The 57,671-nt window shown below is 45.8% G+C and carries 41 protein-coding genes (1 of these 41 running past the window's edge); 5 read left to right on the top strand and 36 right to left on the bottom strand.

Going from position 1 to position 57,671, the window contains the following annotated elements; genetic code table 11:
- The 6 genes from DFP97_RS00205 to DFP97_RS00185 all read right to left on the bottom strand — a co-directional run.
- Positions 1-814 carry the 5' portion of an ATP-binding protein gene (locus DFP97_RS00205; protein WP_114377976.1) on the bottom strand. The gene continues 935 nt to the left of window position 1, outside the view, so 814 of the gene's 1,749 nt are visible here — the first part of the coding sequence; its start codon is at positions 812-814; its stop codon lies beyond the left edge, outside the window.
- 12 nt (positions 815-826) lie between these two features.
- Positions 827-1,870 (bottom strand): SIR2 family protein, encoded by a 1,044-nt coding sequence (locus tag DFP97_RS00200; protein ID WP_114377975.1) that lies wholly within the window; start codon positions 1,868-1,870, stop codon positions 827-829.
- A 309-nt stretch (positions 1,871-2,179) separates the two neighbouring features.
- Complete coding sequence (locus tag DFP97_RS30510) at positions 2,180-2,338, bottom strand: hypothetical protein (RefSeq protein ID WP_181873292.1); 159 nt, start codon at positions 2,336-2,338, stop codon at positions 2,180-2,182.
- A 74-nt stretch (positions 2,339-2,412) separates the two neighbouring features.
- Positions 2,413-3,549: a tetratricopeptide repeat protein gene (locus tag DFP97_RS00195; protein ID WP_114377974.1), complete on the bottom strand. Its 1,137-nt coding sequence runs from the start codon at positions 3,547-3,549 to the stop codon at positions 2,413-2,415.
- Between the two features lie 31 nt (positions 3,550-3,580).
- Positions 3,581-4,735, bottom strand: a complete 1,155-nt coding sequence (locus DFP97_RS00190; RefSeq protein ID WP_114377973.1) for a HupE/UreJ family protein — start codon at positions 4,733-4,735, stop codon at positions 3,581-3,583.
- Positions 4,736-4,827: 92 nt separating this feature from the next.
- A complete protein-coding gene (locus DFP97_RS00185; protein WP_114377972.1) occupies positions 4,828-6,789 on the bottom strand; it encodes a PKD domain-containing protein in 1,962 nt (653 codons plus the stop codon).
- A 455-nt stretch (positions 6,790-7,244) separates the two neighbouring features.
- On the opposite strand from DFP97_RS00185, the gene DFP97_RS00180 reads away from it, so the two are divergent.
- The 4 genes from DFP97_RS00180 to DFP97_RS00165 are packed head-to-tail and all read left to right on the top strand — an operon-like array spanning position 7,245 to position 10,033.
- Complete coding sequence (locus DFP97_RS00180; protein WP_114377971.1) at positions 7,245-7,808, top strand: hypothetical protein; 564 nt, start codon at positions 7,245-7,247, stop codon at positions 7,806-7,808.
- Between the two features lie 31 nt (positions 7,809-7,839).
- Positions 7,840-8,226: a hypothetical protein gene (locus DFP97_RS00175; protein ID WP_245975764.1), complete on the top strand. Its 387-nt coding sequence runs from the start codon at positions 7,840-7,842 to the stop codon at positions 8,224-8,226.
- Positions 8,227-8,228: 2 nt separating this feature from the next.
- Positions 8,229-9,647 carry a hypothetical protein gene (locus tag DFP97_RS00170; RefSeq protein WP_114377969.1) on the top strand — a complete coding sequence of 473 codons (1,419 nt, stop codon included), beginning with the start codon at positions 8,229-8,231 and terminating at the stop codon, positions 9,645-9,647.
- The gene (locus tag DFP97_RS00165; protein WP_147275001.1) at positions 9,644-10,033 is read left to right on the top strand and encodes a hypothetical protein; all 390 of its coding nucleotides are present in this window, start codon (positions 9,644-9,646) and stop codon (positions 10,031-10,033) included. The genes DFP97_RS00170 and DFP97_RS00165 overlap by 4 nt, the downstream gene beginning before the upstream one ends.
- Before the next feature lie 341 nt (positions 10,034-10,374).
- Here DFP97_RS00165 and DFP97_RS00160 read toward each other — a convergent pair whose 3' ends face one another.
- The 11 genes from DFP97_RS00160 to DFP97_RS00105 form a co-directional block, all read right to left on the bottom strand.
- The gene (locus DFP97_RS00160; protein ID WP_114377967.1) at positions 10,375-11,223 is read right to left on the bottom strand and encodes a sulfurtransferase; all 849 of its coding nucleotides are present in this window, start codon (positions 11,221-11,223) and stop codon (positions 10,375-10,377) included.
- A 40-nt stretch (positions 11,224-11,263) separates the two neighbouring features.
- Positions 11,264-12,175: an alpha/beta hydrolase family protein gene (locus DFP97_RS00155; protein ID WP_245975762.1), complete on the bottom strand. Its 912-nt coding sequence runs from the start codon at positions 12,173-12,175 to the stop codon at positions 11,264-11,266.
- Positions 12,153-13,391 (bottom strand): molybdopterin-dependent oxidoreductase, encoded by a 1,239-nt coding sequence (locus DFP97_RS00150; protein ID WP_114377965.1) that lies wholly within the window; start codon positions 13,389-13,391, stop codon positions 12,153-12,155. The genes DFP97_RS00155 and DFP97_RS00150 overlap by 23 nt, the downstream gene beginning before the upstream one ends.
- Complete coding sequence (locus tag DFP97_RS00145) at positions 13,388-14,497, bottom strand: sensor histidine kinase (protein WP_114377964.1); 1,110 nt, start codon at positions 14,495-14,497, stop codon at positions 13,388-13,390. The genes DFP97_RS00150 and DFP97_RS00145 overlap by 4 nt, the downstream gene beginning before the upstream one ends.
- The gene (locus DFP97_RS00140; RefSeq protein WP_114377963.1) at positions 14,494-15,228 is read right to left on the bottom strand and encodes a response regulator transcription factor; all 735 of its coding nucleotides are present in this window, start codon (positions 15,226-15,228) and stop codon (positions 14,494-14,496) included. The genes DFP97_RS00145 and DFP97_RS00140 overlap by 4 nt, the downstream gene beginning before the upstream one ends.
- A gap of 177 nt (positions 15,229-15,405) precedes the next feature.
- Complete coding sequence (locus DFP97_RS00135) at positions 15,406-15,765, bottom strand: hypothetical protein (protein ID WP_114377962.1); 360 nt, start codon at positions 15,763-15,765, stop codon at positions 15,406-15,408.
- 508 nt (positions 15,766-16,273) lie between these two features.
- The gene (locus tag DFP97_RS00125) at positions 16,274-23,014 is read right to left on the bottom strand and encodes an immunoglobulin-like domain-containing protein (protein WP_114377960.1); all 6,741 of its coding nucleotides are present in this window, start codon (positions 23,012-23,014) and stop codon (positions 16,274-16,276) included.
- Between the two features lie 109 nt (positions 23,015-23,123).
- Positions 23,124-24,710 carry an extracellular solute-binding protein gene (locus DFP97_RS00120; RefSeq protein WP_114377959.1) on the bottom strand — a complete coding sequence of 529 codons (1,587 nt, stop codon included), beginning with the start codon at positions 24,708-24,710 and terminating at the stop codon, positions 23,124-23,126.
- Positions 24,711-24,782: 72 nt separating this feature from the next.
- Positions 24,783-25,676 carry a carbohydrate ABC transporter permease gene (locus DFP97_RS00115; RefSeq protein ID WP_114377958.1) on the bottom strand — a complete coding sequence of 298 codons (894 nt, stop codon included), beginning with the start codon at positions 25,674-25,676 and terminating at the stop codon, positions 24,783-24,785.
- A gap of 36 nt (positions 25,677-25,712) precedes the next feature.
- Complete coding sequence (locus DFP97_RS00110; RefSeq protein WP_114377957.1) at positions 25,713-26,636, bottom strand: ABC transporter permease; 924 nt, start codon at positions 26,634-26,636, stop codon at positions 25,713-25,715.
- Positions 26,637-26,899: 263 nt separating this feature from the next.
- A complete protein-coding gene (locus DFP97_RS00105) occupies positions 26,900-28,918 on the bottom strand; it encodes a beta-galactosidase (RefSeq protein WP_114377956.1) in 2,019 nt (672 codons plus the stop codon).
- A gap of 320 nt (positions 28,919-29,238) precedes the next feature.
- Between DFP97_RS00105 and DFP97_RS00100 the strand changes: the two genes are divergently transcribed.
- Positions 29,239-31,482, top strand: coding sequence for a helix-turn-helix domain-containing protein (locus DFP97_RS00100; RefSeq protein WP_114377955.1), 2,244 nt, complete (start codon positions 29,239-29,241; stop codon positions 31,480-31,482).
- Positions 31,483-32,188: 706 nt separating this feature from the next.
- On the opposite strand, the gene DFP97_RS00095 is transcribed toward DFP97_RS00100, so the two are convergent.
- From DFP97_RS00095 to DFP97_RS31280, 19 genes are all read right to left on the bottom strand, one after another.
- Complete coding sequence (locus DFP97_RS00095) at positions 32,189-32,932, bottom strand: hypothetical protein (RefSeq protein ID WP_114377954.1); 744 nt, start codon at positions 32,930-32,932, stop codon at positions 32,189-32,191.
- Between the two features lie 66 nt (positions 32,933-32,998).
- Positions 32,999-38,518, bottom strand: coding sequence for a DNRLRE domain-containing protein (locus DFP97_RS00090; protein WP_245975759.1), 5,520 nt, complete (start codon positions 38,516-38,518; stop codon positions 32,999-33,001).
- 675 nt (positions 38,519-39,193) lie between these two features.
- On the bottom strand, positions 39,194-40,033 hold the full coding sequence (locus DFP97_RS00085; RefSeq protein WP_114377953.1) for a PRD domain-containing protein: 840 nt from the start codon (positions 40,031-40,033) through the stop codon (positions 39,194-39,196).
- Between the two features lie 29 nt (positions 40,034-40,062).
- Positions 40,063-40,566, bottom strand: a complete 504-nt coding sequence (locus DFP97_RS00080; protein WP_425453477.1) for a PTS sugar transporter subunit IIA — start codon at positions 40,564-40,566, stop codon at positions 40,063-40,065.
- A complete protein-coding gene (locus DFP97_RS00075; protein WP_114377951.1) occupies positions 40,556-41,968 on the bottom strand; it encodes a PTS transporter subunit EIIC in 1,413 nt (470 codons plus the stop codon). The genes DFP97_RS00080 and DFP97_RS00075 overlap by 11 nt, the downstream gene beginning before the upstream one ends.
- A gap of 145 nt (positions 41,969-42,113) precedes the next feature.
- Positions 42,114-44,762, bottom strand: a complete 2,649-nt coding sequence (locus DFP97_RS31285; RefSeq protein ID WP_245975758.1) for a glycoside hydrolase family 68 protein — start codon at positions 44,760-44,762, stop codon at positions 42,114-42,116.
- 640 nt (positions 44,763-45,402) lie between these two features.
- Positions 45,403-46,155, bottom strand: coding sequence for a type I methionyl aminopeptidase (map, locus tag DFP97_RS00060; protein ID WP_114377950.1), 753 nt, complete (start codon positions 46,153-46,155; stop codon positions 45,403-45,405).
- A 617-nt stretch (positions 46,156-46,772) separates the two neighbouring features.
- A complete protein-coding gene (locus DFP97_RS00055; RefSeq protein WP_114377949.1) occupies positions 46,773-47,144 on the bottom strand; it encodes a DUF3221 domain-containing protein in 372 nt (123 codons plus the stop codon).
- Between the two features lie 161 nt (positions 47,145-47,305).
- Positions 47,306-47,770 (bottom strand): hypothetical protein, encoded by a 465-nt coding sequence (locus tag DFP97_RS00050; RefSeq protein ID WP_114377948.1) that lies wholly within the window; start codon positions 47,768-47,770, stop codon positions 47,306-47,308.
- 345 nt (positions 47,771-48,115) lie between these two features.
- Entirely contained in the window at positions 48,116-48,688 is a 573-nt protein-coding gene (locus tag DFP97_RS00045; RefSeq protein ID WP_114377947.1) for a hypothetical protein, read from the bottom strand.
- Between the two features lie 979 nt (positions 48,689-49,667).
- A complete protein-coding gene (locus tag DFP97_RS00040) occupies positions 49,668-50,552 on the bottom strand; it encodes a class I SAM-dependent methyltransferase (protein ID WP_114378302.1) in 885 nt (294 codons plus the stop codon).
- A gap of 27 nt (positions 50,553-50,579) precedes the next feature.
- Positions 50,580-52,037, bottom strand: a complete 1,458-nt coding sequence (locus tag DFP97_RS00035) for a DHA2 family efflux MFS transporter permease subunit (RefSeq protein ID WP_114377946.1) — start codon at positions 52,035-52,037, stop codon at positions 50,580-50,582.
- Between the two features lie 64 nt (positions 52,038-52,101).
- A complete protein-coding gene (locus DFP97_RS00030; protein WP_114377945.1) occupies positions 52,102-52,503 on the bottom strand; it encodes an RrF2 family transcriptional regulator in 402 nt (133 codons plus the stop codon).
- An 81-nt stretch (positions 52,504-52,584) separates the two neighbouring features.
- On the bottom strand, positions 52,585-53,487 hold the full coding sequence (locus tag DFP97_RS00025; protein ID WP_114377944.1) for an NAD(P)/FAD-dependent oxidoreductase: 903 nt from the start codon (positions 53,485-53,487) through the stop codon (positions 52,585-52,587).
- Between the two features lie 347 nt (positions 53,488-53,834).
- Positions 53,835-54,236 carry a DUF2500 domain-containing protein gene (locus tag DFP97_RS00020; RefSeq protein WP_114377943.1) on the bottom strand — a complete coding sequence of 134 codons (402 nt, stop codon included), beginning with the start codon at positions 54,234-54,236 and terminating at the stop codon, positions 53,835-53,837.
- Positions 54,237-54,793: 557 nt separating this feature from the next.
- Positions 54,794-56,062 (bottom strand): IS110 family RNA-guided transposase, encoded by a 1,269-nt coding sequence (locus tag DFP97_RS00015; RefSeq protein ID WP_114377942.1) that lies wholly within the window; start codon positions 56,060-56,062, stop codon positions 54,794-54,796.
- 128 nt (positions 56,063-56,190) lie between these two features.
- Positions 56,191-56,745 carry a 2'-5' RNA ligase family protein gene (locus DFP97_RS00010; protein ID WP_114377941.1) on the bottom strand — a complete coding sequence of 185 codons (555 nt, stop codon included), beginning with the start codon at positions 56,743-56,745 and terminating at the stop codon, positions 56,191-56,193.
- Between the two features lie 85 nt (positions 56,746-56,830).
- A complete protein-coding gene (locus DFP97_RS00005; protein WP_245975755.1) occupies positions 56,831-57,265 on the bottom strand; it encodes a hypothetical protein in 435 nt (144 codons plus the stop codon).
- A 1-nt stretch (position 57,266) separates the two neighbouring features.
- Positions 57,267-57,485 carry a hypothetical protein gene (locus DFP97_RS31280; protein ID WP_245975753.1) on the bottom strand — a complete coding sequence of 73 codons (219 nt, stop codon included), beginning with the start codon at positions 57,483-57,485 and terminating at the stop codon, positions 57,267-57,269.
- Positions 57,486-57,671: the final 186 nt, after the last annotated feature.

Raw genomic sequence — 57,671 nt, 5'->3', positions numbered from 1 at the left:
TTGATAAGACCATTGACTGATTAGGAGCATTTTGATCGCTTCTATCCACCAGCATACTAATCATATCCTCATAGCCTAACAGCCAATAGGGAAAATACAAAACACCATCCTCAATATCTCCACCGTTTTGTATTTCTGCAGGTCCTGCTACTTTGTAATGCTTAATTCCATCATCGCTCAGATTTTTGTATTCGCCGTGAAGATCGAACAATATAGCATTAGAATTAGGCAATTCAGCTATCTGTTCTATTAATCTAGCAGTTGTCCATGACTTTCCTGAACCCGTACTCCCAACTATCACAGCATGTCTTTGAAAAAATTTATTAGCATCTAAAAAGGCAATCGCCTCTTCATCCAATGTATAGTTACCAAGACTTAATGGATTTTTTTGTTCTCCTGTTTGAAAAGAAATGGCATGCATAAATCTTGATAACTTCTCGCCTTCAATTGGATAACAATTTGCATCAATTTCAGGTACAGTTTCAAGTGTCCTTCTAAAAACATTTGTTTTCATTAACAACCTATCAAAAAATGTACCTATTAGAGTTATCCGAACAGAATTGTTTTCATGAAATACTTCTCTATCATATTCTTCATCCGCAAGCTGAAGCTCCGCATCAATTGTTTTTCTGATAATTTTATGTATAATTCCAATAAGGTGCTGACCTGCCCTACTGCTTCTCAGCGCAACTAAACGGTTTACTTGCATCTTCCTCAATACTTCAACGTTGTTTACGAGCAATGTAACACTTGCAGTATCCACAGCTACAACCTGTCCAAGCAAATCTTCATCCGCATACTGAAATATTGTCATATCAGCACCCCCTTACATTACAAGTTTGATTAGCTCATCCAGTGACCAAAATGATAAATCCTCAATAATCTCCTCTCCGTCGTGAAACACAACTTTTGTTCCACCATTAAATTTCTCGATTCCAATAACATTGGCAACTCTTGCACTTTTAATAAATTTCATTGCACTATCTGATAAGGTCTTGGTAGCGATTAGTATAGGTGCTTTTCCCTGCCTCAATTTGTCGTTCAACTTAGAATGTATATGGTTGTCATTAAATCCGTATCCTACACACAATATTGAACCAGCAGTTTCAAAAGCAATATCCGCTCTAGCTATAGTGCTTCTAAATGGATCGTTATGAGTATGCTCATACTTTCGTGCTCCTGGCGTAACCATTAGTGGAGTCAATGTGGTCTGCTCTGAAATGATATCCGGTATGCTCACCACATTGACGTCATCGGATAGAAACCAATCGAGTGAACCGTGCACCTTTAAAAGTTCAACTTGATCAGTAGGATTTCGATGAAATCCTGTAAAAGTCTTTTGATATTCGCCTGAAAATCCAGTGTTACATTTTAATAATGCCTGATCAATAGCGTATTCTGCCATTCGATCATAATTAGTTGTAACTACTTTTAAGGTTTGGTTAGCTGTTCTACCAACATGTTGTAACAGCTTACCAAGAGGAAGATGGATTTCATTTTTTAATAGTGCTGTGAACACTTCAATATCTCTCCGCAATATTAGTTCTCTTGTACTTAATATGATTTGTTTTTCTAACTTTTCTGAGACTGAAACCTTGTGCAAAGCTGTCTCTAAATCAATTCCTGATTCAAGCTCAGCCTTAAAATCGTTCCATTTTTCATTATCCTCCGGATCCGGAGTAATGCTTTGAATAAGATGTATTGCCAATTGAGACATCCCGGCGAAACCATAAGCAGCAGATGCTCCGCTGCCCAAGACTATTACAGGATTCAAAGATATGCATCTTTGAATTAAACCTAAACTTTTCTCCGATAGATCTGCGCTCAGTCTTTTCCCCTCCTCTTCTATTTGTTTTAATAGTTTCGACATTATCCAACCTCTTTAAACCATAGATTATTCGATTCAAATAGATCGCCAACTGTCGCATAAGCTCCCCCGGATTTGATTTGACTATTACGATTCATGCGATTATGTATGAATAATCATATAGAAATTTCCCTAAGATGGTAAAATCAATAAATCTATATGAAAAATCGAATAGAATCTCTCATTTGGCGTTTATCCCGAGGTTTCTATTCGAAATATCATACAGATTTATGGGCAGGCAGAGGATTAGACGGGTTGTGGGTGATTCGTAGAACTAGTGGACGATAGTAGCTTCAAGAACCATTCCATTCATCAGTCTTCATTAGAGTTTTCATTTAATATATTTTCCTTTTTTGAAAAAATAAAAGCATAAATGGTGTTTATCAATATGGCTGCAGCGGCCGAACTCCAAATTAACATCATAAATAAGGCAGCCACAGGATCTATATCAGCCTCTATTATAGTGTTCATTGTTATCTTCCTCCTTTTTTTGCTATGGAAGCCACCGAACTGGAATTAGCGATTTTCTCACATGATGACGGCATTTACAGCGGTTTGTATACAATCATGTAATAAGTCATGAAAGAAGCGCCAGCCATATGCAAACAACTTATCAAAACATAAACCAATCTGCCTGTTTTCAATGACAGCGGGGCAAGAAGCCTTATTATCATAAGCGAGAGGATTGATAAGCCTAACAGGCTAAAGAAAAACCTCAGGTCGACTTCCGGCTCTCCAGTTATTATTAGGATCAAGACAGGACCTAGTGATATTAGGACAAGGAGTAATAAAGGCGCAACAAGTTGCCTGGCATATTGTAAATTGAAATGCTGCCAAAACTTTATGGGAATTAGCAATATTACCACAGTTATAAAATACAAAAGGGAAAATATGAATCCATACCACATGTTTCTTAGGTTAATAATATTGGTTTTTTCCACTTCAAAATTAAAGTTGTCTACCGGATTTCCGAGTACTCTTACCTGATCCAGGGCCCAGATAGCCTTGCCGAAACTACGCTGCTTAATGAGAATATCGGAATACAACTTCAGGGCCAGCGCTTTGTCTTTACTTGACATGCTGGCCTTGCCAAAGCTGTTTATATATTTTTCCGCATGCTTTCTCGCCTTTTGATATTGAGCAATTTCAAAATATTTGTTAGCCAAATAGATGTGCATTTCGGAAGCAATTAATGCGTTCTCACTCTTTGAAAGAATGGTTTCGACTTCATCCAGGCTTTCATTGATGCGAATATTGTCTTCTTCTAACTGGATTTTTCTAAAATCTCGCAATGCTTGCCATTCGGAACGTCTTTCATTTAGATAAGCCACTCTTTCACGAAAGGTACCGGCAAATTTCCCCTCAGGGAATCGGACAAGATATTTTTCATAAAAGGACAAAGCTTTTTCAAAATTAAAAAGGTAATTATCATAGATATGGGTCAATTGCCTGTAGACTGTTTCATTATTCAGATCCGGATTCTTTGCCAGAAGTTCTTCCAAAACTAAAGCCGCCTGCTCATAATTTCTATCAACAAAGAATTGGTTCGCTTTATTGCTGTATTCCTGTTCAAGGTCCTGAGAACTGTTTTGAGCCATGCTTGTGCCAGGACTTGTAATTAAGATAATTAGAGCAATCATAATTGAAAAAAAAAATAGATATGGTGATTTATTTTTCTTCATGTACTTCTCCCTCCCTATTTTTCCGACATGATTAGAACGGTACCAGTTGCAGGTTGAATACCCGCTCGACAAGCCAGATCAAGCCAAGGACAAAAATGACTGCGGACGCTATAATGGTTATTCTTCTAAGATCGAGCTTTTTCCTCATCAGCTGCAGAACAGGCAATATGATTAATAAGACCATCAGCTGTCCCAATTCCACGCCGACGTTAAACGAGACTACCGAGAGAACAAGATTCGTTTTTCCTGCGATGAACTCCTGAAGAACGCTGGCAAAGCCGAATCCATGAATCAATCCGAAGATGAATGTTGCCAGCCATCGATAATTGATCTGTTTTGCCAACAGGTTTTCCAACGCGACATAACAGATGGAGAGGGCGATCACGCTTTCGACAAACTTGGAGTTCAGAGTGACAATCTGCATTGCCGCCAGCAGCAAAGTAATGCTGTGCGCCACAGTAAAGGAAGTGATAATCTTTATGGCTTCCCTAGTGGATAAACCTATCACAATTAAAGCAACCAGGAATAATATATGGTCATATCCGATAAGGATATGTTTGATTCCAAGCAATAAGAAGGTATATATGCTCGACCACAAAGCGGCGGCTTTAGATTTAACGGAGAATTCCCATACGGTATTGTTGGAATCGAATGTATACTGCAAATCCGGTTGGGAATAATCGAAGACCTTCTGCACAGAGTCGTCATTGGCATCGGAAAAATAAATCAAACCAATATTCACATGGTCATTTTTGGTTTCTTCAAATAACAGCCGGTAATCAATCTTCACCTTGTTGTCTTGCCAGTCAAAATTTATATCGTTTACCCTCAGCCATATTTTCCATAATGTTCCTTCTCGCTCTATTCTGTCTACCATTAAAGGGTAGGAGCGGTCATTGACGGAAACCGACAGCTTCTCGTTGATGTAAGGTTGAATAATGCCGGTTGCCATTTCCCGGAGCTGCTCATCGGTGAGACTATCAAGGTCATGGCTGAATTCCTTGATCCCTCTTATTTGCTGAAACAAGGAGGGGCCGAGCTCAATGGTGGACAGAATGTGATCCTTGCCAATGGACCATTTTGATCCTCCCATATTCAATTCGTGGGCGAAGACGGGGGTAACCATGAAAAGCGATAAAGCGATCAGGAACAATGACGCTAGTTTTCTGAACCATTGTACGGGCATGACGATATCCTCGTTTCTTCTTTGAGTTATTGAGCGGTCGCAGGGAAAACCCTGCGACCGCCTTTTTTATCATGCTGCGAACAAAAAAGATCTTACTGGTAAGTCACGACCAGTTTTGCGGCTTGTGTAGCTGAGCCGTTATAGGCCGACGCGGTCCGCTCACCGGTACCGGTGACGACAAAGACCATGGAATTGTTTTGTACCCAGCCAGTGCGGTTGACGATTTCCTGGACAACGCTCTTCAGATCCGGAGTCCGTTGGTCAGCCCCGGCTGCTCCTACCGTGTTCCAAGCGACAGGGCTCCAAGCAACGGAAGCGGTCGTGGTGGCACGGGAGGAGATGTTGGAAGCCGACGTGGTGAAGGTGCCCGGATTATCGGCTGCCTGTCCCTTGATGGTCAGGTTGGTTGTGCCGGAGTTCGTCTCATCCACAGTGAACTGGATGTAGGCGTTCGTAATGGTCTTGCCTTTCGGTACGTTAACGTTGTTGAAGCGCATTCCGACGTATTGGTTGCCGGTGGTCGTGGTGTCGAACACCAATTCTAAGTCGGTGCTGGTAAGGTTCACGGAACCGCCGCTTTGGTTCTGCTCCGCATCATCGCTGCCTGCGCTGACTTGGGAAGTGACGGTGGTGGAAGTGCCGCCGCCGACAGCATTGACGGTGACGACCACCGTGTCAGTGTCAGTGGCCCCAGCGTTATCTGTTACCGTAAGGGTTAAGGTATGGGTGCCAACAGCCAGGCGGACGCTCGGAGTGGCGCCGGTGGCAATCTGGGTTGCTCCCTCTTTCCAGACATAGGAAGAGATCGTGCCGTCCGGATCGCTGCTTCCGGACCCGTTCAGAACAACCGTTTCTTCACCGTTGCCTTCGTCGGTCACCGTCTGGTCAGCGCCGGCATTAGCCACTGGAAGCTGGTTGCCGCCGGAACCGCCGCCTTGGGGAACAGTTACGGTCTCAATCACCGTGCCGTCTGCCCGGCGGGCGATCATGGTCAATGTGCTTCCAACAACGTCGAACTCGGTTAAGTGGTGCGACATATCCGTTTTGACGATATTCGGCCAGGTAGCGTTAGGAGTATACAAGGAAGCGCCGCCGCCGCCGGAAGTAACGTACTGGATATTGTCGACGACCGCACGGGCATAGTTATGGTTGTGTCCATTGAGGTACAATTGTACCCCATATTGCTTCAAGACGGGATGGATGTCGGTCTGGACAGAGGTATTGTTCGCATGAGTGCCGGCACCCCACCCCGGCGCATGGCCCATAACAACCTTCCACTGCTTGGTAGTGGAGGCAAGGTCGTTGACCAGCCAGTTGTACTGAGCCGAGCCGGAGGTGAAGGTGGCATACATGTCAAGCACGACGAAATGGACCGGTCCGTAATCGAAGGACCAGTAGTGGTTAGCCACGTACGGATAAGGGAAGTACTTTCTGTAGACCGCGCCTGTACCCTCATGGTTGCCCCTTGCCCCAATCATAGGAACCTCGGCCTGGAGGGCGTGAATCTGCGGGTAGGTGGTCCCGGAAACGAAGTGATGAGCAGTCCAGTCGCTCTCGGTATCGACGCCGACAAAGTCCCCGCTGTTCAGAAGAAGGGTCTGGTAGGCCGGGTCGGCGGCATAAGCCGCACGTGCCTTGGCAGCTACCTTCTCTTGGTTAGCCGGGTAGGTACGGCTGTCGCCGTAGGAGAGGAACTTCACGGAAGTAGCGGTGCTCGCCGGCGCGGTGACGAAAGAGCCAGCATGACCGTCCACATTATAGTAGTACTTGGTGCCCGGCTGCAGCCCGGTGATGGTGTACTTGTGCTGGTAGGCGGAATTATACGTCGCGACGGTCGCTTGCCCCATCGAATAAGTGGTGTCGGTACCCCAACTGATGACGTTCGACTCGTTCACGCTTGTCTGCCAAAGAACGCTCATTGAGGTGTTGGAACCTTCGAACAGCAGATACGGCCCTTTTAAGATGTTGCTGGCAGCTGACGCGCCGTACATACCAATGGTGAAAAGAATACTAATAACACAGAGAACCAATAAACCTTTCCACTTAGCTTTCATCTTTTTCTTCCCTTCTCTTCTCTTTGATTAGGAGTCGGAATCACGGGAACCCGCCGCACGGTTCGGTCTAAAGCTGAAACTAAAAAAGTCTTCTTTACCTCCTTTTACCACTGGCATCCCAACCGTCGGCACATCGCTGCCACCTCGTTTGATTTGCTTCCATCTTTCTTTCCTCTTGTACCACGAAAGAATTTGCGGTTAACAGATATTCCCGTATTCAAACTGCCCAAAGAGATTATACTGATTAAATTTAATAGATTGTTTTAATTTTGTGTTAAGTGAATAAAAAAACCCTATAAAAAACTATAAAAAATTATAAAAAACTAATAAAAAACTGTTTAAAACTTCCTCTCGGATTAACAATTATTTAATATCGCTATAATATTTCTAATGCAATTCTTCTCTATACTAAATAAGATATGACAAATCCCGACAGAGAGAGAGATGGACTGCCGATGAGACCATTGTTCACTGCAAGAGATTTTGCAGTTACGCAAGCGAGCATAGCTGCTCTCCTTTTTTTATCAATCCCTCTGTTCAATGTCATGGGTTTCAGCAACCATAAGCTGGCGGCCATCCTGCACGGATTGGGCGCGACCGTCACCGTCATCATGAGCTGCCAAACGCTTCATCTGATCTATCCCATGCTGCGGGGTAAGGCAGGGGCCCCGGCCAGACTGGAATGGATGCTCTGGCTGACGAATCTTATGGTTCTGCTCACGATCGTGTTCGGCAACTGGCTCTATATCGCATACCGGGCGCCGGACGGTCCCCAGGAGTGGCTGCTGTACCATAGCCCCGCGTTACATTTGATCGTGATGGAATATAAAGAATTCGTCTCGCTGTACCCGCTCCCTCTGGGAATTGCGGCGGCCGTTTTATTGCGCCGGTTTCGCCATGCTCTCGAACCGGGCTCGGCGGCAAGCGGGATCATCGCTTTATTGATCACGCTATTCTGGATCTGTTTGCTGATCGGATTTGTGTTTGGCATCGGCTTGGCGAAACTTAGAATGGTATGATTTTTAACACGGTTGAAAGGGGGAGAAAATCGTGCAAGCGCACAAGCAACGAAAAACAGGCGAATTCGCTGCCGTTCTGCTTTCGGTATGGCTCGGTATCACAGCGACAACGGTCAGTCACTTATGGAGCGTTTATGATCCCGTCAAAGCCAATCCGATTTTGCTGAAGATGGGCTCCTGGATGCCCGGTTGGTGGGGCATCGGTCCTTATGCCGGCAAAGAAACGGCTGGACTGCTCGTCTGGTTGGCCACATGGGCTATATTCCACTGGACGATCGGACGGAAAGAGGTTGCTCTGAAACCATGGACGATCGTATTTGCCGTTGCCTTTATTGCCAATCTGATCGTCATCTGGCCTACGGTTTACCACGCCTTACTGGGCTGGCCGAACATGCCGAACACTTTGCCGGGAGGCTAATCATGTCCATCATATACAAATATAAACTTTCTTTGTTACTGTATGTGTCCTTGTGTCTGCTGTTTTTTTCCTTCTATTGGACAAACGTGCCGACGGAAGGAGCCAAGTCATCCGCCCCGACGTCCAAGTCATTTCGATTCGGTTATTTCAGCCAAGGGGAAGTCGGGGAGTGGATCAAGCAATTCGGGGACATTTCGTTTTTTGCCGCGCCTCACCAGCTGCTGCAGCGTCATCCGGAAGCACAAACGTTTCAAGTTTATCCCATATTTGACGGTTCTACGACGGAAAACCGTTTCAACCAAGCTTATCCTCATGTGCCTGCCGAGACGCTTCCGGGTTACGGGAAATCTTTCTATACGGTCAGTAACGAAAACGCCAGATTATTCTTTCTGAACGCCGATCGGTTATCGGATGCGGGAGACCGCCAGTTGGAATGGATCCGTCAGACGGTTGACGAATCTAAGCAAACGTTCACCTTTGCATGGCTGAGCGAAGATCCGAAGCTTCCCGAGATATGGAACACCTTCAGAGCTGCCGGAATTAACGCGGTTTTCATCCGCGATTCCGTCTACACCCTTGAATTGGCCGTTGAACAAAAGCCTTCCGATTATGTGCCCGCCGAATATAAGGGATGGGGATTGTGGGATTTGTCCAGGTTTAAGGAAACGCCTTTCATTACGGTCATTGAAGCGAATAATGACGACCTATCCATTAAGGCCGTGAATAAACAGGGACAAGTGCTCGATCAACTGGAACAGGATGCGCTGAATCTGGCTTCGTGGAACCTTGATTCGATGGAACAAAAACAGGAAATCCCGCTCGTGGGCATACAATCCTTATGGCGCTACCATCCGGGCAGCGAGGCGATCAAAATCGACATACCGGAAGAGATCGATGCGACGGGAGAGGGGGCAATCATAGAGACTTCTCACACGGAAACTGTTCAACTGCCTGCTTACGATTGGCGCAGTCCGGAATACGACGATTCCGCCTGGAAGATCGGCAGGGCTCCTTTGGGAAATACGAATAACAGTGATCGGCAGGCTTATATTCAAACAAGCTTGGAGGCCGCGAAGTTCCCGACTTATTATTTTCGTAAGTCGTTTGAATTGGATGGCGATCCGGTGGATTTGTCCGGATTATATTTGAATATCGCCTATGAGGACGGTTACGTCGTTTATCTGAACGGCCAGGAAGTATCCCGGGACGCCATTCGAACCGGGCTCTTAACCGAATCGTCGTTGGCGTTTCCGAATGAATTTTCCTTCTTTCGAAGAATTGATCTGAAAGCCCATTTGAACAAGCTTGTGAAGGGACCCAATATCATCGCCGTTGAAGTGCACCGCAGCCACCCCTCCTCGCCCAATCTGTTCTTTGACCTTGCCTTGTCTATTGAATCAAACGGAAAGGAACGTGAATGATGCGGACAGACCTGATGAATTGCATGAGGAAACCGGCGGGGAGAAACGTTTCATTATTCTTGCTAATCGTTTGCCTTGCCGTCTTCACGACCGGATGCGGCATCCCCCTTCCATCCGGCACGATTCCGTATACCGACATTGCCGTTACGAATAATTATCTGATTGTCCATAACCGCAGCGGAGATGTTCGGTACGATGTGAAAATCACCATTGACGACAAGTACACATATGTAGCGGATGTGCTGTCCCTCGGTAAATCCAGCCTGCTGTTAACCGAATTCGTTGACGATCGGGGCAATCGTTACAAACCCGGACTGTTGAACGTCCGCAATGTGACAGTCTATATAGCGGACGCGAATGAAGGCACAGAGTACTATCGTTGGTAAATCGCGGCAGGGAGAAAACATGGGATTTTCTGTTGATCAAATAGTAAAGTTGAAAGTATTGTGATTTCTTGTTGCACAAGTGGAGAAATATTAGAGGAAACGACTTAGTTAAAGAAGGACCGGTTAGCCACTCGAAAGACAAGGGCTGCCGGCCTTCTTTATGTGCAGGGGGTGTGAGAGGAACGAACGCAGGAGCTACACGAAACAGGGAGAACACAAACGCATGATCGGCACGGAGCTTAGTGAAAGTTTTTCAGAGAGCAAGTGTTGATTCCGTGTTGACTCTGAGCATCAAGTGGCGATATATTCAAAACTTAAATACTGCTATATGCCTCTCAGCTTTACTCCTCACTCGTAGCAACTGGGTTCTCAGGTCTGGAACTCCAATCACTCCAGCTCCCCGCATACAATTTCACATTGCGGAATCCCGCTTCCTCCAACGCGAACACATTCGGCGTTGCCGTAACTCCCGAACCGCAGTAGACGATGATTTCATCGTCACGTGATAGCCCGGCGAAGCGCTCTGCCTGCTCCTCCGGCGACTTCCACGTGCCGTCGGCGCGTTTGCCTTCGTTCCAGAAACGGTTGATTGCGCCTGGTATATGGCCGGCAGCGGGATCAAGCGGTTCGACTTCGCCGCGGTAGCGGGGAGCCTCGCGGGAATCAATCAGTACCGTACCCTTCCTTCCGATTCTCTCCTTCACCTCGGCTTGGGTTACCAACAGCTCGTTCCGGACCTCTGGCTCGAAGCTAACACCCTCCGCAGGAGCAGGCGTTTCGGTGCTGACCGGATGACCGGCTGCTTGCCAGCCTGCAAATCCACCTTCAAGCAGAAATACTTGTCCGTCATGCCCTATCCACTTCAATAGCCACCGCAAACGGGAAGCCATTGCCCCGCCCTGATCGTCATAAGCAACTACCGTCGTATTTTTGCCAATCCCGATTCGACCTAATACTGCTGCCAGCTCTTTCGGCTCCGGCAAAGGATGGCGGCCGCCTTGTCCATCGGGGCGCTTCGGTCCGGAAAGGTCGTGACTCAAATCTAAATAATAGGCGCCGGGTATATGAGATTCCGCATACACCCTCCTGCCCGCTTCCGAATCGTTCAACGCATACCGGGTATCCACGATGACAATACCGTCCTCACCCAAACGTTCCAGCACCCATTCAGCCTTTTTAAAATATGTCATTTTACTCATCTCCTCTTGCTTTCGATATTATTTAATATTGTTAATTATCGCATTTATCAGGCCGGATCAATAATGGAGCAAAAAATGCGCCGGTAATGGCGATGGCCCGCTCCAAATGATCCGTCGTCCCGGCAAAAGGATGCACCGCTCCGAATGTATGGTTTGCGCCTTCCAGCGTCGCAAAGCGATGATGTGGAGCCGCTTCGCGCAGCTTCCGATTATCGTTCAATATTCTCTCCGAATCTTGATCGCCTTGGATGAACAGAACAGGTGTCTTCAACGCAGCTGCTCGTGCCGCGATGTCGAAGCGCTCCCGATTGCGGTCCAAGTCCTCGAAGAACAGTGCCGATATCGGCATTTGCTGTTTCGTCCGTACATTGGCTACAAAGCCCACTCCGTCACGCAAAACCTGTTCGCGGAACGCTTCCCCGAACAGGTTGCAGTCCGCAATCCCGTTCCACGTCACGACACCGCGTATTTCGGGATGCTCCGCTGCGAACAGCACGCTATTCCCGCCGCCGCGGCTATGCCCCACTAGAAAAATCTGCCGCTTATCGATCTGTTCCACAAACGGAAGCTTCTCCTCATGAACCGCCACAAGCAGCGCCGCAAGATCATTTTGCTCCTGCGAATATGTATTGGCACTGAATCGGTCCAGCTCGTCAAAGTCAGTCTTATTCACACCGTTATGTGAGAAGTTAAACGTAATGACGGCGAAACCCTGGCTTGCGAACCGCTCAGAAGCATAAGGGAAAAATCCCCAGTCTTTAAAGCCTTTAAATCCATGCGCAAAAAGGAGGACCGGCTTGCGCCGTCCATCCTCCTTCAGTCGAATGTCTCCTCTTACTTTTACGACCTGATCCAGCTCTAACGTAAACGTCTGATGTACAATGTTATGATCGCCCATAAGTAACCACCTTTCCATCGTCTCACACCCAAGCGTCGTTCGCATAGCCACGCTGCTCCCAATACCCTATATGTTCGCCTTCGATCAGCTCAATCCTGTTTAACCATTTTACTGATTTGTACGCATACATTTTCGGCACGACTAATCGGACTGGACCACCGAGATCGCTCGGGATCGGCTTGCCGTCATGCATGACTGCAACCATTACATCATCCATGTCGGCTTGCTCAAGCGTTAAGGTATCGGTATAAACCCCGTCGCCGGAATATAGCTTCACGGTTTGCGCGCCAGGCTTCACACCGGCCTTTTTCAGCAGCTCTTTGAGTGGTATGCCTTCCCATGTGTTTTTATACACGGACCAGCCGGTTACACAATGAAAATCACTCACCTGCACCGTACGCTTCAGCTCAACAAATTGCTTCCAATCCCACTTGAATGAATTCTCCACAAGGCCATCTATCGTAAAAGACCAGTTATCATTCGAAAATTCCGGTATCGGCGTCACCGTGTACACCCGGAATTGACCGATCGCCCCGCCGCCCATCGGCGGCGCTGATGCGGGAAGCGGCTGCGGCGCCGGCACCAGCATGTTGGCATCATTTTCGATCAACTTATCGATCGTTTGGGTACCGCCGACGCTGCCGATTGAATTGCCTAACCACTTCATGAACGATGGTCCAAGCGTGACCGCGAGTCCCACACCTATCGCTCCGCGGATAAACGCTCTGCGCGTATAGATAGGCTGCGGCACTCCTGCAGGATGCACGTCCACTGTTTCGCGTTCGCTCTGTATCGTCCGGCGGCTAGGCTCCTTGAGCCATTTTGCCCGGGTAATGGAATGATAAATAATATAAGGAAGGCCGATCCACGTAAGCAAATCATGCACCACTAATGCAATGTTCGATACGCTCGGGCCAACCGCTTTAAACTGCCACAGCAGCACGCCTGAGCCGAACCAGCCAAGCAGCAATCCGAGCACAACGAGCACGTTAAACCGCTGCCAAGGCTTTTGCTTCAGCTGCTTCCAATGCTTCCCCGCCAGCGCCAAATAGTAAAGCACGGGCAAAATCGAAGCAATACCGACGACGATATGCAGCCACTTGATCCACACGCGGCCCTCACCGAGAAAGCCGCGCCAGAACCCGCCCACGAGTATTAGCCCGGTCAACGTCAAAATAACGACAATCCAACCGTTCCAAGCGTGAAGCGATACGAGCTTTTTGCCATAGCCTTTACGCAACCGTTCGATGAACCCGCTCATAAGGAAGCCTCCTCCTTCAATGTGGCTTTTGTTACTTGACCCTCTCCGGCTCCTTCAACCGCTTCATGAACCGTGAACCAAAACGTACTTCCTTGAAGAAGTCCCGACGGCATAATGCCTATCTGTCCATCGTACTGCTCTACCAGCAGCTTCGCAATCGAGAGCCCCAGTCCCGCCCCCCCGCCTTCCCTGCTTCGAGAACGGTCGGACCGGTAAAAACGCTCAAATATGCGCTCTCTTTCCTCCATCGGTACGCCTTCTCCTTCATCGGATACGGTAAACCGAATGACCCTCCCGGGCTCTTCCTTCATTTCTTCCGCTTCTATAAAAATCAACCCGCCCTGCGGCGAGTACCTCACCGCATTTTCGAGTAAGTTTTGCAGTATCCGCTGCAGATGGCGCGGCTGCATCCTTAAGCGAAGCGGCCGGTCCGGCAGCTTCACCCTCAGTTGCAAAGATTTCGAGTCAATCGGCTTCGTAAACCGCGGCAGCAGCTCGACAAGCACATCCTCCACAACCGCAGGCTTAAGCTCCTCCGGCTCCCGCTTCGCCGCGCCCAGCGTCGACAATTCAAATAAATCGTGAATCAACTCTCCAAGTCTGACCGTCTCCGAGCGAATCGTAGCCAAATATCGCCGGAACGTCTCCTCATCCTGAATAACGCCGTCCTCCAGTGCCTCCACGTACGACTGCACCGACGCGAGCGGCGTTCGCAGATCATGCGCCATATTCGCAACAAGCTCCCGCTGTGCCGACTCAGCTGCTTTTACCTGACGAAAGCTTTCATCCAAGCTTGTGCTCATTAGATTAAACTGTTCAGCAAGCTTTTTAAATTCTGTCAGTCCCGTGTGCTCCACGCGGGCTTGAAGATCACCTGCCGCAATTCGGCCTGCACCCTCTCCAATCCGGCGGACGGACGTCTCCAGCGGACGCACCAGCAAAAAGTGCAGCAGTGCCGACACAACACCCGCGCCAACAGTCGCCAAGGTCAACCAAATGAACTGCTCCCTGTTCAAAAGCATATACCGGTAGAACACCAGCAGCAAAATAATAATAAACGCAATACTTATCGTATTCGCGAGCAATAAGTAGGAGCGCAGCTTCATACGGTTGCCCCTTTGCTATCCAGCTTATAGCCGATCCCCCAAACCGTCTTAATCCAGCACGGATCGGACGGATTATCCTCAATTTTCTCGCGCAGACGGCGGACATGAACCGTTACCGTCGTCGTATCGCCATCATAAGCGAAATCCCAGATTTGATTAAGCAGCTGGCTGCGCGAGAACACTTTGCCTGGATATAAGGCCAGTAAATGGAGCATATCGAATTCTTTGGCCGTAAGCTCCGCCTCCGCCCCCTTAACCGTTACCCGTCTCTCCTGTGGAAATATCGATAATCCGTCAAAATGAAGCGATTGCCCCGTTTCGCCACCAGGCGCTGGAGACTGCTCCTTGGCCATCGAGCTTACGTTTGCGCCCGTTCTTCTCAGTATATTTTTGACGCGAAGCACAAGCTCTCTCGGACTGAACGGTTTCGTCATATAGTCGTCAGCGCCCATCGTAAGGCCGAGAAGCCGGTCTGCCTCTTCCCCGCGTGCCGTCAGCATAATGATCGGCGTATCCTCCGATTGGCGAATAATATCGCAAACTTCAAGCCCGTCCAGCTTCGGCATCATTAAATCAAGCACAAGCAGGTCCGGACGATGCTCCCTCCACAAGCGCAGCGCTTCCTCGCCATCGGAGGCAATCCATACCGTGCAGCCCTCTCGCTCCAAATAGCGGCGGCAAACATCCGTTATATTCCGTTCATCATCGGCTACAATTATACTCGCACCCAAGTTTGTTTCCTCCCGCTAAATCCGTTTCGTATCATCTATGTCCATTATACCTCTGGAGCGCTGCGGATACGACTATACCTGTCTAAGTAGAAATAAATCCCCCCGCCATACGACGGAGGGATCTGCCGATCGTGGTCGGTAATCAGCTCTAACTTGAGCGTCCCGCTTTTAACCCTATTACATCTTGTTATCCGTTTTCATATCATCTTCGCTTGTTTCCTCTGACTTCATGTCATCTGTCTTCATGTCATCTGTCTTCATGTCATCTGTCTTCATGTCATCTGTCTTCGTATCCTCCATCTTCGTATCCTCCATCTTCTTATCGTCATCCATCATTTCTTTATCCTTCATACCCTCGTCTTTCATGCTTTCATCAGTCATGGTTTCGTCAGTCATGGTTTCATCCTTCATGCTTTCATCAGTCATACTTTCGTTCATTTCCGTCTGCGAGTTGCTCATGTTGTCCTCATTCGCGTTGCACGCGCTTAGCGCCAGCATGCTCCCCAGCAATAATGCGCCCCAGATACCTTTTTTCAAAATAATCTCCTCCTTAGATCAACACATTGTTCTTTCGCCTACAAACGATATTAACGAACAATGCTAACCATCCAAGAACGATACGCTTGCGAAACTATTAGAAAACCATTACGAAAGTATTACAGCTCCATCACGTATCAAAAAGACCTAGAATAGGCGAATAAATCAAGACAAACATCGTGCCGGGACACACCACCATCAACATACTATGTGGGTATTGTTATTCCTATATATGTGGGGAAAGGATGATCACATTGGTCAGACGGACATTAACGGCTGTAGCAAAGGCTATTCCGTTAATGGCTCTATTTCAAGAAATCCTGATGACCCGGTTACCGACGGAAGTGAATAGATCGGACTGTTTCGAAGCAGATAGCGTCCATTTTTACTTTTATTTTTCCAACCTGTATGAAACCCATTCAAACCCTTTGGCATTTCAAGGACAAAAATGGTGAAGGCCGGAGGGAATAACTCCCGCCGGCCTTCCGTTTCACTATTCTATTTTGACCTAGATAAGCGTTTGGGCCCACCGGATCAGGATATCGGCTTGTTCTTTCGTTAACGAATAGCCGATCTGGTCAGATACTTGACCTATATAAGAGGTCATCAAGTCCTTAACCGCAGCTGTGTTGCCCCGCCCAGCCGCAGCTTTCGCTTGATCCAGCTTATAGTTCAACGATTTTGCGATACCGTCCCATCCTTTGGCACCCTTCGACTGAAGGAAAGCGGTCGTCACTGTCTTCAAGCTGTCAAACGTTGCCTTAACGGTAAACGTATGCGTAGCCGTCGTTCCATGTCCCGCCATGTCCTTCGCTGTGACCGTTGCCGTATTCTGACCGGACGCTAGGGTATAAGCCTTAACCTGAAGCAGTGGTTTTGCGCATGGAGTACCGTATACGCTTGAAATGACATCAGTCGCGCTGCACGTCAAGGTGACAGTCTGGTCGATTGTGTACAAAGCCGCACCTGTTATTTGCACCACTGGTGCCGTAAGGTCGATTTTGACCTCAAGCGATTTGGCTTCCTCTACATTGCCCGCCTTATCCGCGCTACGGTAATCGATAATCGTCTTGCCTTCCTCGGATAGGGTGACCGGTTCTGTATAAGCTGTCCACTCCCCGCCGTTCAAGCGGTACTCCGTCAGCTCCACGCCTTCGCCTTCATCCCCGTCTTCAGCTGTCAGCGTTAGCTTAACATCCGACGTATACCAGCCGTTCGCGCCATTCGGAAGCTTCGACTGCACAGTAGCTGCCGTGACCGGCGCCGTTTTATCCAGCGGAGTCCCGAATACCTTCACTTCGCTTAGATGAGGAGTATACCAGTTGTTCGGATTATTGTGCAGCACCGCATCGACCAGCTGCACTCGGACATATCTTGCCTGTCCGGTCAGCTTATCGGAGGTAAAACCATAATCCAAATTATCCGTACGATCCAATGCAGTCGTAAAGTTGATGCCATCTGTGCTTGTTTCAATCTTGTACTTAGGATAACCTTCGGAGCCCTTATGCAGATACCATGAAATCTGAATATTTCTCAGGTTGTAATTGTCTCCCAAGTCAACCATCCACCACTTCGGCCAAGTGGCGCTGGCGGACACCCAGCTTGTGTAATAATCCCCGTCATTCGCTTTGGAGGCTCGATTGCTTTCCAGCCCATCCTGTGCATATGCGGGCTTTCCTTCAGATAGAAGAATACCGTCCTGAACCGGAACGACTACACCTGTTTTCCGGTTAAAGAGAACTTGATCATAGTAATCAAAGGAAGCGTAGCCGTTGTTAAGCGAAATCGGCAGCCAGCGCTGTCTCGATCCTGTCGCTTGGCTTGCCCATCCATGCAGCCACCTGTTCGCATGCATAAAATACGAGGTCGCTTCCGTACCCTTTGTCGCCGATACTCCGCCAGACTGAGCAGAAAACGTCGATGAATTTCCAATGCTCCTCAGCTCTGACCAAGGGCCCTCAATCGACGAAGCCGAAGCATACATGCCCTTGCTCGGATACCATCCGGCAGCCTCTGAGGTAAACAGATAATAGATTCCATCCTTTTTAATCATGCTAGGCGCTTCACGATGCTTGCCTTCATGAATTTTCGCTACCTGTCTCTCAACGGTAATATAATCGTCGCTCAGTTGGTATAAGAACAGATCGCTGTTCGTATTTCCTGATGAAATGATATATCCCGTACCGTCATCATCTTTAAAGAAAGCGATGTCCCTTGAATCGTTGCCGTTTGGCCTGAAGCTGCCATGAAAGGTTAACTCCTCTCCGGGATCTCCTGACATAGAAGCTGCTCTGCCGAGCGTGTAATCTTTATTATTTTCATAATGCATCCAAGCCACGACTTTGCCTGTTTCTTCATTGTAAGTGAAAGACAAGCCTTCGAATTTGCATGCCGCTAAATCCGGATGCGATGCCCGGGTGAGGACAACCTGCTTCGCTGACCAGTTCTCCCCATCTTCCGAAGTTTGAACGTTAATCTGTTTAAATCCGTCGCTATCTCTTTCATATTCATAATAATAATAAGTCGAACCTGCTTTGAGCGTCGGAAAAATCTTGGTGTTGCCTGCTTCATCCTGCCATTTCATCTCAATCGTATTGTCATATACTTCAAGATTATCAGGTACGGAAAAAGTCTTCACCGCCACCGCTTCCGATATTTCAGATTCTCCTCCCGGATGAACTGCTTTTACTTTATAATAATAGGTTTCGTCATTAGTCAAACCATTATCACCGAATGCAATCGCTCTTCCATCGTATACTTCCGCATACGTGCCGTTCAAATCATCCGAGCGGTACAAGACATAACGGGCAGCATTCGGCACAGCCTGCCATTTCACATTCACGCTTGTTGCCTCTTTGGAAGCAGCGGAAGTAATAACCGGCATGGCAGTGAGACCCTGCGGCGTATCCAGCTTCATATCCGACGTATAGATTTTCACCTCATGCAAGCCTCTATACCACGTCACCGGATTGTTCGCATTGTTGGTGTGGCCATATTGACCGAGAATCGTCAATTTAACATAACGGTATTTGCCGGTCAGCTTATGGCTGTTAAATGATGTTGTCCGGTTACCGCTTTGATCCACCAACAACGTGAAATTTTGATCGTCGTTGCTGCCTTCGATTTTGTAAGTGTAATAGATTTCCGAGCCGTTCCACTCTCTCCAGCTCAAATCGACGCGGATTAGATCGAACTCCCGCCCCAGATCTACACGCCATGTCTGCGGGAAGGAGGTACTGCCGGAGTCAAAGAAGTTATCATAACGCCCGTCATTAGCTGCCGATGCCGGATAGCCGGATGCCGCAGAGCTTGCTGTGACCGGCTTGTCTTGCGATACAAGCAAATCCTTAGGTGTCTCGAAGCGGCCTGTGGCTGCATTTAAATCCCACTCGCCCGAATACCCCAGCTCCGCAACACCGTTATCTAATTGCAGCGGCAGCCAGATATATTGCGAATTCATTAATGCCGACGGATTCCAGCGATCGCCCACATAAACATAGGAGGTCGTTTCCGATCCGTACACATTAACAATAAATGACGCTTGCGTGTAATAGGTAGACGGGTCGCCGAACGGCTTAAGCGAAGACCACGCCGCTTTATCCTTCAGATTAGTCGTTGACGTATACATGCCCTGATTCGGATACCAGCCGGACAAGCCGGAGGTGAACATGTAATAGACGCCATCCTTCTTCACAATGGCCGGCGATTCACGCTTCCCTCCAGGGAAAAGCGTGTACAGCAGGTGATCCGTATACAGATAATCATCGGTCAGCTGGAATACATTCATATCCGCGTTATTGTTCGAGGATGAGAATAAATAAGCCGTACCGTCATCATCCTGGAATACGGTAAAGTCCCGGGACTGCATACCGCCTGGTTGGAAACGGTTCACGTACGTATAATCGCCGTCCACCGTATCCGATACGGCCACAATGACATTAGCCTGATTATAGTTGCCCGCTTCTTCCCAATGTCCCCAAAGAACATATTTACCGGTTTTTTCATTGTAAAGCACCTTTGGACGCTCGATCTTGGAGGATGCCAGCTCCGGGTGCGATGCCGTTGTCAATACCGTGTTGCGGAACTCCCACGTCTTCAGATCCTTGGAGGCATATACGGAAACGCCCTTCAGCACCGCCGAATTATGTCCCTTATCCTCGCCAAACCAGTAGTACGTATCCTCCACTTTAATGATATGACCGCCGTGCGCCTGAATCATGCCGCCTTCGGTGTCGTACCAGAATTCCCCGTTGCGGATCGTTGCGCTGTATGCGCTATCGTCAATGACCGTTACGGCTGCCTGCACCCGCGTGCTTGTGCCCTTAACCGTACCTGCCGCAGTGAATGTACCGACAGCTGCATATTTGGAAGCATCGATCGCATCCCATTCCACTTCCAAAGTCGTATACAGGTTGTTCGTATAATCGATCTTCACAAGCTCTGAAAGCCTTGGGGAAAATCCTGCCTTGGTCGTCACTTTTAAAACATCGAGCGTTCTCGGAGTCGATAGTCTGTGAACTAGGCTGCTCCATTCCGCCTCGGTAATCAGCTTGAAGCTGCCCTCGAGTGCTCCGGCTGGTAGCGAGAAGAATGATGCTGCCTCCTTCGTCCAGCTGCCGGTTAGATCCTTAGACGAGTAAAGCGACCAAACACTGTTCACATATTCATACTTATACCATTTGTCCTCGGACAGCAGCTTGAAGACGTTTTGGCCGGCAATCGCCGTAACGCCCGCATTGCTGCTAAGCTCCGTCCAGGTTCTTCCGTTACGGCTGACAGCATAATACAACGTACCACCCTTGGTGTAAGCAAACAAGTATCCTGTAAATTCATCCTGCTCGTGTATAGTAATGACAAAATCTCTTGTTTCCGTTACTGAGCCTCTCGTAATCTTCGCCGTCAGCGTCACATTCAAATCCCCTGCGCCTATCGGCGGACGGCTGACCATTCCATCCGGTCTGAGATTGACCTCGTGATCGGACTTCCAGCTGATAACCGTGTCATTCAAACCTGATACGGGCAGCGTAAGCTTAGCCGTAACCGCATTCGCATTTGCAACCTTTAGTGCAGCCTTGTCCGCGGCTACTGCATCCGCATCGGAAAGCTCCGCCAATACAGTAACCGTAAATGACTTACTTTGCGATGCATTTCCTTGACTAATCGCAGCTGTCAATACGACAACCGCGTCTTCTTCGCCTAATGCCGGGCGGGCAACCGCGCCGCTAGGACTGATAACCGAAGCGTTATCCGACTGCCAGCTGATGCTCGAGCCATTTGGGCCTTGAAGCGGCAGCTGCAGATCGGTCATGACGGCGCTTGTATCACCTAGGGTCAAGGCCGCGGTGTCCGCTTCTACATTGGCCTTATTCTCCTGCGTGGTAAAGAATGCAACTTCCGCCGGACCCAGAGCCCGGTTGAAAATATAAAAATCATCGATCTTACCGTCCAAATAAGGATCGGCGCTAAATAAAGACCGGCCGATATAATTGAGCGACGTGCTGCCAAAATCACTCGGTTTAATCGTTACATTGGAGTTGCGGGCAACTTCCGTACCATCCACATACAGGATCGCCGTGCCTCGCGACAGCGTCATGGCATAATGTTTCCATTTGCCGGCCGTCTGCTGCGCCGGACTTTTAGACACAAGCTGCTCGCTTCCGCCATTTTTGAGAACGAATCTGGTGTCGCCATTGCCGCTTCCTGTGGTGAGAAATATATAATTGCTTGTGCCTAAGCCCATATCAAAGACGCGAGCCCAGCTCTTAAGTGTATCCTGCTTCACCCATGTGGCAATCGTCATTTCATTTAAATCCTTCATGATGCCTGCCGGAAGCAGCACATGGTCGTTCGTACCGTCAAGATCGACAGCTCCGCCAGTCCTTCCGGTTGTCCAAACGGCTCCATTTATTAACGAAGCCTTTGCTTGATTGCTGCTTGTTGATGTAGGTGCAGCAGTAGTTCCCGTGCTTTCGTTAAAGGGATATGCCGCCACGATGCCGGGCAGCAGATCCGGCGAAGCCGGCAATACCAATGTCGTCGTTTCATTAATAACGGCTGACTTTTGCGATTCGTCATTGGCATCCGAATAACTCACCGTATAATAATACGTGACGCCCGATGACAGTCCGCTATCTGACACTTCTGTTGCAGGCCCGGAATAAAAAGGAGTCGTGAATGGTCCGGAGGCATTGGTTGCCCGGTATAGCGAGTAAGAGCCTGCTCCTGTGACGGCGTCCCAGCTGAGGGAGATCGTGTTTTCCGACTTAGCCGTTGCTTTTAATCCGGTTGGCGCTGCCGCACTAGCCTTCGTAATGGTGCTGACCGTTGCAGAATCAGCGGTCTCGTATCCATCCAGCTCAGCCGTAACCCGATAGTAGTAGGTTGTTTCCGCATTCAATCCGGTGTCGCGGAATGATGCAGCGGAACCGTTATAGACCTGAATAAAATTGGCATCCGCTTGTGTTGAGCGATATACGCGGTAAGTCGACGCTCCAACGGTCCCATCCCAGCTTAGCGCAACGGTCGAGGCGGTTGCTTCTGCTGCTTGAACATTGCTCGGGGCTGCCGGCTTCGGATCCGGCAAGCTCCGGACCTGAATATCATCTACACCCATTTGGCCCCAGTTCGTCCGGAATCCGACTTTACCGGCGGCTAGCGAATTATCGGTTATACTAAAGATCCGGGTGCCGTCTATGTAACACCGGATCGTATTGCCGTCAACCACCATTCGCATCGTATACCATTTGCCTTTGACTGTCGTAAAATTGGAGGAACCGAGCGTTGTGCTTGTTCCACTCACTTTCTTGGACAGCTCAAGCTTATTAATGCTCGTTGGGTTTAGCCTGAACATGTAGTAGTTATTATTATCGGTATAGCGTGCCACGATGCCCGGGTATGGACCATCGTTAACCAGCTTAACCTTTGTTTCATACACGTAGCTGCTCCATGAGCTGTCTCCGGCAATCGCATAAGCTTCAGGACCATTGAGGCTTTGATAGAGCATTTTGTTGCCGGCTGCCGCCGCATCATCCGCAACCGACCAAGCTCCCGTCCCGCCGCTTAACGTCCAGCCGTTCGAATCGCCATCCTGAAAATCATCCTCGAGCAAGACAGTCGAAGACACTGCAGCTGCCGGAGCTGAATCCGTTACCAGTGCATCTTCCGCAGATACGGCATAGGTCGGCATTACGCTCGATAAAACAATAAGTAATGCCAGTACCATTTTCGATAATGCAGGAATTGATTTCATCCGTTAAATAACCTCCATTCATTTTATTTAAAGCGCTTACAATTTATTGTATTAACAAGGCTGCCTCATCCGTAAAAAATCTACTTGTGAGACAGCCTCTGCTAATCGTTTATTTAATTCCTTGAGCTGTTACGTATTCCTGCCATTGCTTCGTGTATTCGGCTTGAATTTTCTCAAGACCAGCCTGTTTCGCTTTTTCGAGGAACGTTTGCAGGCCTTCGTCAATGTTTTTCACCAAACCGGCTTGCAGCGGGAACAGGTATTGCTTCTCCACTTGCTCAAGCGCCGCTCTTTCCGCTTGGTAAGCTGTGTAATCTTCCGCGAAGCCTGTAAATTTATCAGGCACTTGGATTTTATCGAGCTCATCGAAGATCGCTTTTACGCCGTCATAGTTTTTGTCGAACAGCATGAACTCAGGATTACGCCAAGCCCAGCCGTTCATCCCTTCGCGAGGGAAACCATTGGAATTGTTATCGCCGATCATCGAGTAGTAGCCGTCTTTTACTTCATAGTTTTTGCCTTCCACGCCGTATTGCGTCAGCATGTTGTAGCGCTTGTCGGTAACCATTTTTTCGTAGAACGCAAGAGCGCGCTCTGCGTTTTTGCTGCTTGCCGGGATGGCGAAGCCGTTGTGGATCGGGTGAACCGGCGTTGCGATACCGGTTGTTAACGGGAACGGGTGGTAGCCGAGCTTCCATTCCGGGTGAGTCGATTGAATTTTAATAACCATATCATTGAAACGGTTCGGGTTGTCGCCGATAATGGCAGCGGCTTTACCGCTTGTAATTTGATCCTGCAGCGTATCTTTAACGGCTAGTACGTTTTTCACCATGTAGCCGTTGTCCTGCCAACGCTGAAGCGTAGTCAAATCTTCCTTCTGCTCATCCGAACCCCAGTAGGAGTATACGTCGTTAGGCGTATCGTATTTGATGCCCAGACCGTAAGGAAGAGCGCCGATTGGAGAATGTGTAATGCTTCTGAAACGGTCCATCAGATTCGTCTTCACGTCGGAGTTCATCGACAGCGGCGTCATCGCAGGCTCGTTCTTTTTGATGCCGTCCAAATACTGCTCGAAAGTCGCAATATCTACCGGTTTAGGCAAATTGTATTTCTCGCGCAAATCTTCACGCCACACAAAGCCGTCTGTTACATATTCCTTGTAAGTCGCTGGTACCGTGTAGATGCTGCCGTCGATTTTCACGGCTTCCCACATATCGGCAGGCACGAATTCGTTCAAAGCAGGAGCAGCTACCGGAAGCAGCTTATCAAGCGCTTGGAAAGCACCCTTCTTCGCATACGATTGGTATTGCGTCCATTCCGCAGTGAAGATCAAGTCGACTTGTTGACCGGATCCAAGCAGAAGCTTGTACTTTTGATCCCAGTCCGTCCACGAAGTATAGTTGAATTTAACGGTAGCGTTCAAATCTTCCAAAGCCATTTTGTTAATTTCTTCTTGGATGGATGCGAGGTCTTTAGGGGCATCACCCAGCATATAAAATTGCAATTCAACTTTTTTCGACGTATCGATTCCCGTCTTTGTACCAGTACCTTCATTTGCTGCGCCTTCTGCCGGAGCATTGGTTGCGTTGCCGTTCTTCGTGTTTCCCGTGTTGTTCGATGAGCAAGCTGCCAGCACCGTAATAAGCATAATAACCGAAAGTAGAAGAGCGGCTGCTTTTGTTGCTTTCTGTCTCATGTGAATCCTCCCTTTTAATGTAGATCTTATATATGTCAGCTAAACAAAGAGCAGTATTTCCCTCGTTTAGTTCTAACCTTTTACGGCGCCAATCGTCAATCCTTTTACAAAATAACGCTGTACAAACGGATAAAGGAACAGAATCGGTCCGGTTACAATGATGGACATCGCCATCTTCGTCGATTCGGTAGGCATGTCGGAGCCTAGTGATACGCCTGTTCCCGAACCCATTTGAGCGACGAAGCTCATCGCATTGATAACGTTGTACAAGTAATATTGCAGCTGGTATTTGCTTGTATCGTTGATGAACAACGAAGAAGTAAACCAGTCGTTCCAATAATGGAGCGCCAGGAACAGTCCTACGGTTGCGATACCCGGCATCGACAGCTGCAGCACGATTCGGCTGTAGATCGTGAAATCATTCGCCCCATCGATTTTTGACGACTCAATGACTTCATCCGGAACGGCGGAGCGAATGAAATTTTTCATTAATATAATAAGGAACGGCGTCATAAGACCAGGTAAAATCAAGACTTCAAGCTTATCCGTCAGCTTCAGATACTTGGTCATTAGGATGTACCAAGGCACCAGCCCGCCGCCGAACAGCGTTGTGAAATAAATCATGAAAGAGAAAAAGTTGCGGTACTTGAAATCTTTGCGCTGCAGGACGTAACCTGCCATCGTCATTAGAAACATCCCGACTGCCGTCCCTATGACGGTTGTAAATACGGTTACGCCGTATGCTCTGAGCACCTGCTCCGGAAACCGGAACACCGTTTTGTACCCTTCCAGGGAGAACACCGTCGGAATTAAATGGTAACCGTCTCTGATAATCGATTCGTTCTTCGTAAAGGAAGCCGAAATAATTAGCAGGAAAGGAAACAAACAAGCTAAGGTCGAGATTAGTATGACGACGAACGCAATAAGCCGAAACCACTTCATATAATTATCATCTTTAATTTTCATGGGTACCTCCTGCAGTTAGCTGCTGTGCATTGTATCTTAGAATAGGGCGTATTCGTCGTTAATTTTCTTGATCATATAGTTGACCGTCATGATCAGAATAAAGCCGAAGAGCGATTGATAAAGACCTGCTGCCGTCGACATTCCGATATCGAACGTTACTTTGAGTGAACGGTACACATACGTATCGAGAATATCCGTCGTGTTGTAGAGCATGCCGTTGTTGCCTACTAATTGGTAGAACAAATCGAACTGCCCTTTCATGATGCTGCCGAGCGCGAATAGCAAAAGCATGACGAACGTGGTTTTCAGCATCGGGACCGTAATGTACCAAATACGTTGAAAAATGTTCGCTCCGTCAATTTTAGCCGCCTCGTAATATTCCTCGCTGATCCCCGTGATGGATGCTAAGTAAATAACCATGCTGTAACCGATGTTTTTCCAAAGGTAGAAGATAATGATGAGGAATATCCATACCCACGGCGTATTGTACACGTCTACCGGCTCGGCTCCGAATTGCTTCAGCGTCGAATTCAGGAATCCGCTTTCGTAGTTGAATACGTTATAGACGATAACGCTAAGAATAACGAAGGAAACGAAGTATGGCAGAAACATGATCGACTGCGTCAGCTTCTTGAACCATTGCAAGCGAAGCTCGCTTAGAAGGATCGCCAGCGCGATAGCCAATGTGTTTCCTAATAAGATAAACACGATATTATAACCGATCGTATTTAAGGTTAGCTTAGCCAAAACGCCCGATTGCCATAGAAACTTGAAATTTTCTAAACCGACGAATTGGCTGTTAAACAAACTCGTGTTGAAATCAAACCGCGTGAATGCGTAGTAAACGCCCACCATAGGCACGTACGAATTAATAATGAAGAACACAAGTGTCGGCAATAGCATTAGAAACAAGATACGGTTTGTTACAAGTTCTTTCAGTATTCCATTCTTTCCTAACATGCAGTTGTTGTCTCCCTTCCTTTAGAGCCTTCTGTCTATTTTTGATGTGTTTGTCTGATCTGTCCTCAGTGTAGGTGAGAGCGGTTTTGCGAGAAAGAGTAAGAATGCAAATTCAGTGAACGAAGTGGCGAATTGAACAGTGAACGATTTAAACTTCTATGTATTATCAAGCCTTTTCATAGGGTTTGGAGGCAAAAAAGAAACCTCGCTGCCGCTTCCCCGAACATAAATTCGAGCGAAGCGGCAGCGAGGTTATTGTCGATTTATAGCGTTTTTTGTAATATCATGACGCCATGCGGTTCGATTTCAACCGTCCCCGACACGGTGCGATTCGTCAATAAATCGGAATAAGCTTCCGTTCCCAGTTCAACCGATGCTTGACTGGCATTATGATTCAGCACGAACGTGTATACTTCGCCTTCTTTGGAGCGCTGCGCCAATTCGACGCCTGCACTTGCTTTAAACGGAGCGGCGATGCCGTGCTTTTCGCATAAGTTGCGAATCAAGTCGCTTAACAGCCGCTGCTCAGGCGCCGTTGCCACATAGTAGGCCTCTCCCTGGCCGAATTCGTTCACAGTCAGAGCAGGCATGCCTGCATAGAAATCCGTACCGTAGGAGCCTATAGCCTTCGCGCCTTCCAAATGAAGCAGGTCGCACAGCAGACCGCATTCATAGCTTCCTGCTAAATGGCCGAACGCTTCGCCGATTTGTATGCTGTTGCGCATATCCGGCAGCAGGCTGTCGATTTCCTCTACCCATAGTCCAAGAAGATTTCGCAATTTCCCTGGATATCCGCCAAGCGTGACGAGATCGTTCTCGTTTACGATACCGCTGAAGAACGTCGTCACAAAGGTACCGCCAGCTTTAACGAAAGCCTCGATCCGCTCTGCAACGCCCAGCTTCAGCATGTACAGCACCGGAGCGACGATGATTTTATATTTTGAAAAATCGCTAAGCGGGCTTATCACATCCACCGGCACATTCTGATCGTAAAAGGCTTTGTAATAGTGCTGTGCCTGCTCCAAGTAGTTCAGATCAACGCTTGGTCCGCTTGTAATCTCTACCGCGTTCCACGTGTCGATATCGAACAGCAGCGCTGCTTCGGCATGGATTTCCGAATCAAGCAGACGGTCGCCAAGCTCCCCGAGTTCCCTTCCGAGCTGGGCGCACTCCCGGAATACGCGCGTATTTTCGTGACCGACATGCTCGATGACCGCACCGTGGTATTTCTCGCATGCTCCGAACGAGCGGCGAAGCTGGAAGAACATTACGGTGTCTGCGCCGTGCGCGACCGCCTGATAGCTCCACAAGCGCATGACGCCCGGACGCTTCAGGCTGTTATACGGCTGCCAGTTCTGCTGGCTCGGCGTCTGCTCCATCAGCATGAAGGGCTTGCCCTCCTTCAGGCCGCGCATGTAATCGTGTCGCATCGCGACGTTGCCCATCGGTTCATTCATCTGCGGGTAGCTGTCCCAGGACACAACGTCCATCGCTTCGCCCCATTTTTTCAGATCGAGGCCATTAAACAAGCCCCAAATGTTCGTCGTAATCGGAATTTCCGGCGTGATGGCCTTGAGCTCATCATATTCCCCCTGATAGCAAGCGAGGATCGAATCCGACATAAACCGCTTGTAATCAAGCGCCATCGGCTGAAAGTTGCGATTATCGCCGTTCAGATTGGACGGAGGTACGATCTCCTCCCACTCATAAACGGTATGCCCCCAAAAGCTCATGTTCCATTCCGCATTCAAGCTCTCTATCGACCCGTATTTCGATTGCAACCAGACACGGAACTCAGCCGCGCAATTGTTGCAGTAGCAATGCGTGCCGTACTCGTTATTAATGTGCCAGATAAGCAGCGACGGGTGGTCCTTATAACGCTCGCCCAGCGTCCTGGCCAGTTGACGAGAAAAGCGCCGGTACGTCTTGCTGTTCGGGCAGAAGTTCGTGCGTGAGCCGTGCGTGCGTTTCCGTCCGTCAACGTCAACCGGCAGCACATCTTCATATTTGCGGGACATCCATGCCGGCTGCGCGGCGGTTGATGTAGCGAGACAGGCATAAATGCCATTATCCGCGATTAAGTCTAATAATTTGTCCAGCCACCCCAGGTTGAACGTATCTTCCGAGGGCTGCAGCTTTGCCCAACTAAACACCGGCAGCGTAACGACATTTATGCCCGCTTCCTTAAATAAACGCATATCCTCCTGCCATATTTCCTCCGGCCATTGGTCCGGGTTATAGTCACCGCCATACCAAATCTGTTGCAGCTTCGAATTAATCAATTACTTCACTTTCCCTTCCGCAGTTATCATGGAATTCCGAGACATTCTAACGGATAGATTCACGGTTGTCATCTTACATCCGCCGATTCGCCAATAAGTTCACTATGGTATGTATTGTTCACTCCGCAATATCAGTGCCAGACACATTCCTTCATTTGGTTCATTGCACGCCGCAGCAAGTGAATACTATAATGAAATGCGAACATTAAATCGCAAGAAGTGTGAACAAACTGACATATTCCAAAATAAAACGGTTTGAAACTCAGTTTGGACAGTGCTTATTTACGAATCCTTTCCAAGTAGATAGAGGGGGAGCTGACATGTCAGCATTTGATTTAAAAAACAATGGAAAACTATACAGCAAGCTGCTGTTTAGCATCACCTTGTGCATTGTACTTACATTGCTCGTATCCTCATTATTTTATTTCTTCACATATGTGCGGATTGATTTGAAGAAATCCTATCAATCGGACGTCAGCAATTTAACGCAGACGAGCAAGGAAGTCATCAGCATGACGGAGAGCGCGCAATCGGTCTCCTTCCAAATTTACAGAACGTTCGCCATCTCTAAGCTTATGTTTTATACCGATCCGAACATTTACGATGTGATGGCTGCGATGAATGAACTGAACAATTATTTAAATTCGATGCCGTTCATTGAATCCATCTATGTATATAATTCGAAGAATGATCTATTCTATACAGCCAGCAGGCAAGGACAAGGAGGAACAATCAGCAAGGACGAGCTTGCGGATAAAGGCATACTCGACATCCTCGATAACTTTCAGCAGTATCGCCCATTCACGCCGATTCCGAGAACCTATACGACGGCCAGCCTTTCCGGCGAACAAGTGACAAAGGCGTATACTTATTTAGGCTACGACGCAATTGGCAAAACGCAAACGATCAACTCCGCCGTTATCGTTAATATTTCATCCGCATGGATTAATAAGGACATAGGAATTAATAAAAGCGATACCGAAGGCAAATCGTTCATTATGGACAATCAGGATCGGCTGCTGTCCGGCGATACACTTACTGCCAAAACGCTAAGCGCGAATGACAGAGCCTTGCTAACGGACAAAGTGAAGGACAAAGAATCGGGTTATGTGGTGGCTGATTTTGAAGGGAAAAAGTCGCTGATCTCGTTCACTTCTCCAGATTCGCTGGAATGGCAATATGTCCGGATTACTCCCTATAAAAAAGTGACGGAGGCTGTCAACTCCATCCGTAATATGACGATTTTGATTGCAGTAGGCATCCTGATCGTCGGCTTGTTCATTTCATGGCTGCTGTCGCGTATGCTCTATAGACCTATTCATCAGATTGTGGACAAAATGAACACGCTTGAAAGCGAAAAACGAAACAGCTCTTATACCATTAAGCAAAATATACTGCGCAGTCTCATACAGGGCGCAAAGTCGCTGCAAACCGACGCACAGCTGCAGAAGCTGTCCCAAAACGGCATTACGTTCGACTTTCATTCAAGCTACCGTGTCATCATGTTAAAGATCGACCATTTTGCCGAATTGAAGGAGACTCGCGGCGATGACCTGCATGTCTATAAGTTCGCCATTATGAATATTGCGGGGGAAATCGGCCAGAAGTATTATCAGGTGGAAACCGTCGAAATGGATGACGATAACGTCGTTATGCTGATGAACCGGCTTGACCCTTCAGAGCAGCAGGACGACGTGCTGCTCCGGACCGTACTGCAGCAAATTCAGCAATCCACTTTGGAATATTTGAAGATCGGTATTTCTATTACCTATAGTCCGGAGGCTTCTCATCCGCAGCAGCTGTCCACCCTTTACAAGCTGGCAAAGGAAGCGGCTATGCACCGGTTATTTTATGGCGCCGGCTGCTTGATTGACGCCCAGGACATCATGTCTTTGAAATCGAAAGAATATGTATTTCCCGTAGATAAAGAACGGAAATTATCGGATGCCTTAATGACGTCCAAGACGGAAGAAGCCAAGAAGCTGTTCGCCGAAATCGTGCAGGAAACAGCGGGCTATCCGATTCATGTCGTACAGCTTGCCATCTCCCATCTGACGATGACCGTCAACAGCATTTTGTTCACGATACAGAAAAATAATAATTTGGATGTTGAAGCGAGCCTCGGCATCCATATTCCAACGCCGGACAAATTCGAAACCATTGATGAGCTTAATGACATGTTTTTCTCGCTGTTTGATGACATCCAATCCAAGCTGTCGGTGAAGCGGACGACAAAGCAGGGAGAATTGATCCGGAAGATCAATGATCTCATCAACAAGGAATATGCCAATCCGAATTTCAGCCTGAACTGGATCGCCGAAAATCTGGACATGTCTTCTATATATCTAAGCCGCGTCTACAAGCAGCAAACCTTAACGGCTATCGTTGACGTCATTAACAATGTGCGACTGGAACGGGCTAAGGAGCATCTCGAGCAGACCGACTGGTCCATCATCGATATCGCCGTGAAATGCGGCTACACAAGCAGTTCCTATTTCCACCGCATGTTCAAAAAGAACTTTGGCGTTACGCCTACCGATTACCGGAAGGTTAAAGTGAATTGATGCCTAAACGCTTTGGGACGAGCAATAGAAAAGGTGTTAGGCGCGTAGTTTTCAGACTCATACAATAATAACTAACTAGTAATGACCTTAAGCGAATCTTTATTTTTTACCTCTTTGTAGTTGTTTGATAAAATAAATATTAAGAGTGGTGTTGTTGATCCCGCGTGGTTCTTTTTCAAAAGATTTAAACTTGCCTGATAAAATAAGGTAGCGACTGCCTGGATGTAAAGGTCCTAGACAGCCGCTGCCTTATTTGTACTATTATTCTCCGTGGAGCTTTGGACACTTGAAGCAAAGCTGTTTTCATAAAACATTTATTTTAGTTACCAATTAGCTAAATTAAGTGATTCATAATCTTCTGCGTTAATAAAATCCGATTCAGAAATGCTGAGTATTTCGGAGAGTCTTTTAAGCCCACCAATCCACGCAAAATCCTCTTCCTCACACGAATTTTGTGTAAGATTTTCACAGCATTCCCCAATAATACTTCCCATCGTCCTGAATTAAATTTAGAGTGGGGTCATCATCAATTTTCATTAAAATTTTTATGGTAGAAAGTTGAACTTTTTCAGGTTTACTCCAACTTAAATTTTTAATATGTTTTTGCACTTCATTATAATAAAAACTCTTCAGTTTCTAGATACCAAGCGCGATTAGGAGCGACCCGTTCTTTCTCAGGACCTGACACGTCAATAAATGCAAATCCTTACGAACTAGAAAATTTATATTTTATATCCTCTTCTAAATTTAATAGCCATTCATCATACTTTACATTAGTAGTGTTGTCACTAATTATTTCATTTATATGAACAAAAAAACCATTTATATCGTTTAAATTCTTTGATGAAGAGCACAAGTTTACTTCACAATCCGATATGGCCATTAATTCTTTTTCCCTGAAATCATTAATAACAGTTTTACTAAAATAAGCGTCAGTAGCTGGAAAATGTTCCTCATTGTTTAATATTGCTTGAAGCGAGATATTTGAAACTTCTTCTCCACAAAAACCATATAAGAAAAACCCAGTACAATAAATTTTTTTGCATAACAAAATAATTACTTCATTTTTTTTAGCTTTAATGATTTCATTTTCTTCAAATTGTAAATGTCCATATTCAAACATAATTTCTATTGAATACGTATTGTCAACATGAATACTGTTAATTATTCTAATTGGGATTCTTTCACCTTGTAGTTCAAAAGATGAGTTTATTTCATAAATAAAATTCTTTATTTTAATGGATTGTAATTCTTCCAGATCATTAAAGTATGTTTCAATGAGATCATGGTTATATTCATAAACTGAAGAATAAGAAACATCAATTTCATTAATATCTAGAACTGATATTGTTCCCTGGTTTATATTCATTATCTTGAGTAGTTCCAGGATTATTTGAGATGAATAATTACCAATTATTAATCCATTAATGATGTAGAAAGTTCCTAACATATTATAAGCCCCCTTTTATTAATCAGCCCCCAAAATCATAGGGGACTGATTAATAAATATCAGATGTTATTTTATTACTCCCATACCCTTTAATTGGCTTGGAAATGGCTTAACTACTGTAGCTACTAATCCTTTATAATTACCATCAAGAAAAACCCAAACTAGAACATCATTATTATTAGCTTTTTTATAATACCCTTTAACTGGTACTCCTCCAAGCTCACCACCAATTGTATGGGTAAAGTTTGTTAGTACATCCACTATCATTTCTTTAAAAAGCTCTTTTGTAGCATTGTTCCAATTCTTCCCGGCAAATCCTACATCCTTAGCATGTTTAAAACTATGTTGAAGTCGGGATGGATCCGATACAGCTTTTTGGATTTCTGTAGGTTTTAACCGCTTTATAGCGGTTGTAGGATTCTTTTTAAATATTTTTTTAATTATTTTTATTATTGGACCAAACCTATGTCCATCAGAATCATAATACATGATGGGATTATTATGAGTGTATAAATACTGATTTAAGCTCAATGGTTCATCTTCAAAACCAAGGAATGTATCTTTAGTAATAAATCTGCCTGTCTCAGTATTGTAATACCGGGCCATTAAATAGTATAACTTTGTTACCTCATCATATCGATAACCGGCATAACGATATGGATTAGATGTGGCCATCGTACCTGTCTGGGATATAATACTTCCCCAAGCATCATATTGATATTGAGCAACAGTGGCCCCACTCACATCGGTCAATGATGTTATATCTCCATGACCATTAATGTGGTAAAAATAAGTGTTTCCATTCTTGGTCATGCTAACTGGATTGCCCTGACCATCCCATGAGTATTCAGAAATAATATTGTTGTTGGAATCTGTCTCATAGATAACCTTATCATTACTGTAATGGTAGAAAATCGTTCCGCTGGAAGTCGTCATGCTAATCCGTTTTCCTCCGTGGTCATAAGCGTACTTAGCCAAGGAAGTCCCTACCGAATTCTTTACTTCAATTAAGTGATTTTCCTCATCATAGATAAACGTCTTCGATCCGTTTCCAGTTAGGTTCCCGTTCGCATCATACGTATACGCCTGACCATTAACCGTTGTTAGTTGGTTACCGGCATCATACGTATAATTAGTTGTTATCGGTGTTCCACCTTGAGTGACTGTCTTTTTGGTACGATTACCTACCACATCATATTCATATGCAATCGCGGTTCCATCAAGCAACGTTTCCTGTGTCAACTGGTTCAATTCATCGTACTGATACGAAATTGTGCCAGAACCAGTTTTAACACTTGTTCGGTTGCCGTTAACATCATAAGTGTACGAGTTTGAATCACGCAATGCTCCAACTGCATTGTAATTCTTGACCGATATTAGCCGATCCGCTTCATCAATTTCGTATAAGACATAAGTACCATTAGAATACGTTACAGAGATGAGGTTACCCCGCTCGTCATAAACAAACTTGGCTTGGTTAACCCCATTTCGAGACAATGCCACCAGTTGATCCAATGGGTTGTAACTTAACCCCGTAGAAAATGAAGCAGTCCCAGCTGTTACCGTGAAGGACGAGAGATTAATTTTATCGATTTCATAAACGTAATCAATCTTATTGGATGCGCCTTCGGCCTGCTGGGTGATCTGGTTATTTCCATTATACGTGTACGTCGTGGATTTCCCTGTAGCATCTGTTGCAGAGGTTAGATTTCCATTTGCGTCATATGCAAAATTCCACTTCGCAGCACCATTATTGGAGATGCTGGTCATGCGATTCAAGGCATTGAAAGAATAAGAAACCGTGTCCCCTTTCGGGAAAATGATCTTTGTGCTGTTTCCATTCTTATCATATCCGTATTGAATCGTTTGATTCAACGGATTGGTAGTGCTGGAAACTTTGTTGAATTCATTATACCCAAAGGTTGTTGCATTGTTCTTCGCATCGGTAACCTTCGTCCGGTTGCCTACGCCATCGTACTCATACATTGTTTCCTTCAATTTGGGATCGGTTACTTTTGTAAGCAGATTTCTGCCATCATACGTAAATGAAGTGTTTTGCCCTTTTCCATCCGTAATCTTGGTTTGATTCCCAACCGAATCATACGTGAAAGAAACGTTATTGCCGACCGGATTGTCTACGCTAGTGAGATAGTTACCGTTTGTGTCATAAGTGTTAAAGGTGTGTGAGTTCCCTGTCTCTAACCGCATCGCATCAAACCAAGCGGTTCCCAATTGATCGTAATAGTAATAATAAACATCAATCGAGTTAAACGCTTTAGTAGGCTTTACTTGAGCGGCTACGTGCTGCCAATCAGTATCTGTTTTGCTGAACGCATTGGCATTGTTCCAATCGGTTGTTCCATCCGTATGGTTGATGGCCACTTGCAGATGATAGTAGCCGCCGGTCTGATTTGCTCCCGATTGCTTCGACCAACCGGATAATGTATAGAGACTGCTGGCATCGCCGGAAATGTTGATGCGCTGTTTAATATACTTATTCTTGCCTTGTTCTCCGGTCATTTTAAGGGAGTAGCCGCCGGCATATACATTATCCAGGCTTTGGTTAAGCGGATCGGTGCCGTCGCTTGCTGACAGATTTCCGCTCGTTGTCCAGTTGGCTGGAATGCTACCGGTTCCTGCGTTCCGTTCAAAACTGGCGTTGTCCACCAGGTTATAAGCACTTAGCGTGGTGCCTTTTTCAAACTGGATACCGTCAAAATAGGCGGCTCCCGATCCGGCATTTAACCCTACCGAAACTTTTACTTTTGCTGTATTCGGTGGAACGCTGTCGACAACGGTTTGAATACGCGTCCAGTCGTGTGTTCCGGTTAACTGATAAGCCGCTTGCTGTCCTAACCATCCGTTAGATGAGTTGAAAAACTCCAATTTTACGATAGCCGTATTGGTAATACCGGTTGTTTTTACATAACCACTGACTGTATATTTTTGACCCGTTACATAAGAAAACATATCTGAACCGACGATAGCCCAACCAGTCGGATTGGAGATACTGACCGCTTTAGCACCAAACTTCGCGGCTGTTGACCATCCAAAGGTAGCCGTTTTTCCAGGTTCGATCGCCTGGTTCCAGTTATCCGGCCAGTTATCTGCATTTTCATCCAGCTCAAAGCTCGAATTTGCCACTTGGTTATCAGCAGCGGACATCGGATTAGTAAAATAGAGCAAATTTCCTCTCGCATCATAACGGTTTGCTGCCGTAGCAACCGTAGGATCCGTCGATTCCGTCTGATTATTTTTGGCATCGTAATCATTCGAACTAATGTTACTGTTAAAATCCTGTTCTTTAATCAAATTATTTTGACTGTCATACGTGTTAAATGCTGTTTGGTTCTCAGGAAGCTGTACAGCTGTTATATTGCCTTTTGTATCATAGGTGTAAATATATGCGCTCGTGCCACTTACTTTATTCGTGTTTGGATCTTTTACTTGCGTTAAGTTATTGTTGTTATCGTAGGTGAAAGTTGTGATCGCTTTGTTCGCCGCATCAAGCGGATTTTCCGTGATTTGCACCACGTTGCCGTTCGAGCTATAGGTATAATCGACCCTACGGGCTTCCCCGCCGGTTACCGTCGTGACCAAATTGGTTGTATCATACGAATAAGTCGTTGTGCTGGTTGTAGCAACGCCATCGATGGTTATCGGCTGGCTGATACTCGTTACCCGATTCGACGCATCGTAGGTAATCGTTGTAGTTATATTGCGAGCATTTGTGATACCCGTCAAGTTATGGGTCGTACCGTATGCAAATGTCGTGAACTTTCCGGCAGCATCGGTTACTTTTGTCAGATTACCACTCGTATCGTACGCATAGGATACCGTTCGATTGGCAGGATCGGTGATGACAGAAACATAACCGTTTGTTCCATACGTAATGGAGGTCGTTCGTCCAGACGCATCCTGAACCGAAGTCAACTTTCCGGAACTATACGTATACGTAGTCGTATTTCCATTGGTGTCTATCAGAGAAGAAATTTTACCACTGGTATTAAAATTGAGTTTCGTGCCATCGGTTTGCGTAATGGTATAGGTGCTGTCGGCATTTTTGACGAGAGTCAAATAAACGCCGCCGTGAGCGACATACCCGCCCCCAGCTATTTGACCAAAAATATGGCGCGTGCTGTCACCGTCAATTAGCGTAATCGGTCCGCTGCCCGTATCAACAAGTCGCGTGTCCGTATTGCTCCACCATCCAAAGCCGAACATGCCGGCTACTGAGGATTTACGGCTATTGTACGTACGGGTCATATTGACCGGTATTCCACGACCAGAAATATTAAGATCAGTTTCCTGGTAAACCAAATTTCCGTTGGACGGATTGACGCCATCAGGGGTATAACCCCAGAAGTTTTCGAGACCAATCGCATCTACAGTGTAATTTAGGGTTAATCGAGGTGTGTTGGTACCGCTGTTCACCGTGTTAAAAGCTCGGAATGGTGAAGTGGATTCATTTTGCTGTTTCAGCATGATTCCATAGTTGGGCAGAACACCGTTGTACCAATCCTTGGTCAGTTGGGTGATATCCCATTGCCAGTAAGCATTGACTGCATTACTAGTTACCGTCTTTTCAGGTGTAGCATTTATTGCAGGCTGCGTGTTCCATGTAACTGTACCCCAGCTTCCGGTGATACGATTCGCATCAACCGATACATTGGTCGTCTCATTCCGGGTTTGATAAACATTCACATTGGCACTCGAGATTTTGCTGTCACTTGGAAGGCTTGGCAAATAAAATTGCAGCAAAGAACGGGTCGCTCCAAAATAGCCGCTGTCATTACCCGTGTACATCGATATGTTGCTTGAATAAGACGAAGTCGGAAATGCGCTGGACACAAACGCATCTCGTAAAACTTCCCAATTATTGATGGTCGGATCAATGGTGACCGGATATTCGGTTTCAGAGTCATTCAAAAAGGTTTGATCGGCAATAACATCTACATAAGTCTTTCTGTTTTGTTCACGGAGCTCAAGGATGACATTATCCGAATATTTCCCATTCGCATCAGTCATGAAGGGCTTTTCTAAAAACCATTGTTTAATGCCTTTATTATCACTAAAGGTAATGGTGCCATCCTCTTCCGCCTCAGGTGTCAATCCCGTTAGCTTCAACTCAAAAGAAAACACATTTTGATTGGAATAACGCTGAAGGATGATATCTTCTTTCACGCCATCGCCTTGCACGGTATACCGTACATCTGCATTTATAAACAGACTTGGATAGGTAATTTCGTTCCCTTTCGTCGTAGCTTTTACTTTTTGAGCGTTGACAGGAATCAAAGTGATGCTTTTGTTGTCTTTTTCTACCGAAACAAGGTCGCCTGAACCAGTTTGATCGGTAAGAGAAACCTTAAAATCATTAGCCGTGTTCTCATATTTGCCGACATTTTTCGTACTGGATTTGATTTTATTATCAATTGATAGCCATTTTTTATCTGTAGGATCTTGATAAAACTGAGGTTCTAAGTAAATTTCTTCGGTAAAGCTTCCGTCTGGATTCAGATAACGAGTAGAATATTTTGTCCGCTTGCTGGTCAATTCCAATTTTGTTTTCGGAAGTTTGTTTGGCAATTCACCGACATCCGCAACGATTTTGTTATTCTGCGGAATACGTTGCGATTCTCCCGGGGCAGCGCTCGCTACAGACATCCCAACGAGATTAAAAATCAAACTGATGGTGAGGAATAAGGATAGGATACAAATAAGATTTTAGCTGAGGTAGCAAGGGGTTATCTCCTTTTAAATTATGTGTTTCAACCGGTTGTTACACACAATATATCAGGTGGCAGGTAAATGGGGATAGAGGTATTTCATGGAACCCTGAAAAAGCACTAAAAGAAAAATTAAAATAAACTAAATTTATCGTTTAGCGAAACTGTCGGAACTTTCAACGCTAGCCAAGTGCATAATGTATTGATTGCTTCAAAACCCGGTTCTAATGTTGATGCACATGAATCACCGCATAAAAACACAGCCAAGGGTATAATCAGCGCTGTACTGGTGCTTCGTAAAAAGGATTTTACTTTGTAAAATTAGCAACGTATCCACTGAAGTGACTAAGGAAAATGACCTCAATAACGAGGTCTTTTCTTCTGTTCTTTTAAGAAGAAAGAAAGCCACCTCCGCAGAGACGGCTTTTGATTTGTTTTTATTCGATCGTCTAGTACCAATTTTCCATCCATTGAATTTACGCATGAAGATTCAGGAGAAGGAAGTTGGAGTAGTCCGCAAGCGAGTCTACGGAGCCTATGCCATTTCTCTGGATTTAATCCGCTGGATTTGCATGGAGATGTATGCCATTTCCGAATCGTGGAGTTCAAAATCATACTCCTGCAGCACAAAATGACCCGCCTTTTGGGCAATGAGATACGAATCCCCGTATTTTTCCTTTATGATACGGATCATTTCGGTATCTAATTCGTGAAAAGGTTCGTTGGACTCCGACCGCTGAACAGCAAAACGCAAATGAGTAATTAAGCGTTCATAGGATACGGTATCCTCCGCAATCTTGATACCCAAACAATCTTCGATTATATCTACAATGCCCTTTATCATTGCGGTGATGTCGAGCGTCTTCGTCATTTCCCCGGCATTCATTTTAGCAGTATAAATATGCAATGCGATATAGCCTACCTCATCCTCCGGAATTTCGATTCCGAGCTTTTCACTAATTAGTTCTTTCGCGTAAAGTCCAATTTGAAATTCTTTCGCGTACAATACTTTTATTTCGTTCAGCAGCGTATTTTTAATGACCATCCCTTTGGCCAGACGTTCAAGCGCGAACGATAAGTGATCGGTGAGCGCGATATGGATATGCTCATTTATGATAACGCCCAGCTGATTTTCGGCATGGGAGATAATTTCCTCCGACACCTGAATATGCTCCTCCGGCAATGTCAACAATATTTCTTCAAATTGCTGATGCTTAGTATGGTCTTTCATAACAAATATTTTTTCAATTCGGGTTTGATCTACGGGATCGTTCTTCTTTTTCTGAAAGGCAATGCCTGACCCGAGGACAATCTTCTCCCCCTCCGAATCCTTGACGACAATCGCATTGTTGTTCAATATTTTATTAATCTTCATCGCACACTCCTTTCCGGGGAGTCCCTGATTTAAGATTTTACTTTCACCTTCATGAGCGGGGTCAATCCCATTTCAGCCCGGGCAGGCAACTCAATTTCAATCCGTTCAATTTGATCCGAATGAATAAGGAACATCGGGGTGACAGGACTGGTCGCCTTCTCCCGGACCAGATCGAGCGAGAAATCAATGAGAGGCTGGCCCGTTTTTACCTTGTCCCCTGTCTTGACGTAATCGCGAAAGCCCTCCCCCTTCATGTAGACCGTATCCACACCGATGTGAATCAGCAGATCCAATCCGCTTTCGGCACGAATCCACAGCGCATGTTTGGTTTGAAAGAGGTGAACAACCTCTCCGTCTACGGGAGAGCCAACCCTTCCGTCTTCCGGATCTATCGCAACCCCCATTCCAGCCATACTTCTGGAAAAAACGGGGTCGGGCACATCCTCTAAAGCCAGTACTCTCCCGCTTAATGGAGAGAAAATAGTTTCTTCCGTTTTCCGTTGATGCAGACCAAGCCAACTTCTAAACATCATGTACTCCTTTATCTTCATCGAATCCGATAATCCACGTCGCCATAAATGCAAAACCAACGGAAATGACAAAGCCAGTAAGGTAATGAAATAAGTTCGACAAACCTAACGGAGCCGCAAGGATCAACATCGGCAAGCCTGTTAAGCCGTATGAATTCGCCGCTACATGAGCAAAGACAACATACGCGCCGCCTGCCGCTCCCCCGATGCAGCCACCGATAAACGGTTTTCTTAATCGTAAGTTCATACCAAAAATGACAGGCTCCGTGATGCCGAAAAAGGCAGATAGCGCCGCTGGCATTGCCGTTTCCTTCAGCTTTTTGTTTCTTGTCTTAAAATAAATCGCCAAACCGGCGCCGCCTTGCGCGATATTGGCCATCGACCATACGGGCAGCAAGAAATTCACCCCGACTTTAGGGTTGGCAATCAAACCGAACTCGACCGCATGAAAAGTGTGATGAAGACCGGTAATCACGATGAGCGGATAAAACCCTCCGAACAGAAAACCGCCGATAAATCCGACACCATGCGTATATACAATCTCGAGACCTTGCGTAAGCCAATTGCCGAGCAATGCTCCGAACGGTCCAATCGCAAGCAGGGAGATAATCCCGGTAAACAAGACGGTTGCAAGCGGAACAACGAACAATGCCAAAGACGGATGCACGACCTTTTTTAATCCCGTTTCAACCTTGCTCATCAGGTAAACAGACATCAATACCGGAATGACCGTTCCCTGGTATCCGGCCGAAGCGGCTTGAAATCCGAATGCATCCAGCCATGCCGGAGATTGCATCTCATGTACCCCAGGCTTCAATACATCGGAATGTACTAATAGTCCGCCTATAAAAGCTCCCAAGACCGGACTTCCGCCGAATTCCTTCGCTGCGCTAAACCCGATTATGACCGGCAAAATAAGAAGAGCGGATGTCGAGAAAAAATCCAGCATGATCATCCAAGCACTATCCGGCGCAGCCCAATTAGAAGACTTTATCATCCCTGTCAGTCCCCTTAGCAATCCGCTGGCTACTATAAAAGGGAGTATCGGTACAAAAATATTAGACAATATCTTCGTAATGACAAAGATAGGATTCTTTTTTTTAGGACTATCCGCGGCGGGTTTCGCAAATGTCGCAGATGTCGCGGGCACATCTGCGTTGACTTCTTCAAGCGCCTTATAAATCTTGTTTACGATGCCGATTCCGAAAATGATCTGGTATTGTCCGGCCCTGGAAAATACCCCTTGTACCTGATCCAGCTTTTCTATGGCAGCGCTGTCCGCTTTTCCTTCGTCATGCAGAACCAATCGCAGTCTAGTCGTGCAGTGAACTGCGCTTGCGATATTCTGTTTGCCGCCCAGCAGCGGCAGCAGCTCTTCGACGATCTTATTCGCTTCGGCTCGAATGGCAGGTTCCTCCCTAAAGCATGTTTCCGTTATTATAACATTCGTTTCACCGGCTTGTTATCTGTCAATAAAAATCCCAATTATCGCCAAAAACTGCCCTCAGCATGGGCTGAGAGCAGCTTTTAGACATTATTCAATTCGTTTCTTAATTGATCCAGCCTGGAGGAAGTTCTCCTGCAATTTTGGTTGTGTCGCCATTGAGGGCAATTTTGACCGTCGGAGGCAGCGTGCCGCCCCAGTGTTCGAATTGATATTCAGGAGACTGATTGCCGACATCTCCGATGGCCATTTCGCCCAAATCGCCGAAATGCGCGAAGCCGACGACGTTCAGGTTCGGCAGAACCAGCCAAGAATAAGCTTGGTACGGGTTGTTCTTAGGGTTGGCGATAACCAGACCGCTGCCGTTCAGCGGTTCGTAGCCTTCGCCCAGTTTGTCGGATACGAAACCGTACAGGCCTTCAGGACCTTTCAGACCTTCCGCGTATTTGTTAATGTGGCTATCTGTGAACAGATAGTATTTACCGTTCTTCACCACGATGTGCGGACGCTCCAGTTCTTCGTTTACGTAGTTCGCTTCAAGAAGCGGGGGAAGAAGCTTCAGGTTATTGAAATCGCCTTTAACGACTTCGATAATACCGATGTTCGCGTTGGCATAAGCTGCGCCTGCAGGAACGGTATGATTTTTCTGGAACTCTTCGCTGCCGATGTATTCCGGCTTCAATTCGCGGTCGGCAACAGCGCCTGCGGATTGGCCTTCGAATATAAGGTATTCTTTTTTCGTTTTAGGATCTTTAAACCACATTGGATCACGGAAAGCGTAACCGCCGCCTTCACCTTGCTTCGCTTGCTCCAGCGTTTGGTAGTATTCGCCGTCCGGCTCCATAATGATGCGGTGCGGAGTCCAGTTCGTGAATTTTACGCCGTTTTTGTCTGCTTCGATTTCACCGATGGACATAGCCAAGCGCTGTTCATAAGTCAGGTTTTTCTCGCCTTCATGGCCGGTAGCGGTGTAGAATGCATGGATTTTATCGCCGTCCAGCATCGCGGAACCTGCCCATTGACGGGAACCGAGCTTAGTGCCTTCCGGGAACAGGTCGCCCACAAATTTCCATTCCTTGCCATCTTTCGAGATGAAGTAACGAATCGTTGCGATATCGTGAACTTTGCCCGGCAGCACATCGCTCGGTGCGGAAAGCGCGAAGAGCACTTTATAGCCTTTGTACGTAGCGATATTTCCGTCGCGGTCCATCAGCGGCCATGTATCCCAGATGTGATAGTCCGGCGTCATTTTTTCAAGCTTTTTGATATCCGTGTAAGGCAGGGTGTTGTCTTCGTTTTGTTCGATCATGGACGCTTGCTCGCGTGTCCAGTTCGTCGTTGTTATTTCAGTTTGGGAATTTTTTTTCTCCATTTTTGTTACATCTTTAGCGCTGAGATAAGGGCCGAAATCGCGGATTTCGCCGTGCTGCAGTTCACCGACGATTTTAGTTTTGTCGCCCTCGAAGGACAGCTGCAGCGTTGGAGCGAATGTACCGCCGTGTTTCACATTGCCGTTCTCGTCAAGCGGTTCGTTGATGAAGCTGATTGCCGTTTCATCCGGAAGAACCATCCAGGAGTAAGCCTGGTACGGGCTTTCTTTCGGGTTGGCTACAACTAGACCGGAACCGTTAAGCGGTTTGTAATCGCCGCGGATGCCGCCTTCGTTGTGGAAGCCGTATACGCCGTCCGGACCGGTCAGGCCTGGTGCGTACGTGAAGGTATGACTGATCGTCATCAGGTAATAATCATTGCCTTTGATGTACATGTGTGGACGTTCCACTTGATGGTTCGTACCGATGGATTCGAGCAAAGGAGGAAGCAGCTTCAGTTTGGACGCATCTTTGTCGGTTACTTCCGCAATACCGATGTTACCGTCATACAGTTCAGCTCTATCCGGAACGGTATGCGTGCTGCGGTATTCTTCGTCGCCGATGTTCTCAGGCTTCAGTTTTTGTTCGCTCGATTTGCCGCCTACTTGGCCTTCGAAGATGATGTACTCTTTGCCTGTATTCGGATCCTGGAAGAAGAACGGATCACGGAAAGCCGTGATGTTATGGCCTCCATCATGGAACTGTTCAATCGTTTCGTAGTACTTGCCGTCCGGCTCGGCGATGATTTGGTGCTGGCCTTCATTGATCAGCTTAACGCCGCTGTCATCCGCTTTAATGTCGAAAGTCGTTTTGGCCAGACGTTGCTCAGCCCGCTGTACCCAGCCGTTCTGATCCCACTCTTTGCCGCCGCCCGCATTCATATCGGTAGTAGCCGTGTAGAACAAGTGAATTTTGCCTTTTTTGTCCAGCATTGCGGAACCGGCCCATTGCATGTGGCCGTAAGCTTTATCATAGTCATAAGGAATGCCTGCGTAAGTCCAGTCGACTCCGTCCTTGGAGTAGAACATACCGATTCTGGCTTCGGTGTGACGGTCGTTCCATCCGAACGTACGCGGAGCCACCAATGCGAATGCGATTCTGTAGCCGTTGACGACAGCAAGGGAGCCATCGCGGTTTTGGAGCGGCCAAGTATCCCAGATCCATACATCAGGAGCGGCCAGTTTAAAGTTAGTGTCAATCTTTGGTGCCGTGTTCTCAGACGTAAGCTTGACTTGCTCCGCTGCCTGACGGGACCAGACGGCCGTGTAATCGTTAGGCACAGACGGATTCTGCGCTGCTTTTGCCGAAACGGAAGTCGCCGTCAGACTGCTTGCGAGAATCGCTGCGGTCAACACCAGTTTCCCAAATTTAGCTGCTTTTTTCATTTTTATTCCTCCCAAGAATTGATTGCTTATTATTTTTTCTGCTGCAGTTAACCTTTTATTCCGGATCCTCCCTCCGTTTTCGCGGAACAAAAAAAGACCTAAAACGTCCAAAGAATAACGCACCTGCCGGTACGGTCATCCTCAAACATTTTAGGTCTTGCCTGCTGTGCAGTAACAATCCCGCTGTATGTAATTCGTTTTGCATCCTTATTCTAGCAAGGCAAAAATTTTATATCAATAGTAAAATATCCCTGTATTTTCAAATGAAAAAGAGGACATTAGACCCGGACTGAAAACGAGAGGATAGCGCGGAGGCGGAATTTCTCCCTCTGATTCGGCACCTTGCCCGCTCAAAAGTGTTTTTTTGTTAGATTAGCGGGAGGTTTTCCAGCAATATAATTCAACATAGTGCATGCGGGCAAGATTAACAGGAGGTTTTCCAGTTCTTCACCTTGGCTGCTCGTCACGATAACCGCTGCTGCACATGATAAAACGAAGCGCTTTCCCAAAATGCTTTTGGAAAGCCCCTTCGACCGTCATTTGCAATTGACTCCAATTACGGTGCTGCCGCCGAATTTAAAAGCCGAGCAGATGCAGGTGCGATACCTGAATCTTACTCGGCTTTTTATGTTAAACCCCTCTATTCCCAACGGGTCAAAACGATCGGGCCTTCCTTCGTAACGGCAACCGTGTGCTCGAATTGAGCCGCCCAACCACCGTCTCTTGTGCTTGCTGTCCAACCGTCTGGGCCTATGTATACCTCTGCCCGCCCCGCTGTTATAATGGGTTCGATTGTTATGACCATGCCTTCCTCAAGCTCGATCCCTTGACCCGGAATGCCGCGATACACGACCTCGGGATATTCGTGCATGCTTCTTCCAATGCCATGACCTACAAAAGCAGTAACGACCTGGAAGCCTGCCCGCTCTGCCCTTGACTGTACCGCAAAGCCAATATCGCCGAGTCTATTTCCCGGAACCGCCTGCTTTATACCGTCCAACATGGCTTGCTTCGCAATAGACAGCAGCTTTTCGGTCGAGGCTGTCGTTCGGCCGATCGCGTACGTCCATGCGGAATCGGCCTTCCAGCCATCCAAATCCGCCACCATGTCAATTGTAACGATATCTCCTGTCTCCAGCGGCACCGAATCGGGAAATCCGTGGCAGACGACCTCGTTCACGGAAGCACACGTCGCAAACGGATATCCCTTATATCCCTTCTGAGCAGGAGTAGCTCCGCGATCTAGCATAAACCGCTCAACAAATCGATCAATTTCTTGCGTGGTTACGCCTGGTGCGATCCGTTTGGAAAGCGCTTTGTGGCAGGCCGCAACAATACGGCCCGCCTTGCGAATGCCGCGGATATGTTCTTTCGTTTTCAAATCCACTGCCATGTGTGTACCTCCCTCAGGTTTTGCGTTAGCAAAATCCAACCTCGAAAGCTATTTCTCAAGTTTGCGCAGGAAACACCAGCCTCGAGAGCATGTGAATCTGTCTATGTATACTTTATTCAATTGAAAGCGGTCACATGCCGAGCGGATATGACAAAAATTAAATTATTATGAATTTCGGAATAGGGTGAAACAAAAGGTGTAAAGACCAAAGAGACAACACCTTGATACCTACATTTTGGCGGAGTCTTTGAAAAGGATCCATGACTAGTGTACAAGTACATCACATCCGTTATTTGTACCGGTATAAATTTGCTTAAATAAAAAACGGAAGACAAAACTATTGGATAACAGTTTTGTCTCCCGTTCAATGGAGTCAATATTGAATTATCGTTCCCGTCAGAAAACGGCAGCAACTTCGCCGGCTAACGTCCTTCGTGTTTATTGAGGTATAGAACTCGTCCCTAGGTTATTCCTAAAACCAACTTTTTCAAAATTTTCACTCCCTCTGGTAACAAGACGAAATTGGAGAAAATTTGTTGCGCATAACTGCCAGTTATCGTAACGAAGGGCTACCACGCGGCAGCCCTTTCGGTGTTCTATCGTTACCAGCGAAATATTCATCTTATTGAATATCTGGTTATTTTGCCTGCCACTGTTTGTGGGGGATCCGATAGCATTACATGTGTAATTTCTTTTCCATCCATCGTAGTCATTTTTGCTTCTACACTTACCCTTTCTCCAACACTAAGGTCTGTATACAAATTCGTATCCTCTATGTGATATAACATTAAATCAGTTCCGTCTTTCATAAAATCAGAACGGGATTTCGTTTTTGAGTCTTCTTCAGAAATATTCTTTGCAACTAATATCATAGGAATGTTACTATCGATTTCTTTTTCAATGATATAATCGCCCTTTTCTGATTGTGTACTGCATCCAATTATCAATCCAACAACAGCAATAGTTAATACTAAGAATGCTCTTCTCATCTTTGTTCCTCCATGTGGTTTGTTTCCGTTCTATAAATAGAATCGCATGATAAAAATGATTGTTGCGACTCTTAAACAGGTAATGAAGTCCTTAGCCTTATAATAACGAACATCTTTTTATTGATCGTCAACTGCCTTCGATCAATGTGTAAGTTCTACATTTAGTCAAATTGTTCTGGACCTGTTTTATTTTTAAATGCTTTTAACTTCGCTGTTGTGTGAACGATAATACTTTTTTTAATTCCAAAAACCTCTGTGTATTTGGTAGTTATATGAATATCAATAGAAGACGTTTGGAACATCTTAAATTTAGATACCTTTATGGGCGGAACAGTTTGATCTAAATTTAAGCGGTATAACATATCTTGTAGGACTTTTATCTGTTGTTCTGTATCGTTAAAGTTAGTTGTGTAAAAAGGCAAACTGTTTTGCTGCTTAAGCAGAATTCTTTCTCCTTCGTATTGCTGCAACTCGACAGCGACACTTAATGCTGATATTACTTTGCTTTTTATTGCATTAGCTTTCGAATGTTCGTATGTTATCCATAAAAACCATCCTGCAAAAAGGATTAAAACAATAACAGGTATGACAATTTTTTTTCCTAGACGATTGATACCGTTACCCATTATATCGTTCCTCCTGGGAGTTTATCATCTATTTCTAATATAAGAAAAGACAGATATCCAGAAGATGCATCCGAGCAAAATTTCAATTCCGCCTTCTTCAATATGTCTCCCAGTCCCACTCAGAATTAACCCTGAAAAAAAGCCTTGCACAATGCAAATTAATACTTCAAGTAACCTGATTTTCATAACGTTCCCCTTGTTTTTTGTTTATTTGATCCTAATTTAACATGTAAATCCCTGCTTCTATACAGGTAAATTCCCCCACTATACTGTCAGTTAGTTGAGTCAAAAAATGGAGCATCTGCACCGCGGCAGCATGCTCCACTATCGTACCCGTTAGCGTAATTATTGTTTGCTTTGAAGAAATTCTTGAATTGTATTTGCAGCACGGAATGCTCGTTGAATGGCTTCGGAAGGGATATAAAAATCAGGATCCCCACCAACTAATATACGGATTGAGGGTGCTTCAAGGCTTTCACGTACTTCCGTTAGAAAAAACAGAATTTGTTTAAGTATATCTTTTTGTTCTGAGGTAAGAACACCCTCTGCCTGATAAGCGGCTTCTATTTTCCTAAGGGTTTGAGAATGAGATATATCGAATAAGGTTTTTTTGATTTCCAGCCATTCATTCGAATATTTCGGGTGGAGGTGAACTGTTGGCTCTAATATTCTGTATGTCGCATCCATATTAGAGGAAGTTTCTCTTAAGGACATGACGGTTTGCTCACCTTTAATAGCGTTATCCAAATTAACCATTGTTTCAATTAAATGGCCCCTTCCACTAGCCACACTTTCTCCTAGAACGTTCGTGATTCTATCCGATTGTTCATTATTTAGTTTCCATTGGAACAAATTTAGTAAAACGGAAATGATCAACAAAACTGCAAAAACCAAAGGTACCAATCGAAAAGTTCGCATTATTATCGACTCCTAATCTTAACAGCTTCAATCACTTACCAATTTATAACTAGACAAACAATAGCTTATTCTTTATTTAAAAAACTACTCTCGTTTCTTCAGCAAATGAAAAGGGATCGACTTACTGTGAGGTAGCCAAGGTTCAATTTTTTACCATCTTCTTAAATGAAATTCTGCCATCTAATTATCTCAGAATATAACGACTTTGTGTATTAGTAATGGATTCCACATAACTAAACTGCCCGTTCGTAGTGAAGGGCTACCAAGCGGCAGCCCTTTCGCACTTAACTATCGTACCCGTTAGCTTAACGATCAAACGTAAATATTCATTTATAGTAAGCAAAGGACCGCAACCGGACTATTAAACTCAGACCAATGAATCATCGTATGATCGCGCTCGGCAAATCGACGAATCGGTAGCATAATATCTTCTGAAAAACTGCTATACCAGTTGGTACTGCAGAAATTCCCTTGTTCTTCCCTGAAGCGTCATACTTAAATAATGTCTCATAGTATAGACGTTGAAGATCCAGCTGTTCCAGTTAGCCAATACAGCATTACATTTGTAAGAATATCATCACTATCGATAGCTTCTTCTGGAAGGTTTGTAGAGTCAGTCCATTCCTTAATTTTTTTAACAATCAAGCTAGTTGACCAACAGGTGAGTCGGTTAAAGCATAGGCTAAGTCTGTGGACGCGTCGCTTGGATTTTCATGTATCCAGATAGTTCATTATCATAAAGCTTCAATTTAACTAAACGCTCTTTTTCTTCTTTTGTCAGACTCTCTACTTCTTTTAAATCTTCAGGATGATATGTCGTCAACATGTTAAGGTGAATGGAATTGTTGCCGAGATGAATCTGTTACTTCCGTGCATTGTTTCCTTGAATCATTCATCCTTTAAAGCCTCCCATTAAGACAATATTGTATTCATCCTATACCAATAAAATCGATGAGGCTCATAGAACTTCTTCATCCAATTATCTGGTATACATGTGTTGATCCTGCAATCGAATCAACACCTTGCCGTAACGGCCGCTTTCTCTGATTTCCACTTTGTCCGCCGGATATACCCGTTCCAGATAATCCCGTACCGTCCTCCGCATTGGTTCATCCACCGACAAACCAAAGATCGACAACCAGTTCATTACATCCTGAAAAGCGATTTCCCGTGACACCTCAGTAGTTTTCGTCTCCCGCGTCACTAGCGACTCATAGGCATACCCTTTGAGCAGCAACAGCTGAAGCAAATACGCCATCTCCAAATGTTCCTTTTTTCGGGGCTGGTCCGTAACAAGCGTCCAAATGTCATCGATCAGATTGTGTTCCCGTCCCCCAACAGGCAAGCTAATATAGCAGAACTTGCGCCCGCAGCTCAGTACCTTCTCCACACTCTCCCAATCGACAATGACAGGGCACATGGATACAAAGACAACATCAAAGGCGTTTCTCCAGCCGCTTGCATCCACATCAATATGTTCAAAAGCTTCGGTAACAATCCGGATCTTTCCCTCGGCGAGCCCAGCATTGTTTTGCTCCAGCAACTGTGCAAGAGGAACGCACGGCTCTAGAGCAGTGACTACAGCTCCCCGCTTGGCAAATGGAACGGAGAAACCGCCTGAAGCGGCTCCGATATCCAAGATGGAAGCCTGGTCAAATGCCACTCCTTGGCCCTCGATCCAATTCAAAATGCGCTTTGAACGCTGTTTTCCTTCTTCACTAAATGCCTGTTCATTAAAAAGGGTTGCCTTCTTATCAAAGGCATGCGCCGGATCGATTCCGGCTTTTTTCATTTTGTTGACTCCCGTATTAGAATCATTGCGCCAGGCCTTCTCCCAATTGTCCGCATCAAACAATTCTGACATAACAACCATTCCTTCCCTCTTCATTTATTAGGCTGACGGATTATCCACCTGCACTCGTTTTATGAAGAAGGCAAGAGGTAAGCCGACAAGAGCAACCGCAAGCGCAAAAACAAAGCTAGTCTGAACACCTGCTATTAGAGCTAACGAATCGTTTACAGGGTCTGTCGGGTCGCTTGCCTTTTCTATAAAAGCATGACTGCCGACTGTTATCAGACTGATGGCGATTGCCGTGCCGATCGCTCCGGCAATCTGCTGGATCGTGTTCATAATCGCGCTGCCATGCGGGTATAGTTCCAGAGGCAGTTGATTAAGACCATTGGTCTGCGATGGCATCCATACCGCACAAATACCGACCATCAACCCGGTGTGCATGATCATAATGAGTATTAATGGAGTGCTTTCCGAAATTCCCTTAAGAAAAAACAAAGCCGCCGAAATCACGATCAAGCCCAAAGGAACAATCCAGCGCGGGCCAAATTTATCAAACATTTTCCCCATTACCGGAGACATAATGGCTTGCAGAATGCCTCCGGGCAACAGGATCAAACCCGCTGTTAAGGCATCAAGTCCTAATCCCTTGATCAAGTACATGGGGAGCACGACCATGGCAGTTAATATGAGAAGCATGCAAACAAACAACATGAGCGTTCCAATCGAAAACATGGGGTATTTAAGTGCGCGCAGATTCAACATCGGCTGCTTTATTCGGTTCTGGCGCCAAACGAATACCAACAAAGCCAATACTCCCGCAATCATCGGATAAATAACCTCCGCACTACCCCAACCGCCTTCACCTTCACCTACACCGCTAAATGCAAATACAATTCCGCCAAATCCTACCGTAGAGACGATAAGAGAAAACAAATCGATTTTGGGTTTGGAAATCGTAGACACGTTTTGGATAAACCTTAATCCAAGCAGCAGACAAAAACCGATGACGGGAAGGGACAACCAGAATATCCACTGCCACCCCAAGCTTCCGATAATTATCCCCGATAACGTCGGGCCCGTGGCAGGCGCCACAACCAGCACAAGACCCAGAATCCCTATTACCCCTCCTCTTTTTTCCGGAGGGAAAATAATAAGAATCGTATTAAACATCAATGGCACCAACACGGCCATACTTGCGGCCTGTATGATTCGTCCGATCAACAGCACCTCAAACCCTGTGGCAAGTGCGGCAATCAATGTACCAGCAATCGACAAACTTAAGGAGAAAACAAATAGTTGCCTGGTGGAAAACCATTGCAGCAGCAGTCCTGACAACGGAACTAAAATGCCCAGTGTCAACAAATAACCCGTTGTCAGCCACTGCGCCATGGATGCAGAAATCTGGAACAAGTCCATCAAGCTGCTTAAGGCGACATTCAGCGCTGTTTCGCTGAACAATCCGACAAAACCGCTTAGCAAAAAGGCTGCCATAATAGGAGTCGTTTGGTAATGTTTTTTTGAATTTTGCAAGTCTTCTGCTCCCTTTACATTCATGTGTACACTTCCTATTCATAAAAGATTTTACAGATGCATTATATCTCTAATTATTCTAAAAAAATTAAAGTTTGTCCTTCATTTTGATGGCAAGTGTGGCTAACGTCTGCTGTCTTAAATGCTGCTCCATCTTGGCCTCTGCGACTTCAACGACTTGCTGAATCGGGCATTCAGGTCCATGGTCTAAGCTGCAATCAAACAAAGAGGATGTACCTTCAATAGCATGAATAATATCAAGAAAAGATAGTTTCTCCCAATTCCGCTTTAATTTATATCCCCCATGGGCTCCGGAAGTGGATTCGATCATGTCAGCTTTAGCTAGCTTGGTCAAGATTTTGGACAAATAGGTAGGAGATACCCCCTGTTTCTCAGCCAGCTGTTGTACGCCAACTGCCTTGTCAGGCGTAGCGGCCATCAAAAAAAGCATCGTATGTAGCGCATAATCGGTAGCTTTTGAGTATTTCAAGCACATCAACCTTCCTTATTAACGATTTTACATACTCATAATATCCTTTATTTGATGGCTTGGTCAAGCTTATGACCCGCTTTACAGGCTGAATTCTTCTTCGGTCAACTCCAGATTCAGGCTTGCAGCAGCAATACTTCCTGCAGCGGCAGCCACAATAAGTTGCGAAGGGGCACCCGTATTCGCCTCACCGGCTGCAAATATTCCGGGACTCCTTGTTTTTCCCATAGCATCGGCGATGATCCCTCCTATTGCATTTGTTTCCAAGCCTAGTCGCTCAGAAAATACAAAATTCGATTGCCAGTGCGGTGTCACGAACCCGCCAGTTCGCCCGATTTTGGAGCCGTCAGCAAATTCGACTTCTTGCAGTATCCCTGCTTCGCCACGAAACTCCGCAACCCTTTTTTCGGATACTGTGATGTTGTGACTGCTTAATTTTTGCTTTTGTTCATCGGTCAACACACTGCGTCCGTTGCTGCAGATGACAAGATCGCGGCTCCAGTTGTACAACAGCTTCGCCAGGTGAAAGAGGCCCTCGTTCTCGGCAACTACAATAAGCGGACGATCTCTAAGTTCCCATCCATCGCAGTAGGGGCAATGAAATACGCTTTTCCCATACAGCTCTTTCAAACCGGGAATATCAGGCACCGTTTCTTTCAGCCCCGTAGTAATCAACAGCTTGCGTGCACGCACCACCTGATCTCCTGCCATAATCAGAAACCCTTCCGGTATCTTCTGGATATCCATGACCGTTAGTGGGTGATGTTCTACAGATGGATAACGTGTGACCTCTTCATTAGCGATGCGCCGAAACTCGGACGGTGTAACCCCATCCCGTGTCAGAAATCCGTGTGAAGCATGTGTAACTGCATTGCGAGGTTGATTGTTATCCAGCAGAGCGACCTTACGTCTGGCTCTACCCAGCATCAATGCCGCATTCAATCCTGCCGGACCGCCGCCAATAATGGCACAATCATAGATCATCCAATCGCCTCCTTCATATCGTTCTTTGGGCTTAAACAATATATCACAGACCTTTAATGTCTGTAAATAAAAAAGATTGAATCTTATTTTCTTTTACCTGCACTTTCGTGATGTCCGGGGATTATGCCAGCCCATGAACATAAATGAGCGAACGGCTTCTAAGACATCCAATATGTTCATACATAACCCAAACCCTTTGGACCTATAAGCAACTCTAATCATCCTCAAAAGCCCCTTGTTTTTTACACAATTATACTGCCATTTCCCTTGAAATACATCATACTTTACCACGCTAACCTGTCAGTTAGCGTAACTAAAGAGTGCCACGGTTTGTTTAATCCACGCTTTCATATATTCGACTGCTTCGCCCGTCTGTTAAATTCTTTGAAACGCGTCCCTTGATAAGTGAGTTCTCCTTGGTCACCTACAACCATCAGACCGTATCTGTCAGCCCTTACCGGCAATTCGATTCGCGATTGTTCATCCATTTCAAATGTCACGTAGTAATTGGTGTTCGCGCTGGAATCTCCAGACCCTCCCCATACCTCGGTGCGTTTGTCCACGACTGTTACGGCTCTCGTTAAGACTTCAGAAGCATTGTTGCCCATCCAGATCCGGAGACCGCGCACCATAGCATACAGAAATCCTCCTGCTACGATAGCAAAAACAAACCCTCCAAACAGTTTAAAAAATAAAGGCATATCCTCTATGAATCCGAAAAAACCAGGACTATCGTCAAAACCGTTCATGAAATCTCTCCTTTAGCCGACCAATTGAATCAGTTTGGTTACTTAAATGCACAATAATTTACATATTATACGTTATTAAATCATTTAACGTTGCAATACCCTACCTGTTAGCAGAGAAAAGGCCACCAATCCGCGTCGGCAGCCTTCCAGTGTTTTTATTGAGCTCTCGTACCCGTCCCTCGGTTTTAAGGGTTTATCTCACATATACTCACTAATTCGCAGGATTTCATCGCCTTGGAAATCAGGTGTCGTTCAGAAATTAAGTTATTAGGCACCGTTATTCCAATTTTGGCCATGCATGAACAGAAGAAACGAGTGGAACATTTCTCCAAGTGTTATTCTTCTGCACGCATACTCCACAATTCCCTTGGGGGTTTCACCATCCCACGGCTCTACGGGTCTATGCCCTTACATTCCTTCGTTATACCTGACCAAGGCGTGGAGACCGATAGCGTTTAGCTGACGGGTCTGAGCCCTTATTGGGTACGAACTCGGTCCTCCGTGCTTTCTTTGTAAAATCCTGCGAATGAGTCAATATACGTGATCGTTTAATCCGTTTAGGCAGCTTGAGTGTATATAGGAGCAGCTTTTTCAGGAGAAAAAGTTTCTCCGCGAACAACAATGCCGATGATGATTCGTGCCAGTTTTCCAATCAGTTTAAATACCGATTGGTGCTTCTTCATTTGCTTGACTTGAACATTGTTCTTATGCAGCTGTCGGAAAACAGGGTTATTTCCAACGAGTTGGAGCGTAGCCAGATACAGATATTTTCGCAGCGTAGCATCTCCCCTTTTAGAGAGCACGATCTGTCCCTTGCGTTTCCCCGAAGTACTTTCGGCTAGGTTTAAGCCTGCTTTACGCAATAATTGACGTCCATGGGCATACTGTCTGAGGTCGCCAGCACCTGATAGAATGGCTGCAATGCAGATCGTGCCTAGGCCGATAGATCGAAGCTGATTAGCCATAGGAATTTCACTGAGCAACACTTGTATGTCCTTTTCTATTCTCTCTAGTATCTCAACAATCCGTTCGAACTCTTGAAATAGCCGCCCCAAATCCTGTTTTGCTTCATCGAGGGCAGTTGTTTCGCCTACACTACGTTTAGCTTGAGCGATGAGCTGCGCAGCTTTCTGCATGCCAGTGGAGCCGCCGGCTCGCTTCATATGCTCTCTCCATCCTGTAATCACCTCTGATACGGACAGTGACGCTAGGTCTTGCGGAGAAGGGAATTCTTTCAGAGTAGCTAAGGACCGTATGCAGGTCCAGTCTTTAAAAACTGAGAAATACTCAGGGAAGCGAATGTCTAACCAGCGGATGATTCGATTCTGCAGCCGTACACTATTCGTCACCCAAAATTCCCGGTCACTCATAATCGTCTTCAACCTTTGAAAAACGATAGCCTGTCGCGAGTATTCATAGTAGTAGCCTCGGCTGACCACGTCAGCGATGACAAGCGCATCCTTCGGATCACTCTTGGAGGGAGAATTATCCCGGTTCTCCTTATTTCGTTTAGTAGTGGCCGGATTCACCATGACAACGTGCTTGCCCTTGTCGGCAAGCCAATTCGCCAGGTTATACCCGTAGTGTCCTGTCGGCTCCATGCCGATTATGAGTCCCTTTAAGCGGTGTTTCTCTTGTATTCCAACGATCCATCGTTCTAATTTTTCGAATCCTTCAATTGTATTTGAGAATATAAGATGGCGCTTACTGAGTACAATGCCGCGAAAATTAGTTGCTTGTGCTACATGAGCTTCCTTCGCGATATCTATTCCTACAACAAGGTGAAATGTGGTAATTCGTTCAATACGTTGATTTTTCCGTCTGATTGCTTAAACTTCAAAGTAAGAGCGCCTCCTTGATGGTGTTGAGTTATAAACTCTTCGACAAACCCATCATACCGAGGTGCTCCTTTTTTGACAAAGGCCAAATCTTAGGCCCTACAGGAATGTTTAGCTCAATGTTTTAATACTTTAGATAAAATGGTGGGACTGCTGATGCATTTACTCGATTCAAAACCCAGTTTTACTAATCCTACCTCTACAATCTTGCTTTTGTGAGGGGTAAAGTCTTGGTAACAATATTTCATCGCCTCTATCATCCGTTGTGGGTTAAGCCCTATGGCGAGAGTGCAGTGAGGATCCCAATTATTAGGGATATAATATTGATTTGCAAACTCAAGAAGATCCCCGAATTCCGTATGATATTGTTTATGTAATTTGATTAAGCCTTCTGTGACTGTTGGATCTATAAATAATGTCCCTGAAGTCGGAAATGAAGCAAGTACATCAAATTTTATATCAAGTTCTGATACATTTTCAAAAAATGAGTTGAAGCGTGAAAAATACATCCCCAGATCAGGGATATCATTATAGACCGCTACAGTAATATGAGGTCTTAGATCGAAAATATCATACATATTAGACGTGATTTTTTCATCGTGTAATCCCTTCCAAATACCATTAACATATTGTTCAAAAGAATCTTCAAAAAAGAACTCGACAGCGTACAAAATGTATCACCTCATCTTTTATATAACTATGTTACTCGCGGCAGCTCCCCCACTATCGTATCCGTTTAGCTTAACATTCGTTGAGTTAATTAATATATCTGAAAGTAGAGAAGTCTGTGCCTTCTTTCTGTATTTTTGTTTTAAATTTTTTAGCACCATTCTTTTGTATTAGAATAGTATCCATTTCCTCTGCACTGACGTTGTAATGTCTTTTATTCAGGAAGCCCACGCTTCTAATTGTTGGGTGTTCAATTATTGGGCTTAGGTCACCATCGCTTACGTTGGTGTCAACAAAACGAAAATCAATCAAATTAGGAAACTTATTTAGAAATTTTAAACTTTCAATATCACCACAAGAATTAAGGCAAAGAACACGAAGATTTCTAAGTGAAAATAACTCTTCCGCTGGAACGAATTTTTTTGATTGGTTAATATGCAAATGCTCCAACGTATCAGTTACTTTAGCAAGACCGCTATCGCTGTGTAATTTGGTACAGTAGTGGAGTTCTAAACGCTTCAATTTAATGAATTTTTCTAAACCAGTTTAGTTCTAAGTAGCGGATATTTTCAGGAATATCAACAAAATTGCCCAACTTATTTATCTTGTGATGCCATAAGATTAGATACTCAACATCTTGTTTTTCACTTTCTTTTAATCTTGCTTCCTTCAAATCAATTACATGAAAGAGACTTTTGGGGAGCTGGTCAAACCATATCGTATAATTTCTCCAGTAATCCATCTTCTGACCCCCATACATTCGTGAGCCTTTTGTTGTTCATGCTATCGTTCTCGTTAGTTCAATCATTTTGTTGTTGTTGGAATCTTATCGTCCTTCAGATTGAACCAATTACAGTATTTCAAAAACATCATCTTCCTAAGTTGCTCGTCAACCACCGTTAGTTCCTTTTCTAAAGAGTGCTTAAAA

This window comes from Paenibacillus prosopidis, from assembly GCF_003337375.1.
Taxonomy (GTDB): domain Bacteria; phylum Bacillota; class Bacilli; order Paenibacillales; family Paenibacillaceae; genus Pristimantibacillus; species Pristimantibacillus prosopidis.
The sequence above is the reverse complement of the archived record's forward strand: the minus strand, read 5'-3'. Positions and strand labels throughout refer to the sequence as shown.

What these genes read in the sequence shown, in the direction of transcription:
- DFP97_RS00200 (WP_114377975.1), bottom strand. Translation starts at nt 1,870, where the DNA reads ATGTCGAAACTATTAAAACAAATAGAAGAGGAGGGGAAAAGACTGAGC.
- DFP97_RS00055 (WP_114377949.1), bottom strand. Translation starts at nt 47,144, where the DNA reads ATGAGAAGAGCATTCTTAGTATTAACTATTGCTGTTGTTGGATTGATA.
- DFP97_RS00155 (WP_245975762.1), bottom strand. Translation starts at nt 12,175, where the DNA reads ATGCGAACGACGCTTGGGTGTGAGACGATGGAAAGGTGGTTACTTATG.
- DFP97_RS00080 (WP_425453477.1), bottom strand. Translation starts at nt 40,566, where the DNA reads ATGATGTTTAGAAGTTGGCTTGGTCTGCATCAACGGAAAACGGAAGAA.
- DFP97_RS31280 (WP_245975753.1), bottom strand. Translation starts at nt 57,485, where the DNA reads ATGGATTACTGGAGAAATTATACGATATGGTTTGACCAGCTCCCCAAA.
- DFP97_RS30510 (WP_181873292.1), bottom strand. Translation starts at nt 2,338, where the DNA reads ATGAACACTATAATAGAGGCTGATATAGATCCTGTGGCTGCCTTATTT.
- DFP97_RS00045 (WP_114377947.1), bottom strand. Translation starts at nt 48,688, where the DNA reads ATGCGAACTTTTCGATTGGTACCTTTGGTTTTTGCAGTTTTGTTGATC.
- DFP97_RS00195 (WP_114377974.1), bottom strand. Translation starts at nt 3,549, where the DNA reads ATGAAGAAAAATAAATCACCATATCTATTTTTTTTTTCAATTATGATT.
- DFP97_RS31285 (WP_245975758.1), bottom strand. Translation starts at nt 44,762, where the DNA reads ATGAAAAAAGCAGCTAAATTTGGGAAACTGGTGTTGACCGCAGCGATT.
- DFP97_RS00095 (WP_114377954.1), bottom strand. Translation starts at nt 32,932, where the DNA reads ATGTTAGGAACTTTCTACATCATTAATGGATTAATAATTGGTAATTAT.
- DFP97_RS00040 (WP_114378302.1), bottom strand. Translation starts at nt 50,552, where the DNA reads ATGTCAGAATTGTTTGATGCGGACAATTGGGAGAAGGCCTGGCGCAAT.
- DFP97_RS00180 (WP_114377971.1), top strand. Translation starts at nt 7,245, where the DNA reads ATGAGACCATTGTTCACTGCAAGAGATTTTGCAGTTACGCAAGCGAGC.
- DFP97_RS00085 (WP_114377953.1), bottom strand. Translation starts at nt 40,033, where the DNA reads ATGAAGATTAATAAAATATTGAACAACAATGCGATTGTCGTCAAGGAT.
- DFP97_RS00035 (WP_114377946.1), bottom strand. Translation starts at nt 52,037, where the DNA reads ATGAATGTAAAGGGAGCAGAAGACTTGCAAAATTCAAAAAAACATTAC.
- DFP97_RS00115 (WP_114377958.1), bottom strand. Translation starts at nt 25,676, where the DNA reads ATGAAAATTAAAGATGATAATTATATGAAGTGGTTTCGGCTTATTGCG.
- DFP97_RS00160 (WP_114377967.1), bottom strand. Translation starts at nt 11,223, where the DNA reads ATGACATATTTTAAAAAGGCTGAATGGGTGCTGGAACGTTTGGGTGAG.
- DFP97_RS00050 (WP_114377948.1), bottom strand. Translation starts at nt 47,770, where the DNA reads ATGGGTAACGGTATCAATCGTCTAGGAAAAAAAATTGTCATACCTGTT.
- DFP97_RS00120 (WP_114377959.1), bottom strand. Translation starts at nt 24,710, where the DNA reads ATGAGACAGAAAGCAACAAAAGCAGCCGCTCTTCTACTTTCGGTTATT.
- DFP97_RS00165 (WP_147275001.1), top strand. Translation starts at nt 9,644, where the DNA reads ATGATGCGGACAGACCTGATGAATTGCATGAGGAAACCGGCGGGGAGA.
- DFP97_RS00020 (WP_114377943.1), bottom strand. Translation starts at nt 54,236, where the DNA reads ATGAACGGTTTTGACGATAGTCCTGGTTTTTTCGGATTCATAGAGGAT.
- DFP97_RS00190 (WP_114377973.1), bottom strand. Translation starts at nt 4,735, where the DNA reads ATGCCCGTACAATGGTTCAGAAAACTAGCGTCATTGTTCCTGATCGCT.
- DFP97_RS00100 (WP_114377955.1), top strand. Translation starts at nt 29,239, where the DNA reads ATGTCAGCATTTGATTTAAAAAACAATGGAAAACTATACAGCAAGCTG.
- DFP97_RS00150 (WP_114377965.1), bottom strand. Translation starts at nt 13,391, where the DNA reads ATGAGCGGGTTCATCGAACGGTTGCGTAAAGGCTATGGCAAAAAGCTC.
- DFP97_RS00185 (WP_114377972.1), bottom strand. Translation starts at nt 6,789, where the DNA reads ATGAAAGCTAAGTGGAAAGGTTTATTGGTTCTCTGTGTTATTAGTATT.
- map (WP_114377950.1), bottom strand. Translation starts at nt 46,155, where the DNA reads ATGGCAGTGGATTTGAAAACGAAAGAACATATCCGCGGCATTCGCAAG.
- DFP97_RS00110 (WP_114377957.1), bottom strand. Translation starts at nt 26,636, where the DNA reads ATGTTAGGAAAGAATGGAATACTGAAAGAACTTGTAACAAACCGTATC.
- DFP97_RS00170 (WP_114377969.1), top strand. Translation starts at nt 8,229, where the DNA reads ATGTCCATCATATACAAATATAAACTTTCTTTGTTACTGTATGTGTCC.
- DFP97_RS00025 (WP_114377944.1), bottom strand. Translation starts at nt 53,487, where the DNA reads ATGATCTATGATTGTGCCATTATTGGCGGCGGTCCGGCAGGATTGAAT.
- DFP97_RS00125 (WP_114377960.1), bottom strand. Translation starts at nt 23,014, where the DNA reads ATGAAATCAATTCCTGCATTATCGAAAATGGTACTGGCATTACTTATT.
- DFP97_RS00145 (WP_114377964.1), bottom strand. Translation starts at nt 14,497, where the DNA reads ATGAAGCTGCGCTCCTACTTATTGCTCGCGAATACGATAAGTATTGCG.